The organism is Aureispira sp. CCB-E, assembly GCF_031326345.1.
Taxonomy (GTDB): domain Bacteria; phylum Bacteroidota; class Bacteroidia; order Chitinophagales; family Saprospiraceae; genus Aureispira.
Genome location: NZ_CP133671.1, coordinates 5,241,690 through 5,299,360, shown reverse-complemented (window position 1 = coordinate 5,299,360; position 57,671 = coordinate 5,241,690). Strand labels below are relative to the sequence as shown.

Below are 57,671 nucleotides of genomic sequence, written 5' to 3'. Positions count from 1 at the left end.
ATTCAGTTGTGGCAGATAATGTTTCGTATGGAATGTGGATTGATTGGAATGCAGATGGTGTTTATGACGATTTTTATTCAGGAACAGTAGCGGTGCCAGGAGGACCATTTACAACAACAGTCGTTGTGACTTCTCCAGCCAGTGTTGCAACAAACTTGGTGAACATCCGAATTCGTTTAGATGACAATCCTCTAGAAATAGGAGACTTTCAAGGGGGACGTACGAATGGAGAGGTGGAGGATTATCAATTCTTGATGAATGATCCATTGCCTGTAGAGTTGTTGTATTTTACGGCAAAACTAGAAGGTAAAAATACAGGTGTGTTAAATTGGGCAACATCAAGTGAGTTGAATAATGCAGGTTACGAAGTGGAACATGCACTGCCTAGTACTGGTGCACCAGAATTTAATCAAATTGGATATGTTAATGGAGCAGGAACAACGACTACAGCACAGTATTATGATTATAAAGTACCTAATTTAATACCAGGAGTGCATTACTTCCGATTAAAACAAGTAGATTTTGATGGGACGTCTACTTATACAGAAGTGCAATCGTTGACTGTAGAAACTCCCATTGTACAGAAATTATTTCCAACAGTATTACATAAAGAAAGCAATACGGTATACCTTCAGGTAGCAAAAGACGATCGTTATCAAATTGAAATTATAACCGCTTTGGGGCAAGTCGTAGCGTCTTATAATACAAGTATTGCGTCCAACGCTTACCATGAAATAGATTTTGATATAAATCGTTATGTATCGGGAATTTACTTTATCAAAGTAAGTAGTCGTTATGCTAGTTTTACAAGAAAAATACGAGTAGAGTAACCAAAGCAGTAGCTTAAAATATCGTGCTATTCTCGTTGTAATTAGAAAGTAATCTAAAGAGAAAAAACTCGTTAATATAAATTTGCAAATCGGTAGGAAATTTTTTTTCTGCCGATTTTTTTAATTTAAGTAAGAGGTTAGAAAAAATAAGAACAAAAAATGGAATTATTCTTTTGCTAATCAAAGAAAAAAAAGGAAGGCTTAGCGAGTTAAGACAAGCTTTTCTGATTGAAGAGTAGCGCAAAAAGAAGGCTGTTTTAACTGCGCTGCTACTGTGTGGTACTTGTTGTTTTTTTGAACGATTACTTAATAGTCAATGAGTTGAGTCTAAATGTCTCAGTTATGCACCTTTTAGTAGCTTATAAAAAAATATTTTTATAAATAAAACTTTAAAAAAAGTAGTAAATTAGGCTGTAAAAAGAGAATTTTAAAAAATTGAATAAACCTCAAAAATGATAAATAAAAATAAGGTTGTTAGTTTGCTATATAGCTGATAGTTAATAAGTTGTAGTTTTATTGTGTTTTGTGTTAAGCTTTTGATTATTAGGTTGGTATGAATGTACTTTTGTTAACTAAGATTGTTGAGTAGTACAAAGCAAAAGCCCATAGAGTACCATATGCTAACACTGTCGTGTTTAATACAATATTTTTATGAGGTTTGAGTGTTACATTGTCCAAGAAATAAACTGTAAATGAAATATATATATTTAGGAGTCCTCTTGTTATTACAATTAAACTTGGGGGCACAATCTAAATTTAATGATACGGAGTATTTTCTAATTGATTCGTTAGAAACCATTCGTCTTTCGCAAAATGATTCTCTTGTGTTGGTGACAAGTATGGAGGCTTACCATAATTCAAAACACGATACTATCCGCTTGAAAGTATTGGAAGATTTGATTGATAATTGTTGGAACGAAGAGGTATGGCCTAGGTACAATGCTTTTTTGTTGGATCTTGCGCAAAAATTGGCTGCTCAGTATTCACCTAATTCTATAGAATATCAAAAATGTATTTATTATAAAGGGATAGCTTATGGGAATAGGGGGTATTTTTATGACGAAGATGGTGATTACATAAATGCCAAGAAAGAATACTTAACGGCGTTAGATATTTTTACAGAAATTGATAATATACAAGGGCAGGGCAAAATATACAATGCTTTGGCTGGTATCAGTGAAAACTTAGGAGATATTCGAGAAGCAATTGACTACTATTCATTGGCTTTAAAATTAGCTGAGGCTTCTAAGGATTTGAGTGGAATTGCTAATGCTAGCTTAAACATTGGAAGTTTACATCTACAATTAGGGACTAGAAAAGAGGCGCTTAATTTTTTGCAAATTTCCTTGGATGCTGCTAGAGAAAATGATGATTTTAGAATAATTGGATCTGTTTTGGTTTCCGAAGGAAAAATTTTAGTCTTGGCAGATAGTTTGGAAGAAGCAGAAGAAAATTGTGTAGAAGCTCTGAAAAATTTTGATAAAGCTGGAGCAAAATTGGATGCTTTGCAGGTGCATTTACTAATGGGGGAGATTAAGGTAATACAGAAAGATTATGGTGGAGCCGAAACAGAATTTCAACATATTTTAGAAATAGCCAATATTTATGGGAGTTTGGAATATATTATTGTTGCTAACAACAGCTTAGCAGAGTTAAAATTAATCGAGGAGGACTATGACCTTGCAGAGAAGTATGCTTTAGAAAGCTATAAAATAGCTAAAACGCTTAATTTTTATAGTGGAATAGAGGCTGCTTCTGGGAAACTGACAAAAATCTATGAGGAAAAAAAACACTACCAAAAGGCAAACTATTTTTTAAATGAATATGCTAATACTCGAGATAGCTTAAGAATGAAATCGTTTGAACGAAAGATTTTTCAAGAATCGGCTAAATATGAATTTGAAAAAATAGCAAAAATAAAAGAAGTTGAACATCAAAATGAGATTTTGAGAACAGAGGTGGAGAAGAAACGACTTGGTTATATTGTATTGAGTGCCTTATTGATCTTATTGGTAGTGGTGGTGGCTTTGATGATTATTTATTCTAGAATGAAAGTTATCAGACAGCAAAAAATGGAACTGGATGCAGCTTATAGTGAATTGGAGGAAAGAAAAAATGATGAAATATTAGTATCCAATCTCAAAGCATTACAATCTCAAATGAATCCTCATTTTATCTTTAATGCCTTAAATTCTATTCAAACTTTGGTGTTAAAAGGTGATGTTGATAATTCTTATTCTTATATCAATAAGTTTGCAGATTTGGTGCGGCAAACTTTAATGTTTTCGGAAAGACCTTTGATCTCATTTGAAGAAGAAGTTGGATTGCTTGAAAATTATTTGACATTAGAAAAGTTAAGATTTAGAGATAATTTTAATTATAGCATCAAAACGAATCAGGTTGGAAATATAATGGTGCCCTCGATGTTGTTACAACCGCTGTTAGAAAATGCTTTGAAACATGGATTGTTGCACAAAAAATCAGATAAATTATTGACGATTGATTTTGAGTTGGATGAGGTGCTAAAATGTACTATTGTTGACAATGGAATTGGTCGAAAAGCAGCCGAGCAAATTAATAAACGTCGGAACCAAAAACACCAATCATTTGCATTGGAGGCTCTAAGGAAAAGATTTGAATTTTTGAAACGAAAAATGAATGTAGAGAATATTGGATTTCATTATGAAGATCTTTATGAAGACAACCACGCTACAGGGACAAAAGTAGTGGTAATTATACCTTTTGTAAAGCAGTAGGAGCGTAAGAAGTCTATCAACGAATGACAGGAATCAAATAAGTAGGTGAATTATGAGCAAACTAAAAACAATAATTATTGACGATGAGGCTAGCGCACAAGAAAATCTTTGTCTATTAGCAGATCGTTTTTTACCTAATGTTAGCATAGTTGGGGTTTTTGATAATTTGATGGATGGTGTCGATTTTATTAAAAAAAATAAAATTGATTTGGTTTTCTTGGACGTAGATATGCCTAACTATGCTGGTTATGAAATTGTTAATTTTGTAGATTGTGAATCGTTTGAAATTATTTTTGTGACCGCTTATGATAAGTATGCTGTTAAAGCATTTGAGTTATCTGCTACGGATTATTTATTAAAACCTATTGATATTGATAGGTTAAAACAAGCCGTGCAGAAGGTGGAAAGAAATTATCAATTATTGAATGACTCAGAAGAATATCAAGCACTCAACAGGGGAGTAAATTTATCGTTTAAAAACAAAATTAAAATATTTAACAAGTTTATTGTACCTGCTTCAATTATTGCAATAGAAGCAGAAGGAGCTTATTCTAAAATTTACTTTGATGATGCAACCGATTATTTAGTCAGCAAAAGTTTGGGGCAGTTTGAAAAAGAGCTATCGGAATTTCAATTTTTTTTTAGAACACATAAGTCTTGGCTAGTTAATTTGAATCAAGTGGAAAGCTTAAACAATGGGGCTTATATTATTTATCTGAAAAACCAGGTTAAAGCCAAAGTCTCTAGATACAAAATTCAAAAATTTAAAGCATTATTTAGCTAATGTTAATGTATCAATAGCCGATTAATAAGGTCTTTTGAGCCATTCATTAAGGAAATCTGCCATTGGTTAATTTGAGTTGAATGTTGATTTCTTTGAAGGTATCTTTGTTTCATTAATAATCCAAAACACAAGATTAATGAAACAATCAATTCTTTTAATTGCTGCCTTTTTAATGAGTTCAATGGTAGCAAATGCTCAATTTAAAAACCTTCTTAAAACAAAGGTCAAAGACAACATCAAAAACCTTTCAGGAGGAACAACAACTAAATCAAACCAGAAAACAGTCCAGCGCGTAACTTTAGAAGAGTTAAACGAAACTCCTTATAGCGATGAGGATCGAATCTTGATGAGTGATAATGGACCATTAATTTTTAAAGGAACGTACAGACAAGATTTTAAGGATGACATTGACTTTTCGGGTTTTTATTATTTAAACTCTTATGCCGTTGTTCCGCCTGCCAATCATTTTAGCCGAGATACCACAAAAGCTTATAGTGGCTTTTCTATAGAATATGCACAAGATAAGCATACAATGCAAATACATTGGTCTAACTCGGATGCCAATTATGCAATGATACCCGATCAGTATAAAACTTCTGCTGATAAGGGAAATGTGTTGTTTAAAATGGGAATGACAGGAGGACCAGAGTCTTATTTTAATGCTGAATGTTTGGTGTTAGAACCTGGGGTTATTCTTATCGGGGCTAATGTATACCGTAAAAATGACAAAGAGGGGCATGCATGGATGAATAATATAACTCCTGAGACATTTATTATTGCAGCTAAGGATACCTCAAAGTTCAAAGAGTATCAAGCGAACCCTACGTATACTTCTAAAGTTGTTTTTGAAAAGTTTGATGCTTTATGGGCGACATGGCAAAATCAAGAAATCAAAGAAGCCAAACCCTTGCCTTCAGAAGGAATGAAAATAACTCAGCTAAAAAATGATGCAACGGCACTGATCAAAAAAACGGCTCAGGCATATCATTGGAAAGAAGAAGTGCTCTATGCTTATATAAACTCCACAGATTGGGAAATCAAAAGACATCCTATAACTAATGTTCCACTCAAACGAATTGTTAAAGCTATCGTAGTGATGAAAACACCTCAAGGAAATTATAAAAGGGAAGGTTTTTACATTGCACAAAACTACACTGGTCATGAAAACTACGGAAAAACATACATGCTTTATAACGATCAAAGGATTTATTATGTCAATCCTAAAGATGCTTTCTTGTATAAGTAGTTGATAAGTGGGGGGCTGAAACTAACTAAGTCCCCCCACAAAGTAAAATTAAGAGGCGAACTACTTTGCTAGTTATTGCCTTTTACGTGGTTTCTGTTGTATCAAATGCCCCATAAATCACATTTGCTTTATTCCTAAAAGCTCTTAATAGAAATGATTGCTCAATGAACATGAGTCATCCCGAATTTTCTAAAGCACATTGACAAAATAAAAATGTTAAGATAAAATGGATGGCTTTTCTAAGTCTGTAAATCGGCATCGAAGTCTTTCGGTGCCGATTTCCTGTTCTAGGACACCAAATATTAATGATAGTAGTCATAGTTGCTCTAAAGTTCCTCAACATCCGAAACAAAAAATCCATTACCAAAGTAACTAACATCAACATTTTAAGACGATTTTCAAAGAACCAAAGCCTAGGAGACTCCATACCCAACTCTGATTTTCCATATCTAAAAACCTGTTCAATATCCCATCGTTTCATATAAGAATAGAACATTTCCCATGCTTTGCCACAAGTGTCAATTACTTCATTGGTTAGCAAGTACATAGGAGAAGTGCCTTTGCGTTTATCACGAACAATAACGAGGTATAAATCTGTTTGGGGAAACCATGGATGAGCTACTTTTCGGTAGAGTATTTTGACGCTTCTCGTTTCTTTCCGAATATTATCCCATATTAGGCGATGATCCTTAGCTTTTTGTCCCAGAGAAAGACGATAGGTATTTTTCTTCACTCCATTTTCATCAATCAAATTATTAAGCTTTTTCCAACGAACTAGAAACTTTGCTTTAAAGTTGAGCATACGTTCTACAAAAACACCATTGGCATAACCTCTATCAAAGACATGAAGCACATCCGCTTGTGTAGATGCTACACGTTTATTTAGAGCATTAAACATCCGATAAAATATCTCCGAACTTTCCTCTTTATGTTTACCTCTTGTGGCAAACCAACGCATTTTAGATATTTGAGGAACTTCCTTCGCATGCAAGGAGGTTAAAACTGCACCCGACCACTCAAATCCAGGAACACAAATACGTTTATGCTTATCATAATAACCTGGTTTTATTCGTGTTAACCGTTGACTCTTCTTACTGTGTACTGGGCTTAGCCCTTCACTAAACCAACTTTCGGGCTTTTCTAGTACACTATCATCCCAGAGCATCAACCAACTTTTTCCTAATTCTTGCTTATCTTCCAATCTAGCAACAAACTCTTCTTCTAAATGTTGATCTATTATTTGGTAATCCCATTTCTTACTGCGAAATAAATTACTCACACGTTTTACTCCTGCTTTAGCTTTTTTAGGACCAAGAACTAAGGCGCCTAACTCGGTCAATAGCAAGGCATCTGAACGATTTCTTGACATTAAAACTGCTATAAATACATTATAAAATGTACGCACCAAACGTTTATCTAAATCTTCATCTAGTTTTAAGAGTAATTTAGACAAGTATTGATGTGAGCGATGTAAAATTGTCCATCCTGCTCCATTCTCTTTATTGATATTTTCTGTATCTTGTAGTTTATTATAATACATAGGAATCTCTAATTTTTTGTGGTAATTAAATCTAGTAGATTCCTATCTTTTTTCCAAAAAAAAAGTCATCGCCGAAAAATTCGGGATGACTCATGTTTATGGGTCGTTGTAAGTCAGATAAGCAGAACTTATGTGGTTATTAAGTACTTGTAAATTGGGAGCATTTAGTATGAGAGAAATAGAAAAAAAATGGTTAGAAGCAGGGTATCAATATTTTGCTAATGAAGGACCAAAAGGACTGAAAATAGAACAATTATCAAGAAAAGTCGGCAAGAATAAATCCTCATTTTATCATTTGTTTGTTGACTTAGAAGTTTTTATAGATAGTTTGTTGAAATTTCATTTGAAGCAGGCTAAGATTATTTCAGAAAAAGAATCTAAGGCAGAAAGTGAGGAAGAACTCATAGCAATTATTTTAGAGCATAAGATGGACTTGTTATTCAATCGCCAATTGAGAATCCATCGAGAGCAATTAAGATTTGAAGAGTGTCTTAGACGTATTAGCCAGTTTTCTACTCAAGGGTTACTTCCTATCTGGAAGAACATCATTTCCTTATCAGAAAATACTTCTTTAGCTCTTATGATGTTGCATTTTGGGCTAGATAACTTTTACTTACAAATATCAATGGAGACCTTGAATGAATCATGGTTAAAGGCATACTTTTCGGATATTCGAAAAATGGTCGTGCTTTTTAAGCGAACATTTTAGACGGTAGCGTTTAAAATGTTACGTTTTTGAGCTGTATTTTTGTTGTGATATAAAAATAATTTCCAATAGTAGATAATTAGCCAAACCTACATTATGGTAACTATAAGTATAAGTGAAAAGAGAAACCCTATTCCACAACAAATAAGCATAGGAAAAGGGGCAACGTTAACTACTTGGGGAGCAATAAAAGTCAATCAATCTCATTTTTTTCCATCAAGTTTTCAATTAAAAACAGATGACTTTGTTCTTTATATAGATCCTGTAGCTATCGAAACAACAGAGAAAGCTGATTTTATTTTAATTACTCATGCACATCCAGATCATTTCTCTATTAAGGATATCAAACAGTTACTAAAAAAAGATACCCATATCATTTGCGCTGTGACAGTGTTTAAAAAGCTAAAAAACATTACTGATAAAATCCAAGTAATGAAGCCTAATGAGCAACTAAATTTTGAAACGCTTAACATCAATACTGTTTTTGCTTATAACACCAAACCTGTCTTTTTGTGGCTGAAAGCACATCCCAAATCGAAACAAAATGTAGGATATATACTTACATTAAAAAATGGAGTAAGAATCTATCATGCAGGTGATACAGATTATATTCCAGAAATAAAAAAATTAAATAAAATTGAAGTCATCTTGGTACCAATAGGAGGGGAGAGATTGACGATGGATGGAGAAGCAGCGGCAAAAATTGTAAATGAAATTCAACCTAAAATAGCTATTCCAATGCATTATGAAATCCACAATAATAAGGAACTGAATCGATTCAAAAACCTAGTAAACAAGAAGATAAAGGTGGTTGAATTGGGGAAATAGAAAAAAATACTGACTACCAATCGTCTATTATGATTGTATAGAACTAATTGCATAACAAGGTGTACAATCAAATATAGCCACGTTGTTAAAATATAATTTTATGAAAAATAAAGCGTTAGGATATAAGGATTATCTTGATAAATTGAGGATAGAAAATGATAACTTTGGAGAATATGAAATTGGTCGAGTTATCGCTGAGCATAAAGAACGATATATTGTTAAGCATGAAAAAGGAGAATTTGAAGCTGAAATTACAGGCAAATTAAGATTTTCTGCGAATAGTCGAGAAGATTTTCCAGCCGTTGGAGATTGGGTGGCATTAATGAATGTGAGTGAAGGAGCTGATTTCGTAATTATACATAGCATTTTGCCAAGATTTTCGATTCTTTCAAGACAAGCAGTCAATAAGTTTGGAGAATTGCAAATTATTGCAACCAATATCGATTATGGATTAATTGTTCAATCAGTCAATAGAGATTTTAATGTTAATCGATTGGAACGCTACTTGACACTTTGTTATTCTTCTAAGATTGAACCAATCATTGTCATATCTAAAATTGATTTAGTAGATAAACAAACGTTGAGTGATTTATTAGAAAAAATAAGAAATAGAGTGGATAATGTTTCTATTGTTCCTGTGAGCAACGAAACGCAAGCTGGATTGAAGCATTTGGAGGCGTTTATGTATGAGGGCAAAACTTATTGCCTCTTGGGATCGTCAGGAGTAGGAAAGTCATCGTTGATAAACAGTTTAAGTGGAAAGCATTTGATGAATACAGGGACAATTGGCAATCATAGTGATAGAGGAAAACACGTAACAACACATCGGGAGTTAATTCAATTGCGAAACGGGGCTATACTTATTGATAATCCAGGTATGCGAGAAGTTGGTATTACAGATGCTTTGGATGGGCTGGAAAATACATTTGAAAAAATACAAAACTTAATACAAGATTGTAAATTCTCAAATTGTACGCATACTGCTGAGAAAGGCTGTGCTGTTCAGTTAGCGATACAAAGTGGAGCAATAGATGTGTCTTATTTTGAAAATTACTTAAAAATGGAGCGTGAACGAGAACATTATGAATCTACTGTTGCCGAAAAACGTAAAAAAGATAAAGATTTTGGAAAAATGATTAAACACTATAAAAAGAATAATAAGTTTGATAAGTATTAATACATACTAATGCAATGTTATGTCAAAACTAAAAAAAGGCAAGGATTACAAAGTGGCTTCTACAAAGTATGGGTTGGTACGATTTACAGAAATAGGTCCAAAGAATGGGGAGGTTATTCTATTCTCGACAGGGGGAGGAGCGAGCTTTATGTCTGTTCATGCTTTTGAGTGGTTGGTAGCAGAAGGTTTTAGAGTGATAGCAATCAATCGTCCTGGATATTTCGATTTGCCGATTAAAGACTCTTATACACTTGAAAGTCATGCAGATATTTATCATGAAGTAATTAACTATTTAGGAGTTAAGGATAAAATCCATGTTTTTGGAGTCTCCATGGGAGGCTTGTCAGCATTGTATTATGCACAAAAATATCCTACCCAATCCTTAGTTTTGTGGAGTTCTGTTTCTGGTAAATATTGTATTAATGAGCAAGCTGCAAACTCTGGACTGGGCAGACTGGTGCTATCGAAAAGTGGAAAAAATATTATTTCGTGGTTATTACTTACTTCCGCTAAATTGTTTCCCAAAAAAACAATTGAAACATTTCTAAAAACGGAAGCAGACTTGGATCGTCAAGAACGAATATTACTCGCAAAACAAATCGTTCAAAATCAGAGTCGTAAAAAAGAATTTATGACTTTTGTGAAATCTATGACTCCAATGGGGGCTTTGTACGAAGGTATGATGGATGAAGTCGCGAAAGCTGCGAATTTGCAAACGGTTGACTGGACCAATATAACTTGCCCAACTTTTGCAGTACATTCTATCGTTGATATAGATGTTTCGATAGAGCATGCTCAGCGACTTGAGAAAATGATACCTGCTATTAAAATGATGTATGTAAGAGCGGGGGGGCATTTTGTTTGGTGGGGAGAAGAAGGCGAGCAGGTGAAGCATGCTACTAAGGATTTTTTATTAAAAGTGACCTCTATACAGTAACCTCTCAACAATTAGCTTATGAAAGTTGCTCATATTTTGTTTTTGTTGTTAATAAAACAAAGTAATTGCCAAGCTATCTCAGAGTTATTGAAGGTTGGAAATTCAAAAACCAAATGCATCATTGTTTCAAAGTTAAAAAAAGATAGGACTTGGGAAAGGGAAGAAAAAAAGTTCCGAAAACTCTTGAATTCGTATGCTATTAAGGTATAATTTTGCCAATTAGAGCCTTTTATATTTAGGTTCTAACTGGCAAAATTTAAGCAATTGAAAATTGTATTTAATTAGTTTCTACTAGTTTGGGGTGTTCTAGGAGAACTTTATTAAACACGGTAGGGACAACAGGAGGTGCTGTTGACATGAATTTGTTCCCCGTTTGTAGTTCTGTTGTCACATCAGTTGGATACAATACGGAGAAAACAGTCTTTCTTTGGCGATTGTTATGCTCTGTATGTATGCAAGCAACAAAAGGAGTCCAAGAATGATTGTGGTGTTCTTGGACAAAGGGGATTAAATCGGGATGAAAAGGGGGCTGTTGTATAAGTTTTTTTAATTCAGGCACAAGGCTTATAGCTCTTGCTAAAGTGCGCTTATCTTTCCATCCATCATAATCCTTAGCATTGGGAATACCCTCTGTAGGTTTGTATTTCAGTCCAATATCTAGGCGAGTTAGAGCGGTATTGAGATGGAAAAAAGAGACCAATTGTTCTTTTGTGCCATTTGAAAAACCAAAACCAGCTAAGATGATAGCAGCTTGCGCTTCAGTAATGCTTGCAAGGTCATCAAACAACTCTGAGAAAACAGCACCTTTAGTATTGGAATGCTTAGCGGCTCTTTCTTTACGACCAAAGGCTTTCATAATTGCATCAAAGTGTTTTGAAAACAATTTATTACCGTTGTATTCAAGCAATACACTATGGTCAATTGACTCAATTGCCTCAATCGAAACTTCAAAAGGTGTTCGCAACTTAGTAGATTCGTTGAGTCGCTCTAAAATATTACTAGCAGAACCTGCAAAATTATTACGGATACATTGTTCTATATATTCTGAAAAAGAGTCTGCAATTTTGAGCGCCTCACCGTCATTGCTCCAGTCGTAAATAGTTTCTTCCCCTGTTTTGTCTATAAATAAAAATGTTCCTTTGGAGTCTTGTGTTCCTTCGAAAAAGATTGCTTCTCCTTTTGTTTTCCATTTAGCACCATTTTGATCTAGAAGTGGCAGTTCTTTAGCCACTTTTCCCGTGGTGCTAAAACAGGGCAAGCTAAAAAATCCTGTTTTTTGATTGACAATTTTTTTCCCATTCTCTTGTAGGTGATGGAAATAGATGCCTTGAATCGTCTGTTCGTCCAAAAAAGACCAAGCATAATATATACCATTGATTTGGCGGAAAAAGGCAGCCATATCACTTGGTAACTTTTGAATCCACTTTTCAGATAATGATTCATTAAAAGAGGTACGAATATCAACAGAAACATCTGCTCTTTGCGCTAATTTACCTAACGTAATTAGTACTTTATGAGCCAATGAAAGTGGGGGATTTTCTGTGATGTTTGATTGCATAAATAATGATTTTATAGTTTTAATAAATTAATTTTAAAAGAAATAATTATATCAAGCAATGTTGCTAATAATTTTGAAACCCTACATAAAAAGAAAAGAAGAAGTTTTTTGAAAATTAGGTAGAGAAAAGAAAAAGACAGGTCATATTTGTAATGCGAATATCAAACAAAACCTGTCAATATGAAAAAAAACGATTTTTTCACAAGTCAAAGATAGTTTAAAAAGTCTATATCAGCAAGAGCCATCGGGGCATGCACTAAGCCGTTTGAACACTTTGTGTGGCTTAGTGACAGGAATGATTAAACGAAAAAGTAGCCATTTGCCAGATATAGGTAGTGGTTTACCTCAAGATATAGATGCCGCAAGTCGAGTTGTTCATGCCAAACGATTTCTGTCAAATAAGTGGACAGATTACAAGGTACATTATCTTCCCTTTCTAATTGCATTTTTACGTTTTGCTTTATCCAAAAAGAATAATAATCAAGACATTAGTTTAGTAATAGATGGGAGTCAAATGGGAAGTAAACATGTCGCTCTTGTTGTCAGTCTAGCTTGGAAAAAACGTAGTATTCCTATTTGTTGGGTAATCAGAAAAGGGCGTAAAGGACATTTCCCCCAACAAATGCATTTAGACATTATTCAACAAGCAGCCGAAATCTTAAAACCGATTCTTTTTACTCAAACTAAAGTGACTTTATTAGGAGATGGAGAGTTTGATGGAGCATCTATACAGCAATTATGTCGCCTAAAGTTAGGCTGGAAATATGCTGTAAGAACAGCCAAGAATACAATTTTACATGAGCAAGGAGACTGTTTTAAACCTCGATTTACAAAAGTACCAGATGGAGAAACATTTTTGTTTATCCCATCTGTTGAGTTTTCTAAAGAGAAAATTCAAGATGTAAATTTTCTGCATTGGCATGATCCTAAATATGATGAGCCAATATTTTTGATTAGTAATCTAGATGACCCCTTTGAAATTATAAGGCAATATGAACTGCGTTTTTCAATTGAAACCATGTTCAAAGATTTCAAATCAAGAGGATTTAATATGCATAAAACAAGATTAAAGGAAGCTTATGACATATTTAATCTGTTGATTGTTGGTGCATTAGCTTTTTGTTTTATTATGGGATTTGGTGCTTTACATCAAAACAGTCCAGTAAAAAAGAAAGTTCAAGAAAAACAAAATCAACAGTTTTCAATTTTTACATTGGGCTTAAAATTAGTTCATTATTTTATTGAAAGGGAAATCCCTTTCGTCTTTTCTCTCATATTTTCAAAGAACTCGTCTTAGTTTTTTCTAAGTTTTTATGTAGGGTTTCAAACTAATAATAAAAAAAAGCCAACTAGTTATCGCTGTTGAGTTTGTTATTGTCAAAATACTTGATAAATAGAGGGTAATAGCTATTGTTAAAAATTGCTATGCCAGACATGATTAAGGCTGGTGGTTTTGTATTTATTTTTTAAATGTATAACTTTTTTGTTGTTTAACCTCTAGTATAACTATTTTTTTAAACCAAAAAGTTAATTTTTATTTAATACACCTCCAAGGCAATTACTTTGTAACTTGATAAACTATTAAAAATTGAATTTGACATGAATCGATTAATATATAGTGTGCCATTGATGATTTTGTTGACACTAACGTTTTATTCAGCAACAGAGCAGAATGAAGCTAGAAAGTTGAAATTTGAATTGCAAGCAAAGGAAATACACATTCAAGCTTTGCAACAAAAAATAGATAGTTTAGCCCTCTTGACCAATTTTCCAAACCTAGCGTTGGATATTTATTCATGTCCTCTTGCTCCATCAATTATAAAAGGGAATGAGTTTCGTTCAGAGATTGGTCTAAAAATTCTGAGTGGTATCACCATTCATCAAATAAAAGTCAATGATGAAGAGATTCCCTTAAAAGAGGGGATAGGAACATTTAAGACAACTCCTAAATTCATTGGTCAGAGAGCGTATACCGCGCAGGTTATTTATGAAAATCCTATCTCGAAAACAGTTGATACATTAGAAAAAAGGTTTCTATTTGAAACTAAAGATAAAATGACCTCTATCTCCTCACAAAACAACAGAATTTTATATCGATATCAATTGAATAAATTGGATTTCGTGTCTAATGAATTTCCTTTTTGGATGCTAAGAGCAAATGCCCGTAATCAAGCTGGAAATCCTGTGAAACTAGAAAAGCGAAGTGGTAATATGGGGGCTTGGTCTATTCTTCCTAGTCAAGAAGATACGATTGTTCGTGTAGAGTTGATACATGCCCAATCTCGACAACAAGTCGGCTCTCCAGTTTCATTTTATATACGAGAATTAAAGAATTTACCAACTTTTCCTTCTCTTTCAAATATATTTACAGAGCAAAAAACGAGGTATATAAAAGCTGATACGATGAGGATTCAGAAAAAACTATACTCAAGCTTGAGCCCGTATGATTTTCAATCTACTTGTTATACATGGCAATGTAGTGTAGATTATACCCCTAAAGGAGGAAAAACAAGGACGTTTTATGTGAATCAAGGAGGAGATTTTGAAGGTGAATTACTCAAAATTATTCAGCAAACAAAAGTAGGAGATACGTTTAGATTTTATAATGCAGAGTCTAAATGTTATGCCGTAAACCATGCTTTTAACAAAACAGTGGATGTTCTTTACGAGGTTAATTAGCAGTTATTTTATAAACTTGGCTTGATGAAGCAACATTATGAGTAATCGAGAGGTATTCAAACAGAAAAACCACCTCATTACAGGTGGCTTGAACTCATCATTACAAATGAGAAAGACTCATAGAATTCATTAGGGTACAAAAAAAATAGGGTAGGTTTAGTTCTTTATTTTTTGCAAAAGTTTAGCTTGGTTTTCATGGTATTTGCAAGTAATAAAGGTTCTAAAATTTAGTCAGTTTCGGAGTTTAGTTTTGTTAGTAACCTTATAAGGGGACTGAACGAAATATTTTATATTATTTTGTTCTAATTGGTTAATACAAATATAAATCAAAGCTGCACAGAAAGCAAGCCTAAAATACGAAAGGTGCATTTCAACTAATGAAAGTGACGTTTCAACTAATGAAAGTTACATTTGGGTAAACGAAGTGAATGAGATTCTATAGGAGGAAAAACAACATGAGATGACAAAGTAAGGACATTATTGGGCAAGAAGAGTGCATATTCTAAAATTCTCTTTTTTCTCTTTTCAACATTCCACCCATCCACAATACAATTGAAATTAAAATGTAAAATAAAATAATCAAACTTAATGCGGCTCCAAACTTAAACAAGCAAAAACACAGTATAGAAACAACAATAAAGGAGACTCTAATTTTGTTCCCTTTAAGTTCTAAGGATTTAAATTTAAAACTAAACATAGGGATTTCTGCAATTAAAAGATACGATAATATAGCAGAAATACTATATAGAAAGACCTCGTTAAGCACAACATTTCGCATCCCATATAAATTTCCTAACGTAATCAATAATAAACCAAGTACAAAGATAGTGCAAGCTGGAGTATTAAGCCCAACAAATCCTTCTGTTTGTCTAGTATCTAAGTTAAATTTTGCCAATCGAATACAAGAAAATAAGGTGACTAAGAAGCCAACTAATCCAACCAATGTAGACGTGTCTCCAAAATCTATTCCTGCTATTCCGTTTGCTTGATTAATCAAATAATACAACATTGCTCCTGGAACAACCCCAAACGATACCATATCTGCTAATGAGTCTAGTTCTCTTCCCATAGGAGAATTTACTTTGAGTAAACGTGCCAAAAGTCCATCAAAATAATCAGCTAACAAACTTACCGCAATGAAAAAAGGAACCATCTCTAATTGATTGGTAAAGATACTAATCAAAGCCAAACAACCACACAATAGGTTGGACAAAGTAACAGTATTGGGAATGTGTTTTTTTATCATAATTATTTTTGTTTAGCACAATTTCATAGCAATAAAACAAAATTAGTTGTCGACCAATAAGTTTGTTTTATTGGTTGGTATGAATTGGAAAGATAGCATTACATTTAAATTCCTGCGATTATAAGCTAATCTAGGACGAAAAAGTGGCAATTAATAAATTGCTTATTTATGATAATAGCTCGCTATACGCACTAGTATAGCGAACTATTTAATCAACGCAATTCTTTGATACTTACATAATATTTTCAACAATCATTTCTGCCTCATTGGAGGCAAATAATGGAAAGTTAGCCATATATTCGTTGATCTCAGAACGGACTTGGCTAATCGTATCTTCATCATTGATATTTGTTAGCACACGGTCTATCCACTCAACAGTTTTTAGACAATCAGCTTCTTTGAAGCCACGTGTAGTAATAGCCGAAGTTCCAACACGCATTCCCGAAGTAACAAAAGGAGATTCCGTGTCAAAAGGAACCATATTTTTATTTACTGTAATATCTGCTTTGATCAAGGTGTTTTCAGCATCTTTTCCAGTAACACCTTTCGCTCTTAAGTCCAATAACATCAAATGATTTTCTGTTCCACCAGAAATGACTTTGTACCCTTTTTCAACAAAAGCATTTGCCATTACTTGAGCGTTGGCAATCACTTGTTTTTGATAATTGATAAACTCAGGTTGTAATGCTTCGTGAAATGCTACTGCTTTGGCTGCAATAATATGCTCTAAAGGTCCCCCTTGTATTCCAGGAAAGACAGCTCCATTGAGCAATGTGCTAATCTTCTTAAGATTGCCACTTTTCTTCCAACGAATGTTAAACGGATTTTCAATATCTTTACCTGCCAAAATCATCCCTCCTCTAGGACCTCTTAACGTTTTGTGTGTCGTAGTAGTAACAACATGACAATATTCTAAGGGATTTTTTAGCAAACCTGCTGCGATTAATCCCGCAGGGTGCGCCATATCACACCATAGAAAAGCACCAACTTCGTCAGCAATCTCTCTAAAACGCTCGTATTCCCATTCTCTAGAGTAAGCCGATGCCCCACAAACAATCATCTGAGGGCGTTCTTTTTTCGCAATTTCAGCTACTCGATCCATGTTAATACGCCCTGTTTCTTCTTCAACACCATAAAAGAAAGGCTGGTAAATTTTTCCAGAGAAGTTAGCAGGAGAGCCATGTGTCAAATGTCCTCCATGTGCCAAATCAAACCCTAATACTTTATCGCCAGGGTTTAATGCCATCAAATAAACTGCTGCATTGGCTTGAGCACCTGAATGAGGTTGTACATTTGCATATTCAGCCCCATACAATTCGCAAGCTCTATCGATTGCCAACTGTTCGATTTTGTCAACGACTTCACAACCACCATAATATCGCTTCCCAGGGTATCCTTCAGCATATTTATTAGTTAAACAAGTGCCCATTGTTTCCATGACTTGCTTACTAACAATATTTTCAGAAGCAATTAATTCAATTCCCGCACTTTGGCGATTCCATTCTTCCTTAATTAAGTTTTGAATTTTGTTGTCTTTTAACATTCGTTAGCTCTTCTGAGTAGTTTTTATTGGTTCTTTGAAAATATAGTTTATTTATATATTGTGTTTTAATTATTAGATACAAATAAACTACTATGATGAATTGGTTAATATGATTACATAGCTGACCGCTTAAAGGTACAAAAACTGCTTTCAACTTTTTAATAAATCTTCATGTAACTTAGCTTTTCGTTATTGCCCAAACATTGAGAGACATTTAGCAGCTAATTCTAAAATTTATTTCATAAACTAAAACACAATTCAATCTTTCTTTGTTTTAGTTTCATATTTTTATATCCTTCGCTATCTTTAGTGATCGAAATTGCTTGGAAAGTAAATTGATTCATTGATAAAGATATTTACCATACTAATCTATACCTAATTATGAAAAAACGCGAATTTTTAAGAACTAGTGCCATGCTAACAATGGGGGCTTTTATGGCTCCATTAGTAGGATGTGATAACAATACACCTGATCAAGAACAAGAAACACCTAAGGAGAAAGAGCCTGAAAAAACGACGGTTTTTGAATTGCCAGAGTTGGGCTATGCATTCGATGCCTTAGAGCCTCATATTGATGCTCGAACAATGGAAATTCATCATGACAAACATCATGCGGGATATACCAAGAAATTTAACAAGGCATTAGAAGGTTCTCAATGGGCAGGAAAATCATTGAAGGAAATTTTGGCAGGAATTCAAGATAATGAGACAGATTTAGGGCTTCGTAATAACGGTGGTGGTTACTATAACCATAGCTTATTTTGGAAAGTAATTGGTCCTAATAAAGGTGGTGAACCTACTGGTGATTTGGCAGATGCCATCACACAATATTTTGGTACATTTGAAAACTTCTCCAACGAATTTAAAGATGCTGCCAAAACGCGATTTGGTTCTGGATGGGCTTGGTTGATTCAAGAACCTAGTGGCAAATTGGCGGTGACAGATACCGCCAACCAAGACAATCCGTTGATGTCTAATATAGTCGGACAAGTAGGGACGCCCATACTTGGTTTGGATGTATGGGAACATGCTTACTATTTAAATTATCAAAATAGAAGAGGGGATTATATCAATGCCTTTTTTAACTTAATCAACTGGGAAGAAGTTGCCAAAAATTTAGCAGCGATCTAATCAACGACCACGAAGTAGCAGCGCAGCTAACTACTAATTTAAACAACTAGTTTCCGAATTTTAGGAACTAAAAACCTACCTAAGCAGTTTCGTCTAGGTAGGTTTTTCTTTTTATTATAATCCACGATTACAGTGTAAAAGCGTAGTTAAGGATTCAACTTTGGATACATTATGATTACTATAGAAACATATACACTTGAACACAAAGCAGCTTGCTTATCTATTTTTAAAAGTAATATGCCGAAATATTTCTTGTTGGAGGAATTTAATGATTTTGATAAATGGTTGGAGAAACAAGCGTTGGATGGTCGTTACTTTGTTGCTTTGAAAGATCATCAAGTAGTTGCTTGTGGCGGTTATTTTTATGACGATGAGCGGAATAAAGCGGGACTATCGTGGGGAATGGTTGAGGCGCAATTACATGGAACAGGTATTGGTAGCCAATTGACTACTTTCCGAATAAAAAAAATGAAGGCAGAGTTTCCTGGGCATATTTATATGATAGATACCTCGCAGCACACGGCTCCCTTTTATGAGAAAATGGGTTTTGTTACCAAGGAGGTCACACCAAACGGCTTTGGAGAAGGATTGGATAAATATTATATGGAAATAAGCCCCAATTTGCCGACCTAATTCTTAAAAATTCTTAACATTTTGAGCAGCAATAATGAATGGGATAAAAGAATAAAGTACTAGAGAATGCTATTTTTGTTTCTGATAATGAGTGTTTTGTGTCTTTGTGTTTTGCTAGTGCCAATAGTACACGATGAACTAAAAAATATCATTTTACGCTAACAAACTTAAAATCTTGTTAATCTCATATAGAAAAACAACTCTGATTTAAAAAGTGGCGTTTATAGTAGTGTAATTCAAAAAGAATACGCTAGTAAAATAATAGTTGGTGAATTGAAATTGTTTGTAATCATAGTTTAAAACCGACAAACAATTGTCCGATAACTTATTTTGTTTCAGCGTATACAAGAACGTTAATACTACATACACACAATAAATAGGAGATATATGAAAAATAACTTAGTTTCTTTAGTTTTAGCTAGTGCTATGGGAGGTGCTATGGCATTGGGAGGTTCCTATCTACTAAATCCTCCAACAGATGTACAAACCATTCAAGTTTCGACAGAACAACAACCCGTTGTACAACAACCAGCAGCACAGAAATTGGTGCACAACCAAGGAACGTTAGGGCGTCCTGAAAGTTTTGCTGATGCGGCTGACCGTGCTATGCCCGCTGTTGTTAATATTACATCAATTACGGAACACCGAGCTAGAAATGAAAGAGAACGAAGGTATTACCAGTTTTTTGGCAGTCCAGGTCCCTCCAAATCTACAGGATCGGGGGTTATTATTAGCGAAAAAGGTTATATCGTTACCAATAATCATGTTATTAAGGATGCTACCAAAGTAGATGTCTTGTTAAGTGATAATAGAAAGTTTGAGGCAGAAGTAATGGGGACAGATCCTTCTACAGATCTCGCTGTCCTAAAAATTACAGGAGATAATTTACCTGTTATTGACTTAGCTAATTCTGATGAAGCAAGGGTAGGAGAATGGGTGTTAGCAATCGGAAATCCATTTGAGTTGAGCTCAACAGTCACCGCAGGAATTATTAGTGCCAAAGGAAGAGATATTAGTATCCTAAATGGACAATACAGCATTGAGTCTTTTATTCAAACGGATGCTGCTGTCAATCCAGGAAATAGCGGTGGTGCATTGGTGAATGCTGATGGCAAATTAATTGGGATCAATACAGCAATCTATGCACCTTCTGGAACCTATGCTGGTTATTCTTTTGCAGTGCCTATTAATTTAGTAAAAAAAGTCATGCAAGACCTAATAGATCATGGTGAAGTAAAACGAGCGTTTTTAGGTATTATGATTCAAAGTGTGGATAGTGATATGGCTAAAGAGTTAGATTTGGCTGTAACAGAAGGGGTCTATGTCAGTGAATTGATAGAAGGAGGAGCTGCGATTCAGTCTGAATTAAATACAGGAGATGTTATTACAAGAATCAATGGAATTCAAACTTCCTCTGTTCCTAAATTGCAAGAACAAATTGGAAGTAAAAATCCAGGAGATGACATTGTTGTAACGGTCAATCGAAGAGGGCAGCCCAAAGATATTGTTGTCAAATTAAAAACAAGAGAAGAATAATGGAGTTATTAGACGTTAATTATTGACTGACAAAATTAGTGTCTAATAGCACAGTGTTCAACTGTATTATAAAAATATAAAGAATTATAGTGTTTTAGGAAGGTTCTTAATGTTGTGCGCAGTCTGTGGTGGGCTGCGCATTTTTTTGTCTAATTAGAATAAATTAGATACATTTGTGCGTTATCAATTGATCGTTTGTTATTTTTTTAGTTTTTACAAAAACTAATTCTGATTGTTAAGCCAATACAATTTACAATAGACGAACGAATCAATAATATTCCCTATAAAAACACGACAATGGAAATCTATATTTTTATCAGTATATATGTCATTCTAATTATTGGTATTTCCTATTTTTACTCCAAAAATGGCTCTGATGAAGACTATTTAATTTCTGGAAGAGATCGCAATGAATTTAATATTTTAGCCTCTAAATTTGCAGGTGCTGTAGGAGTTAGTACATTTATTACTTACACTAGTTACACCTATAAATTTGGTCCTTGGGGCGTTATTCCATTAATTTTAGGAGTAGTAGTGGGATATAGCGTCTTTGCCTTTTGGGCAGCTCCTAAAATAAAACAATTTTCTACGATTGGGCAGCAATTTTATACCCAAGGAGATCTAGTGCGTTTTATCACCAACAACAATACGACTAGTTTGCTAACTAATGGGATTACTATTAGTATACAGTTTTTTTGGATTCTATTATCGTTAGTTGGGGGAGCAAAAGTAATCGCCTATTTTGATTTACTCACTTACGAAGTAGCTCTAATTTTTACGGCCTCTATTGTACTTCTGTACATTCTTTTCTCTGGATTTAAGGCTGTTATTATCACAGATGTATTTCAAAGCATTATTATTCTAATTTTATTAGGAATTATTGTGTACAGTGTCTTATCCAACGATCAGTTTTCGATTCCTGAATTAATCGCAACTCCACCTTTAGAGCCTGTAAAGACTAAAGATATTATTGGGTTGATGCTTTATGGAAGTTTGTCGGTATTTGGTTTGGCAGATCGTTATCAACTTTGTTATGCTGCGAAGGACGTTCAAGCTGCCAAACGCGGAATGAGTTGGGCGCTTATTCCCATTATAATCATTGTTTTTTTACTAATGTTTGTTGGATTGGCCGCACTAAAACAAAATAATGCGTTGGATTATGATAATGCCTTTATATATGCCATGCAAAACTTGCTGTCGCCGAGTTTTTACCCTGTTTTATTAGTGTTGTTTTTTGCAGGACTTATGAGTTCTGCCGATACAAATATTTTTGCGGTAGCTTCTCATACTAGTTTAACACTAGCTCCTAATGCTCCCAACAAAGTACAAAATACACGTTGGATTACCGTTTTGGTAGTATTGCTTGCAACAGGGATTGCTTTTGTTTGGCAAAGTATTGTTGATATTACCATCGTTGGTGCGGCTATGCGAATTACAATTGCTATTCCTATGATTTATATCATTAGCAGAGGGAATAACACTGGACGCTTTATTGCTTGTACCTTGGGAGGTGTGTTGGGATTAATGGTTGGCTTAATCCTATTTGGTGCTCAGCCTAGCATTGTATTGTTAGTACTTTTAGGGTCTATATTAGGACTCCTATATAAGAGTGAAAATGATGCGCTCTTTTGGGGAAATAGATGATTTGATATGAATCAAACTAAAAATCAAATTAATTCTACTCTAAAAGAACTCTAATTTGACTATTTTTGTATCTTTGCTAACCATCTTCTTTATATAGAAGTTACTTGCCTGCATAGCTCAACTGGATAGAGTGTTGGTTTCCGGAGCCAAAGGTTACAGGTTCGAATCCTGTTGTGGGCGCTACTCAGACTGTCAAAAGTCTACATTTAGCAGCATAAAACATAGGCTACATCGCTGTTTCAGCCGTTTAATGCTGCTTTTATTTTTTGTTCGCTTTTCTCTCTTTTACATCTGTTAACATCTGTTTACAGGGCTTTTTGTTCTTCGTTTGTTCACCAAATAGAAGGCTTTTTCCGTAGCTTTCTATAAAAAAGAACAAACTATGATTCAATTTTCTGTTGTCCACAACTACAAAAACAAACTCCGAAAGAACGGAACTGGACTAATTCAAATCAGAGCTTACACAAAAGGCCAATGTAAATTCTTCTCTACTGGAATTTATGTTACCCCCTTTCAATGGAGCAAACGACTCAAGCAAGTTATTGATCATCCCAACACTTTTCAATACAATGCTGAAATTAGAAGACAAATTAATGCACTAGAAGCCTTTGCTTTGGATTGCATCAAAAAGAACGGCGTCATTACTATTAATCAGGTAGAAGATTTCTTTCGTTATGAAGATGTAGAGTCTTTTACTGACTTTTGGCGTTGCGAACTTGCTGCAGATACCAAACTATCTAAAGAAACGAAGGGGAAACACAAAGCTGCGCTCAATCATTGGACTGACTTTCGAAAAGATGTTCAATTCTCAGAATTGAATTTTAACTTGATTCACGATTTTGATACCTTCTTATATAAAAAGAATTTGCACACCAATACCGTATTCACACATCACAAACAAGTACGCAAATACATTAATTTGGCTATTAGTAAAGGAAGCTTTGAAGCGCATAAAAATCCATACTTAAAATTTAAGCCTAAAACGGTCGCTACTGAGCGCCTAGTATTGGTCTGGGAGGAAGTTGAGCGCTTAGAAGCCTTGAGTTTTTCTCCCAAAGAGTCTTATCTGGAGTTAATTCGAGATATGTTTTTGTTTTCTTGTTATACAGGTTTGCGTTTTTCAGATGCTTGTAATATTCAACACCAAAACATTGAACAGGAAAAAGAAGGTCTGCTCCTAAACATCATTGCCCAAAAGACAGGCAAGCAACTTTTACTTCCTTTGTACAAATTGCACTTGAAGAAACCTGAGCAGCTCATCCAAAAACATTTAATTTCTGGCGCAGCTCCTCATGTCCTAGTTTTTCATCAATATACCAATCAATATTTTAATCGAACGTTGAAATTGTTGGCGGCTCGTGCTGGGATTAATAAGGCAATTAGCAGCCATGTGGCTCGGCATACCTTTGCGACTCATTTAGCTTCTAAAATTCCATTACATGTTCTGAAGTCGATTTTACAACATTCCAAGATTGAAACAACTATGATTTATTTGCACCTTTCCAATAAGGTGGTAAATGATGCTTTGGATGGGGTGGATTGGTAAAACTCATCTTTTAGGGTAGGTTAAATTTATCCTAAGTAGGGTAGCTTTATTCTTTTTCACAGCTACCCTAACTATTTTTGTCCACCTAAATAATAAATCTATGTTAATTATTATACTTCTTATGTCTTTGATGTTGTCTATCAATACTGTAACGGTAGGACAATCCACTAAAGTAGGAATTATTGATACTGCTTACGTCAATAAAAATATAGTATTGCAAACATGGATAAAAGAAGATTTACAAAGTCTTGTCGATTACCTAGAGGATTCTGTTCTTCTCCCTCAACATAAAGAAATAGAAGATTTTTATCAAGATGTTTTAGAACAGAGTGATAGATGTGATTTGGGGGATCCTTTTCTCTTAGTTGATTTAGAACGTCAACTCCAGGAGTGGCAAATAACCTTTAACTCTTTGCTTCGGGCGTGTGATACTACCTTGATAAACTATGAGAAAAAATTGCTCAAGATAAAAGAGGATAAACTAAAACAAGCTGTTAATGCTTTGGTTGATGAAAATGAATTAGAATATATCGTTTATTCTGAAGGTCTGTTATTTTCTAATATTGAAGTAGATAAATATCATTTCTCAGCTCAGATTTCCATAAGACTGAATAATAACTTAGACTACGATGAATGGGAGCAAATGTCAACTGTTTTAAAGGATGAACTTATACAGAATTTGCATTCAAAAGGACACTTTTTATCTGTTAAAACCAGGCTATCCGACATTTATACTTATGCCTTACTTACAAAAATGTTCTTTGTTTTATATTACTTTTATCATTTACCCTAAATATGGAGAGTAAATAAAAAAATACTGAGCAGGAGGGTTTCCCGCTCAGCATTTCTAAATTACTTTTTACCTTTCTGATTCGGATTCATCTGCTTTCCTTTATTACCATTGGCTTTTCCATTAGCTTTATTATTACCAGGTGTTCCTTTGTTTGGATTTGATTGATTTGATTTGTGATTTAAATTAGATTGCTTCGGATTATTATTTTTGTTAGACATAACTAAGTTGTTTTTAAATTAAAAAATGTTTATTTTGGACAAAACAATGCGGACCCTCAATTATGAGGTTTATATTGCCAGCCTTAATCAAATGAATGTAGTACTAATACATTAGATGTGTTGTTTCATCCTTGTAATGTAAAGATACGACAGTCAAAAACACTTTTCAAATAGCTATTTTGTAAGTCGTCAAATAGGGACAGTGAGTTGTCAAATAAATTCCTCAAACACTTATAAACTCACTAAAATTAATTTCAAAAATAGCAGTAGATTATCAAAAAATATATTCCTCTGTTGCCAGCTCTATAGATTCTGTCATTTTCTTATAGATATCTTTTGAAATTGCTAATTCTTCTCCGTTCACTAATTGAACATGATAACTATAGTTATAAGTTTGTAACCCCTTTCTTGAAACACCAATAATAGCAGCTCTATTAATTACATAACTTTGAGTATGTATAAAAGAAGTCATTTTTTTGTTATTTAAACGATCTTTTATCTTTTTTAAACCTAGATTATTAGTTATCGTAAATACAGAATCTCGAAATAATAGTTTTACTTTATTAGCAGAAGCATAGAAAATCTGTGATGGGTAAATGTATTGATATTCAATGTTCTTGTCCTTTTTGTCACTTATTTTCATTGCTATTGGACGATTATCATGAGGGTCCAAAAAATCAATCCTTCCTTCTAATAAACGTTCAGGGGAAAGAGTAGCTGTTTTAACAGAAATATTACTTAAAATTGCTTCTGCAAGATTATTTTTATCAATATACCAAACTACGTATATACTAAATATTGAAATGCAAGCAATTCCCAAAACATAGAATATTAATTTAAATAAAGTTTTCATTTGTATAAGTTTTGTATCTAAAAGCTTGTTAACGACTATTTTCGAGTTAATTTCAAATAATTCACTTTTGCAACAACTTCCTCTCCTTTCTCATTCGTGTATTTCATTTCTGCTAGGTGGCGACTGTCATCCAGACCAACAACAATGCCTTCTATAGATTCTTTTCCTTTTGTCCAAGTTAACGTTTCTCCAACCTCGTATTTATACTTAGCAATTTCTTCTTTCCAACTAGACAATAGTCTATCATATTTGGACTGATCCATCTTCGAAAGATCTAGATAATCGATCATTTTAACCTTTTCATCTCCATAAACATCTAAGTACTCAACTGTAGCCCTGTGAGACTTATTATCTAAAGCTTTTACCAAACCAAATTTAGATTCTTTCTTCTCTGCCCACCCAACTGGCTCTCCTAGCTTATACTTGTATTTATCCGTTTCTTTTTTCCAGTTACTAGCCAACTCATTGTATTTACTTTCTTCTATAATAGATACATCAAGATAAGGAACATCTCTATTCTTCTTTTCATCGTAAATATCCAAATACTCAATTGTTGCCTTATGTGATTTATCATTCAATAAACGAATGATTCCAAACTGAGATTTATTTTTCTCCTTCCAAATAGCAAATTGCCCAACCTCATATTTATATTTTTCTATTTCTTTGGCTTGCTCTGCCATCTTTTCTTTATATTGTTCCTCTGTTAATGGAGTTACATGTACCATCTTTCGTTCAATTACTTTCTCATCTCCATAAATATCTAGATACTTAAATGTTACTCGTTGGCGATAAGTATTTATTTCTACTACTTCACCATAAAGTAATTCTTTGCCACTTTTAAAAATAAGTTTGTCTCCTATTCTAAAGCCTACACCTGAGATCTCCATATCCCTGAACTTAATAAACTCTACTTCTGATAAATCGGGGGAAACAATCAAGCCATTAAAATAGGGGTAATGCTTTCTCATTTTTTTGATGAATTTGGAGAAACCTTCGCTAGGATCTCCATTAAAAATACCTGATGGCATTTTTTCAGTGCGAATATGGTCGTATTCGTTGTAAGGTGTGGTTAATACAAAAACATAGCAGCCTTGTATTTTCTTACCTACTTTTGCTAGGGAAAAATCTTTTTTTTCTTCTTTGTTTTCTTGCCCCAATATGGTATTCGTAAGAGCAAATAGCAACAACAGCACTAAAAACTTATTCATAAGTGTGTGGGTTTTTATCATTTCCTTATACAGCGTATTTATAGGAATATGACCATTAACAATTAAATCAATTTGAGAGTAAAAATAATTGTTTTAAATTAATACACGATAAAATATATATAAATATTATTCTATGTTTCCTGATGAAATTATATTTATCCTTCACACATAACAAAATAAAAAAGCGACAAAGAGCAGCAGCTCCAGTCGCTTTCATTCAGTTTTCTAGTTTTTAATCTACTCCTTTTTAACTCTTTGGTAAGTTTCTAATATTGACTTCCCTTTTTGCAAGTGAGAAGAGTCTTGGAGTTCTTTTTCTTGCTCCTCTTGGCGGATTGTTTTCAGGTTTCGAACCATTTCTTTGGTTCTGATGATGAGTTTTTTTAGCAAGTTTGTCTGTTTTTGGTGAACAAAATGCGCACAAACCAACTTGTTTGGACATAAAAATAGCAACTAGATCGTTGCTTATAAATCGATTATTCTTTGGGCACCACAAAATTGATTCATGAGCATTATAAATAACACAGAAAATCTTGGCTTCGTTCGATTATATCGGGGTTTTGTAGTTTTTTTTATATCATTTTTTATGGACTTCTTTTTCAAGTTCTTCTATTTTTTGCTCTAATATGGCAATGTATTTATCCATTGTTTCGCCTCGTTTTTTGCTCTCTTCATTAGATTGCTCTAGGGCTTCTATTATCTTCGTTAACTGCTCTAAGTCTTTATTTTTTACTGGCGTTGTATCTTGGGAAATAAACATTTCTCCTTCTCCAGTTAATACCCAATTACTATTGACATTAAATTTTTCAATTAGAGGGATTAATACCTTATGACTTGGATAGTTTTCGCCATTTATAATGCGAGCGATTGAAGGTTGGGAAACACTAATTTGCTTTGCTAGGTTTGAACCATTGGTTTCTAGTGCAAATAACAATTTTTTAAACCGTTCTTGTACAGTCATTTAAGAGATATTAAAAAAAATAAAAACAACAAAAAAGAATAAAAATAAACGATAATGTTGTTTTTTATTCAAAAATGAATTAATTTTGTTTTAACAAAGTAATACAGCAGTCAAACTAAACTTACTTTGTAGGATAATAAATAAACGTCTAATAACAATTGGTTTACTTATTTATTAAAATAAGATATGACCTTTTGTTGTGCTAAACTATGTAGACTAATGTAGACAAATGTAGACGAATATCCGAGAAATGAACCTAAAAATTTTAATTCATCTTGGGTGGTGAATGGAATTGGGCGTACCAAAGAGGTATTGCGGAAGTACTGTGGGGACAGTTCATCGGCAACTAGGAGGCAGCTTCTAGCGTCCAACAAAACAATACAAGATCTAGTGTTCTAACAGGTTAGAGCCTTTCAGAAGGTTGAGTTCGATTCTCTTCACTAGAGCAATCCGTTTTTATTTAATGCAAGGTTTCAAAGTACTTTTAAATCATTGATTTATTGGTTATGGCGAAGCCTTGCCCAAAACCAAACAGATGAAGAAAAACTCAACAGACAAAGACAAAACAGAAGACAAACAAACATTTTACCAATATGTGTTAAGAACCGTTTCGGTAGCGGACTTTAACACATTACCTGATGCATTAGGAATTAGTAAGCGGATGACAACCGTTCGCTTAATGCAGCCAAATAAAATGACATTTTCCATGATTCAAAAGCTTGCTCCTTTCCTTAAAGACGACTTAGAATCTTTGGTCAATCAATATGAGCTGGGTTATGATCAACTTACAGCTCGTGAATATACAAAACTATTTCTTTAACCAAACCTGAATGAATGAAGTAAAAAAGCTAAGTAAAAAGAGATTAAAACAAAAAATTAAATCAATGCTCCAGGAGAATTCAGCGGTTCTTCTGGAGCCCTTGCCACTAAAATCAATATAATATGACCGAAGCAGGAGAGCAAAAGAAAATGCAATCAATCAGTGAAGAAAATATTTCTATTCTAGCTTTGAAAAGAGAATTAGATGAGTTGAAACAGTTTGTTAAGAACCTTGTCGAACACAATGAAAAGGATACCATTCTTACCACTAAAGAGGCGGCTAAAATTTTGGGATTAAAACCAAGAACACTTCGAATGTATAATGATACCATGAAACTATGCGGTTTTAGATATACTAAAAATGGGCCTTTGTTTTTTAAGCGGGCTTTGGTAGTCAAATATCGAGATGAAAACCTACATCATGCGGCTTATTTTAAAGATTAAATTTATTCCTTTTGGCAATAGAGAAGCGATCAGGCAGGGAAGATTGTCTATCCGCAGCAATCAAAGGAGTTCGATTCTCCTTCTGATCTCAAGGAAGCAAGTAAAACTTGCGAGTTACGGCGACTTATATGCCGATGGGTGCGGCTCTGAGCGGCACCCTATTTTTAAACCATACATTATAACAAACACACAAATGGTTGGAGAACCCCAGTTAACAAAATTTCATGAATGGTCAATGTATGATCTATTGGACAGAAAGGCAACCTTAGAAAAAGCCTACGACTTGATGGAAATCTATCAACGAAAATGGCTGCGCACACACAAACGAGGTGGCATGGTAGCCAGTGTTCACGATGTTTTACAAGCCATTCTTTCTATTCTGCCTCGTACGATGGAGGACATGAAAAAAGAACAGCCCAATGTATTTGGATGGGCAGTATATAGCCAAGAGTTTTTCTGTTTTACGAACAACGAATACTTGGCTTCGATGGTCAATAAACAAGCGGCTCGACCTATTTTACAAATCAGTGGTCGTACGGTTCGAAATTGTATTAAAAAGCTCTTAGAAGCTCAAATTTTGACACAAAAGGTGAACTTTGTGCACACAGGAAAGAACTATCCAGAGCCGATGCATGAAGATCCTAACGGGCGAGGTTATTTCAAATTAGTTGTAAATAAAGACATCTTGGTTTGGGGCGAAACGATGGCAGAAGTGGCGGGAGAAGCGGCTCAATCGGACAGTCCTGGAACCCCGATAAATACTAATAGTGTACCATCTTTTCCGCAGATGTATTCTATATTAGATAATAAGGATACATTAAAACAATATAAAACACCAGCTGCAATTGTGAATAAGGCTTCTGCTGTCGCAGAGCTGAATTCTTTGGCTAATGAGGGTACAGAGCAAGGAAGCAAATTGAACTTGCCTACTGATCCAACTAATTTGCCTGTTAATTTTGCGCCAAAAGTATTTATTCCGACCAAAACCACGGATAAAGAAGAATTTTTTGCTCAACAGCTGTTCGAACAAGCTCGAGTGGCACTTTGGGGCGGTAAAAACTTCAATGCGCTTCAACAAATACAAGCCATTGACTTTTTGAGATCCCACTTGAGACTAACTCGAGATTTTGTACAACACTTTAGAAAACAAAAGATTGAAGCCTTTAAAGATTCCGATTATTATCAAAAACAAGGCAAAAACCCCAAACGTCAATGGAAGATATTAAACGAGTGGTTTGTCTCCAAACTTCCCCCAACAGAGCTGTCAGCGGTTCGAATAGTGGCCGAAGCGATCCAGAAACAGCGAGAAAATGGGCTAAAGAGAGGCTATTTGAACAAGCTTTATGCCCCCCAGTTCTATTTTACTTCAGAGAATTGGACCAAAGCCTTGGATTATTCCAAAGACGATTTTATGAAGCTGTACACCCAATTTGGTGCTCAAAATAGAAGCTTATCTTATTATCAAATGGTGATGGAACACATTCACAAATCACATACCGCCACCTTACAGGCTCTAAAGGATGGAACAACGCCTCAATATGCAATGAATGTCACAGAAAAAGCCTGGAGAAAAATTAGAAGTCTAATTGCTCAAGCACCACCTGAAGTGAGCCAAGCTCAAAAAGACAAACTTATTCGAAAATTTAAAGACCGTTTACAACCAATTTTTTCCAATCAAATCTCTTAAGACATGCCAACAGTAAGCAACCAATTCAAACTAGGTCGAGATTCTTTGACCTACTTAGCGATTAAATACCCCCATCAAAAAGATGCTTTCAAACGCTATTCAATGGATCATAAAACACCAAACAACCCACAACGAGGGATTAGCCGTTTGGAGCGAGTATTTTTACAACAAAAGCCTTTTGAATGGGCGGTTTTGTATGATAATAAAACGGGCAAAATTTTGGCTTATTACCACCCAACAACAGGCACCGAACAACTCGATAAAACAAGTTATTACAAAGCCTTGGGGAGATCTTCGTTAAAACTATACTTGATTTATACGGCTGCTTATAGACGGCGAACAGGTCGCACCAAAGGCTTGAGTATCTCGATTGATTCAATAGAAGAAGTTGCTCAATATTGGAATCAAGACGTAGAGCGGATCATGGTTTACCAAAATGGACAACATACGCATAATTTTATCAAAGGACAATTTTTTAGAGTATGACCTATTATCAAGCCATTGAGCAAATCAAGGTTCTACATATTCCAATCAAACTGACTTTGAAAGATTGGATCTACTTGGCAAAAATGCTGCTCCCCTTCTCTGCTCCAGAACCTGCGGATGATTTTATACAAAAAGGTTGGAGAGCGGCCTTGATTCAGATTATTATCAAAATCAGCAAACGACAGGAGAAACACTGGCAAAACGAAGCTAAAATCTATCGAATCCAACTCACACCAACAGAAAAATATGCTTTGGAAGAGCTGCTTTACAACTACGACCCAAGTGATCTTTATTTAAGGACGATCTTCTACGAAATCAAAGTACAATTGGAACAATTTGACCACCATAAAAAAAGGATCCCTAGCGGCAACTAGGAATCCTCTTAGACAAATTCTTAAAAAAACAAATTTATGACATCTTTTGCAGAAAATCCACACAACAAGCAGCGTAAAGTTCAAAATTACGCCATTTTCAATTGGTCTTTAAACAAGACATTAGAACAGAAATTTGAACACAAAAACTTTGCCCATCGTTTTGCTTGGGCAAATCGAGCCTTTTTAGGCATGGGCATGATTGCACAGCTGGCAAGTTTAACGACAGCATTTACCATGCTTTCTTATCTATTTCTCAATATTCATTGGGTGATTCGAATCGCTTGCTCCATTGCTTTGGTGATTATGATTGAGGTCATCAAACGAGAATCAACCGATGATGTGATGAAGGGCTTATTTCAGTACAAAGAGGTAGAACGTTTTTCTGCTCTCTTGGCAATCGTAGCGGTTGGGGCAAGTATTTACATTTCGATAGAAGGCGCTAAAATTCTCCCTTCCCTACTGGTCGAAGAAGCGACTCCTCAAGCACCTGCTTTAAAATCTTCTGAAGGGATTGTTTCTGATTATGATAATCGAATGGCAGCGCTCGAGATACAACGGGATAATTTTCGGAATACCAGATTGTACAAAGGGCGTTTGGCTCGAAAAGATTCTAAAGTGGTGCAAGAATACAATGAAAAGATTGAAGCGACTCAAGCTCAAAAAGACGCTGCTCTGGCGGCTCTTTTACTCGAGAACCAAGTCATCGAACAAAAGGCATTGGAGGATTTTGAATCTAGGAAATCTACCATGACTTTGGAGCGAGAAAAATTGAGTACACAATTGGTTCGAGCAGCCATTGGTTTTGAGTTGTTGTTTCTACTTTCTATGGGCTTTTCTTGGTGGTATTATACCGAATGTGAGAAGGAGAAAAAGGAAGGGAATATTGCTCAAGTAGCAGCTGCTTATACTCCTTCTGCGGTTCAAGAGGAAGAAAAAATCCAAGTTCCAGAAGATGCTCATCAAGCTCCTAGCATCAATAAAATAGGCTTCATTAATTATGAAGAAGTGGAACAAAAACAACTTCAAGAAATAGAAAAAGTAAAGAAGGAATATACTCGTATTTGCCCTCAATGTGGTACGGGGTTTATTCACAAATCCCACAACCATACTTATTGTACTCGTAGCTGTATGCTTGAGGCTCGAGAACAACGAGCAGAATGAGAAGCCCTATTTTACGAAGAATTACTGCAGTAGTAAAACACCAAACTGCTGCAGTAAAATAAATGATATTATTTTATTCAAACACCGATAAACACTAGTGTACTGCAGTAGTAAAAAAAATACTACTGCAGTAAAAAACTATCTTTTATGGTCAAACAAAACGATGTTTCTATACTGCAGCAGTTGCTTAAAAAACTACAGCAGAAATTAGAAAAAGAACAGCAAAAATTAACTCAAATGAAAGGAAGTAAGAATCCTTTACAATTGCTTTGTCAAGAACAACAAATTTGCTTGTTAAAAACAAAAATTAAAAGTACTCAAACTTATTTGCAGCAGTTGAGACCCAAAGCCTCCTCAGCAAAAATATAGAAAAAATCAACCTTTAAAATTTACGCCATTAGTTCCTAGTGGCGTTTTTTATTGCCTTGTTTTTTGCATTCAAAGTCCGTATTTTAGGGGCTTTCATTCTTTTATCAAATCTAAAAACACATGAAAAAACTAAAAAAAACTAGAGCTAAATTACACCCTGACGAGCAGATTATTGGACGAGGGGTTCCCTTATCCATGCTCAACCAAAAGAAACTAAAACGATTAGGAAAACTTAAAAAAAGACGCTAAACCATGAAAATTGTAGATACCTTAAGCCCAGAAGGAGGCTCTAGAGCCGAACGATGGTGGGAAGATCAAGGTTTTGTAGAATTGTATCAATTCTTTCGAAAAGGAGCGATGGAAAAACGCTTTTATGACAAGCTCAAAGATGTTCGAACGGTGCACGAAGTCTTTCAATTGAGAGGCTATCAGTTTGGTAACTGGGTAACGCATGAAGACCGTTTTAATTATTTGGCTGCTCTAGGCATTTGTTTGTATGACTTAAATCGAGTGTTGCGATTCAAAGGAAACAACCTTGGTTTGGACAAAACTTTGGGCATTGCCTTTGGAGCTCGAGGGGTAAAGGGAGCTTTAGCCCATTACGAACCCTCTACCAATATTATCAATCTCACTCGTTACTACGAAGAGAACCGTTTTGATGAACCTACCGAGAAAAAAGTCCGCTTTGTCTTTTCTGGCGGCGTGGGATCCTTTGCACATGAGTATGGTCATTTCCTGGATTACTTTTTTGGTGCTAGGGTAGAGGCGAACCCCAAAGTATATGCACTATCCGATGGTCGCTCGACAGATCCTAGACGTATCAATTACGATGCCTCTAAAATGCCCATGCGTTACTGGATGGAGGAGATTCTTGAAAAGGCGTATTGGGACAAGAGCAAAACAGCGGATTCTAGTTATGTGAGACGTATTCGAAAAGCAATTCCTAAACAATATCTAGATTACTTCTTGAGAAGAAATGAAATTTTTGCTCGGCTTTTTGAGCAGTATGTTGGTTACAAACTCCAGGAGATGAAGATTCAAAATATCTTTTTGACCAAAACGAAGTATCATGCTATCCAATATATGACGCCTACTGAGTTAAAAACAGTGGTGCCTTTGTTTGATAAGTTGCTGCTGCAGATGCGGAAACATTTTTAGAAGGCTTCCCATTTTAGGTTCTATTTTCAAAATAGAATAAATTATAATATAATTAAATATATAAAACCCTTATTATTAAATATTTTTATTTCTTGGCATTGCTTTGGCATTTATAATAAGTGTATCAAAAGTGATCATAACTAACTAAGAATAAATTTGGGTTTTAATTGGGGTGATTTAGGACTTGCATGAATGGGAATACATGCAAGTCCAATCTTTCACCGCTAAAACTTCTAAAGATAAATTTGGGTTTTAATTACTGCGTGAGTGCGCAAGCGCAGTTGGGGTGATTTAAGGACTTGCATGAATGGGAATACATGCAAGTCCAATCTTCAACCACTAAACCTTCTAAAGATAAATTTGGGTTTTAATTACTGCGTGAGTGTGCAAGCGCAGTTGGGGTGATTTAGACCTTACATGGATGGGAATACATGTAAGGTCTTTTCTTTTTTAATCCCCAAACAATAATATCAACCAACCTACAAATATACGCCACAAAATTCCCCTGCCTGAGCAACAAAACTTTCCAATCCCAAGCACATACAATACTTTTACAGATATAAAATATTCTATTCTAAAAAAAGTAACGTATGAAAAAACAACAACTGGGCAATGCCCAAACCGACCATCCACAACCGATTGACAAAACAATTGTGGTAGGCTTAATTGAAGCACAAATCCAAAAACTAGAAGCCCACGAAATTCGCATTCTCAACAACGGCATTTTTGAAGACGATTGGCTAGAGACAGACGAAAATCAAGCGATGGCAGATAACTTTTCTTTGGCAGCACATGCCACCAATGCCACCCTTATTATGGAGTTAAAATCCTTGTGCAAAAAAATCCAACAACTGACTTAAAAAACGATTTGCAAACTGGATTAGAAACTGGATTAGAAACTGCTCAGAAACTGGCTAGAAATTAACAAAAACTACGTCTACTGGCTCTACTAGTACAAAAACTGATTTTCAAACTGCCTAGAAATTAAGCAGAAATTAGCTAGAAACTGCTCAGAAATTAAACAGAAACTGCCATAGAAACTACTAAAAATTATTACAAAAATAACCTCAAAAAAAATGGAAAACAAGCAACCAAATACCACCTATGATTTGGAAGAGGAGCTGCGCCGACAGCTGCTCGAGCAAGAACAAGAAATGGCTTTAGAAATTAACGAAGAAAACGAGTTGGAAACCAACCCAGAAACAGAAGAAGAAATTACTCAAAAATCAACAAAAACCGCCTCTACTGACTCTACTGGCACAAAAACTGATTTTTCAGAGCTAGAAACTGCTGCAGAAACGGCAGAAAATAATTCTGATACCCTAGAGCAGCTCGAAGAAGATTGGGAGGAAGAGCCTGTTATTGAAATTGAAGAAGATCCACTGGATGGATATGTTCAAGAACCACCCAAAACCAACCCTGTTGAAGAAATCAAAAAAGCAACAGGCTCGAGTAGCAAAAATCTCAAAAACTTGGCAGAGCTGGGAGAAATTGCCTTCACCTATATTGATCTTGCCAAAGCTCAATTGTGTAGCTCAATTAGTGGGCAGCATGTGGCAGAATATACGGCAGATGAAAAAGCTAAAAAAGTTTTAATTGCTGCCGTTCAAGAATACTTGAGTACTCAAGAAATTAAAGCCCCCACGCCTTTGATGACGCTGCTCTTGGCAGTGGGTACTTGGGCAGCGGCTGGTTTTGGAGCTGCTTTTTGGCATCGTTATCAAATTCAACAAATGGAACCCAAAGCCACACCTAACACAGAAGATCCCTTGGAAGAGGAACAAGAGCAGGAGCAAGGACAAGCCAGCTCTGATTTTTCTCATTTAAAAGAATACCAGGATGGGCGCAAATTATTCAGCATTCACAAAACAACAGGGACCTACAAACACCTTCCCAATAATACTTATTGCGCTATTGATGTTGCCGATGAAGTTCCCAGTCCTGAAATTCAAGCCTTGATTGACCAAGGAAAAACGAATCCTGAAATTAGAGCAATTATTTACGATGAGTAAGCCTATAACCACGACAATAGACCAACACCATCCGTTCTTTTTAGCCTATTTTGGAAAACCCCATTCAGGAAAGACCTACGATCTACAGCAATTTGCATTAAGGTGCAATCGACCCACTATTTTTGTATACAATTCAGGTTGGGACAAAGATTGGGTGGGTTATGAATTGATTGAATTGTGGTCGGATAAAAAAGAACAGGAACTTTATTTTTCTTACAAAGGCAAAGATTATGTCTTTGAAAAGCACTTTATGAAAAAGTTTCGAGGCAAAAAAGTCAAAGCCATGATGGCAGATGAAAAACTTACCGAGATGCTTTTGTACAAACGCCTTTCTCGCAAAGGCTATGAAGGGCTGTTTTTTATTATTGATGATGCCACCAATATTTTGACCTCTACCTTGACCCAAGCACAAAAAGCTTGTTTCTATCGAGCCAAACATGTGGGCATCTGGTTCGCCTTGGTTTTTCACGATCCCAATATGTTTCCCAATGGTGCTTGGGGAGCTTTGACCAAAGCCAAGTTTTTTAAAAACAATGTGGCACCACCGACTCAAAAGAGTAAAATCATTCCACACTTTAGAGAAATTATGAAAGCTTACAAAGTTCTTAAAGAGGCTCCAAAATACAGCTATTGCACCTTGATTATGGATACGGGCGAGCTTTCTTATACACCTTTTAAAACAAAGAAAAACAAAACATAACGATGCTAAAAACCTTGCTTAAACTGAATCTGCCAACACTGCAGAAAAACCTAGAAGCCATTGTTGAAGATTTGCTCACAGAAGTAGCGGATCAACACCAATGCAATCCCTTTGATTTGCAACTGATCTTAACCAAAGTCGAGCAGCAAGCACTTGGAAAAATCTATGATTCTGACAACAACTGCTTGCATCAATTAAATGCAGCTCAATTGTTAGAAGACTTATTTTATCTCCAGCTGGAGCAATTGCCTGCTGTTGTCCAAAAATTGGTTCAAAAACAGGTTGGCACCATCAATATCCAGGACTTTATTATCGAACAGCTCGAAACAATGAATCTTTTGATTCGATACAACGACGCTTGTCAATTGCAATTATTTAAAATTACCACGGCAGGCACCGATCCAATTGATCTAACGGCTTTTTTTGCTAACTTAGAGCTGTAGTTTTTTATTTTTATAATCGTCCTTTTTATCATTTTTAAACACACATACATTTTATGAATCGTCAGGGCAATAACTTGACCATTCATCCACCCATTTCCTCCAAGCTCCTAGGTCGCTATCGACACAAAAAAGGCATTTATGTCATTCGGTTAAAAGACCAGGTCATTTATATTGGCAACTCGGTTAATATCTACAAATCAGGCTTGCGCCTCTTTCAAAAAGGGGGCGTTTTACAAGCCATTCCAGTCCAAAAGGTCAGCTTTGAAATTCTATTGACCAGCATGCGCTTATCATCGGTAGAGATGGTGCTCAAACGGCATTTTCAACCCCAATACAACTACATTGGTAAATTGCCCAACCATCAATCTACTTACGAAAAAAAGCAGATCCAACGCATTCAAAACATTTATTTTAGTCAGAGCCGCTTTAGCGTTGAAGGAGCTCGACCATCTAATACTTAACCCCAAAACTAACGTTATCATGTCTTGCATTCCAATTATCAGCAATGGGCATGGTGGTTTGATTGGCAACGTCTACCAAACAAAGGGCAAACGCTCTCCTGTTTGGTCTGACGGTGCGGTTCTTTATGAAGGAGAATTTAATCGAGCCATCAAAAACCGTTTGTTAGAACTGCTCCATTTTAAAGGCATTCCTTATTATGATTTGGTGCCAGAGCAGCACGACATTCATCGGAGTGTTCGAGTTGCTCGAGCGAATCGTTTTCATGCCCAATACAAAAATACCTTTTTACTCGACTTGCATTCCAATGCAGGGGGAGGCAAAGGATCGGAAGTTTTTATCTCCAGTGCTGCCAGCAGCTCCAGTTTGACTTTAGCGCATTGGTCTCAAGCCTTGTTTGTCCAACATTTTCCAGAAAGTACGTTTCGAGGCATCAAACGCAGGAATTTTGATTTGGTGCATTTGACCAACATGCCCGCCATTCTCCTGGAACATTTTTTTATGGACAATGAACAAGAATGCAGAACCTATTTAATGACAACCAAAGGACGAGATCGGATTGCGGCTTATACCTTGGCAATTATTGAAGCCTACCTTAAATACCATCCTTCATGAAAGATAAGTTACAATTTACCTTGATTTTGGGACTCTTTGCTTATGTGATTTTCTTGCAGCAATGCAAGCAAGAATCTAGCTCGAGTAAGGAGCATAAATTTAGAGCTGATACAACGATTGTTCTAGATACGATTTTGCCAGCTCCTGTTATCGTGCAATTGCCTCGACAAGTTATTCCTGAACCTAGAATTATTTATGTGGATAGCTCTAGAAATATTGTTCCCCCAAATGCTATTGACACCGCTCAACACATCGCTACAAAGCTTTATCAAGACAGTTTAGAAGATGATAATTTGACGGTCTATTATGAATCATTGGTGGATGGTCAGCTGTTGCAAAACCATTTAGATTATAAACTAAAAATCCCAAAGCAGATCACTAAAACCATTCGCATCAATACCCCTGTTCCAACACCTAGCAATGGGCTGTTTTTGAATGCAGGGGTGGGGGGGAATGTCAATGCTTTTTCTAGTTTGACGGTTGGTTTGCAATTTGTCTCCCAAAAAGGTTGGGCACTCGGTTATGATTATGATGTGTTGCAAAAGGTTCATCAAGTTAGATTGGGGGTTCGTTTGTTGCCTTTTAAGAAACGAAAATAGTAAAAGCGTAATTTCAGGCGTATATTTTTTTCAGCCCTCTTTTTAATCCGTTTAACTGCCGTTTGTTCAAGGTTATTTTTAATCCAAAAAGCCGTTTTAAAGTTGCTAGAATTACGCCCATTCTGAGGACTAAAGCCCCGCTCATATTCGTTTTTTTAGCATTTTTTACCGCATCTTTGTCTTGTCAAAAAAGCAGCCTAATTATTTCCTAAAACCCTTGTTTTTATTATGCTCATCCCTGATGAATCCAAACACACCCTCATTATCAAACCCGATTACCTTGGCGTTGGTGTCATTGGATTGGTGGTTTTACTAATCCTGATTATCAACAAAAAACTCCTTTAAATGAAAGCGCTTCTTAAATCGGTTTTTACCAGTTTGTTAAGCCTGTTTAATGTCGGGATCTATTGCTCGGATGGCGTGGATAGTTTGTTGCAACAATTGCACTTGTTAGAACTCGAAAATCAAGCCAATGAAATCCTCCGATTGTATGCCTTGATGGAGTATCAAAACCAATTGATCCTTGCCTTAGATGCCTTTAGAACGGGTTTAATGTTCCTTTCCTTGCTCTTTCTTTTTATCCTCAATTTTGCCCTCTTCAAACGCTCTTATCTATGGGCAATTAAGAAAGTCCAAACTGCTTATTCTTTTATTACTACCAAACTCAAAACGAAACTTAGAAAATGGCGAATGTAAAACGTATTTATGCCCCTTTCACCAAAGATTTATGCATGGCGAGCCCTTGGGCTTATGTCGATGGTGAATTATCCTATCGTCCTCTACCTGCTGGGACTGTTGAGCAGGAATTAATCACCGATGTCCAAAAAGCAGGTGGTATTGTTGATGCCAACTATTCTATCTTGGTTCAAAAACAAGGCAGCGACGAACAAGGACAATTGGAATTGACCTTGCTTTTGTCCGATGAAAAAAAGGAAGATGGCAGCTATAAATTTCCAGAAAAAGCCATGGTGAAGATTGGTATTGATGGCGATAGCCCTGAAATTTTCCCTGGTGATCATGCTGACTTTTTGATCGGCTTGGAAATTGGTGGAACCTATGGTCCTGGTACCTTACAAACCATTGCCCAATTGGCTCGTCAAGGCAAACAATTGGTCATTAATGGCATGCACATTGATGCGGACAACGACAAACATTTTACCGCTAAAATGGTCGAGCGTCAATTCAAACACGATGGTTCTAGCATGGGCGACCGAAATATTTTGTATCCCAAATCGTTGGCTAGTGACGAACAAACCACCATTCGAGTCCTAGCAGACATTGACGTCACCTTAGATGGCTTTGGCTATTTAGAAGTGCCTATTTATCGGGGCATTGGTGCCAACATCACCCTAGATACCACCTTCACCAAATAACACCAACCCTCCTTTAACCCTTAAAGCCAAGTTGCGGGAAGACCTCCCCCGTACTTTTTAGGATCTCCTCCTTGTTGCTCGACCCATCAAAAGGAATTGTCTTCCCTCATGCAACTTGGCTTGTTTTAATGCTTTTTCTATGGCAGGTTCTGTTTTTGAATCCATCTCCACAGGTGATATCGGCATCTTGGATGGTGGTTTAAATATTGGCACCCAAGGACTGTCCAACAAAGACCTCAAAGTCATTTTTGGCTCCTTGGCTCAAGCACAAACGGCTCAGGCTAGCCAACAACTGCAAGTTCAACAACGGCGGGATCAACTGCTCATCATTAGCGCCTCTGTTGTTGTTTTATTGCTGCTTCTACTCCTTCTTTTCTTTTACTCCAAACACCCTACATCATGAGTCTAGGTACCCTTTCTGAATCTCGTATGGCAACGGCTCCGATTGCAACGATTAACACCACTGCAATGCCTTCTGTTCCTGATCCCAAACCCACTAAAAACACTCCTCAGGTATTAGAAAATACGGTCAACCCAACCAATACCTCCAATACGACCAACTCCAACAATGAGAATTTGGTCAACCCATCCAATCCAACTCTTAGTACGACTACTACCACCACAGTACCAACAACAACGCCAACGCCAACAGCAACGCCCAACAAACCTTGTGGTTATTGCACGGCTAAAAGCATCACAGGGCTTGCGCTGCAAATCAGCATCGTTCTTTTTATGTTGGCACTTTCTTTTCACTTCGTTAAAAAAGTATAACCATGGCTTGTGAAGATCCTAATGCCCCCCTCTTTATGGCTTGCCATTTAGAAGGGGAAGGCACGGTGAGTGAAGACCGAAACAAAAACCAAAACAACAACAACGCTAACAGCGATTCCAATCAAGCGTCCAACAAAAAACCACAAAATGCCGCTGATATTATCAATGCCAGTGCCAATGGTTTGGACAGCATTACAGGCTTCTTAGGATCCTTGATGGGCAAACCCAGTCCGTCCACTCCAACTTATGTGCCTGCTCCCGATCCTCCACCCAGACCTTCGCCCTGGTTGATTGGAGGCGTCATCGGTGGAGTTGTCTTATTAATCGCCCTATTAATCTTTTTTAAGCATGGAAAATCCAACGAATAAAACACCCTTATTGGTCATTGGTTTGCTGCTCATTCTAGCCCTTGGCGGTTGGGCGGTTTGGGCGGTACTCCGTCCTAAAAAAGAAGAAGAGCCCACTGTTACCACCAAAAAAGAAACCGCTGCTTCAACACCAGCAGTTACAGGACGCAACAATGTCTCCAGTCAAAACACAGGTTTGACCAAAGAACAGATTGCCTTTTTATTTGGTCATAACAATTCTAGTTTTAACAGTGGCAACACAGGCAACGAAAACCAACCCAAACAAAAAGAGCCGCTTTACATCAAAGGCACTCGAGCACAAGCTTTGATTACTGCCAAAGCAGAGCATTTACAATCCAAAGTAGCGGTCATGGACATCATTCGTGCTAAGTACGATATTGGCAGGGAGTTGATTAAATTCAACTCCGATACACAAAAAGCCATTGACCAGCTCTTTGACAAAGTATCTGGCGTGGACGTCCATTCGGATCCTGCCAAGCGTTATTTGACCTTCCCGATTTATGGCAAACACGAATCACAAGGACCTGCCCTAAGATCGGATTTACAAAAGCTCTTGGATAGGGGCTGGGAGGGCTTAAATCTCAGCAACAAACGAGATCCCACCATGCCTTGGTGGTTGCCCTCGGTACAATTGAATTTGCTGCTAGGAACAACCGTTTCAACCACCATTAGTGCCGATAATATTTGGTGGTATTGGGGACAACGCAGCGAGTTGGACTTTTTTAAAGATTTTAATGGGCATCAAGTGGATGATCGTTGGTTGGTCAAAGTGAACGACAACGGCAAAGCCGCTTATCCTGCAGGGAATCTCTATACTTTTGTGCAGCGCTGGGTGGAAGCCATTGATCAGCTCAACAAAGTAACCGAATGGGAAGCCATCCGAACCTTAACCGCTCCAACCTCCAAAGGGGGCGATGGGTGGCTGTTTACCTACCTGGATCCTGAGACAGGAACGGACTACAGCAAGAGCTATGATCCGCAAGATAGTCGTACCAACGATGCCCTTGATCTTATTTTAACCTAATTAATGCCCATTGTTATGGAAAACAAACACCTATTCTTAGGCGCTGGGGCACTCTTGGCAATTGCTCTTGCTTATCTGATTGGTAAACGCCAAAAGAAAGCGGTAGAGCAACGAGAAATTGATGTGACGGTCAATCTCCAAGACGAGCACGGACAAACGGTGGTTTATGATCCGAATCCTTTGCTTGTTCGACTCAACAAAGGGTTGATCACTCGATATTACTTTGATTTTTCGGAGCGTTGCAATCCCATCAAAGAGCTCTATGATTTGGATCCTGCTCGTTTTATGGCAACGATCAAAGCCTACAAAGTCAAATATGGCGTGGATATCACCATTCCTATGAAAGCTTGTCATGTGGATTGTAATCTAAAAACAGGCATCAACAGCTTGAGTTATTTTGACTTGATTTATCAACGCATCCAGCAATTGCAAGCCGTGACCAGCTAGTTAATCCTTTATTTTATCACCTTCTTTTTTAATTGTCAATCATCATGTTATCAAAACCTTCGTATAAAATAGCGGGCATTTTCTTTGTTGTGGCTCTTTTGGGAGTGGGCACTTTCTTCTATCTCAAGAAAAAGAAAGCCGAAAAGCAAGCGGCTGAAAAAGCAGCTCCAAAGAAAACGACCAACAAAGATTTGACTAAAAATGCCCCAGCGCCTCAAACCACCAACGCTCAAGCCAAAAACTTGGAAGTAGCAGGAGGAGAAAACCAAGATCAACCCATTTAACATGAAAGAAAAACTGATCCAATATCAAAAACCACTCCTTGCCGTTGGTTTGTTGGTGCTCTTGCTTGTCTTGTATTTTTATCGACATCGCCTTTTTAAAGGAACGCTCTTAACAGGTTCCAAACCGACTGTTAACAGTACTAGTGCCACCGCACCTCAAGCGGCTATCCTAAAAAAAGGCAGCCAAGGAGAACAAGTGCGACAGCTACAACAGCTCTTAAATCAAGAGCATCAAAAACACACTCCAACCTTCATTCCTCTACTAGAAGAGGATGGCATTTTTGGAGATAGAACCGAGCAAATGCTCCTTCGATACACCCAACAAAAGAGCATTACTTTAGCTCAACTGCAGACAAGTCTTGCAGCCGCTTAAAACAATCTAAACCCATGTTTTTATTACTTCCTTTTTTATTAGGTGCTGGTAGTACAGGTTATTGGTGGTGGTCGAGTCAAGAGCAAAAAGAACCTTCTTTTACACAAGAACTCTTTGACCTACTCAAACCTATTTTGCTTGTACTACTTGTCCTTTTATTCTTTCGTTGGCTCTATGCCCAATCTACTCCAGCAACTCCAGCACCAAGCGCTTGAGTTGCTGTTGCTTTTTCAAAACCACTTCAAAAACCTCTTCCTATGGCTAGTTTCAACAGTTGGATGCTGCCCACCAAACGACGGTGGCGGCGTATTATTGCAGGTTACCAGGATCTGTATAACGACAAGGGCAATTGGTCTTCCAATCAAGTCGGGGTGGGTACTTTGATTGGTACCAATCGAAGTATTGCCGCTCCGACACTCATTGCCTGGCGTGGTCGCATGGTCTCTAAAGCAGAAATGGAAAACTTATCTATTACTGAAGCCATGCAGATTTACAAGGTGAGGTATTGGGATAAGATCCAAGGCGACTTCATCCAGAGCCAAGCCCTTGCGGATATTTTAGCAGATATGAAAAGTTCGGCTGGTGGCAATGCCATCAAAGAAATGCAGCGCACTCTTAATGATTTGGGAGAGCGCCTTTTGGTGGATGGTGCTTTTGGGGTGGCTTCTGTTCAGGCACTCAATCGGCAAACCCTGAGAGTAGGGCAGGCTCGTGTTTTTAATGCCTTTAGACAGCGAATGATTGGCTATTATCAACGTATTAATAGTCCTTATGAAAGGCAATTGATTGACTCCTTGAATCGGGATTATCCTGTTATGAAAACCGATTGGACTCGAGTGGTAGTGACGGTTGGAGTAGTTGCTGCAGCTGGCGCTTTAGTTGCCTATGGTATTTATCAGTATCAACAAATTCAAACATGAAAAACAACACTACGTTAAAATGGATGGGCGGTGCTATACTGCTCTTTTTACTCCTTCTTCTGGTTCTTAAGATTCGCTTAAAATTGGCTCAAGAGAAAGCCATCCAAGCTTGTGAAAATGCTTTTGGTTATATGGATGCAACCCAACAGGATTCTATTCGTAAGATTGTGGCGGCTTTCCATCGTTATGGCGATGGGGATAAAAATAAGCTGGCTTATATCTTGGCAACGGCTTGGCATGAAAGTCACTTTCGTCCTGTCCAGGAACGTCGTGCAGCTCCTAGCCAAACGGAGCTGTATAACCTTCAAAATCAATATTGGTCCTCGGGGTATTTTGGACGGGGTTTTGTTCAATTGACTTGGAAGGAGAATTATCAAAAGATGGCTCGGGTCTTTCGGGTGGATTTTGTCAATCAGCCTGATCTAGCACTGCAGCCAACTTATGCGGCTCGTATTTTGGTTTATGGCATGATGCAGGGTTCTTTTACGGGGCTTGCTTTGAAGGATTTTATTAATACAAAACGCCAGGACTTTTATAAGGCGAGGCAGGTGGTCAATCGTTTGGATCGGGCTGGGAGGATTGCTGAGTATGGGAAGTTGTTGACTTGAATTGAAAAAAACGAACTATATATACATTGAGACATAGTTCTACCACCCATTTATTGGAAAGAGGCGTCAATTTAAGATATATTCAAACCTTACTAGGACATAATTCCATTAAAACTACTGAAATTTTATACTCATATCTCTAAACAAAATTTAAAAAAAATTGCTAGCCCTTTAGATTTTTTAATAATTTAGGATATCTCTATATTAGAAATAAACACAATAGACTATTGCGTTTAGCAAGTAGTTGTCAGTAATTAAAATCCATTTTTTCATCATCTTTTTGAATTATTTTAATGTGTTTAATGTTAAATAAGTCGATTTTATCATATTAATAAAATATCAAGATGGCTGACAAGAAAAAGCAACATTATGTACCACGCTTCTATCTGAAACTATTCAGCATACTCCCAAAGAAAACACAACTAAAGATTTACAATAAATCAAATAACACTATTATCCCTCAAGGTCCATTAAAAACACAAGCCTATGAAAATTACTTCTATGACAAAAAACCAGAAATAGAAAATAGTTTTGCTGAACTTGAAGCTAAATCTGCAAATATCCTGAAAGAAATAATAAGAACTCAAAATCTTCCAAATAAGAAAGAGGAAGATTATGTGACCTTATGGTTTTTCACCTTAGTCCAAGCAGCTCGGACCAAATTCATGGCAATTTCCATGGACAATATGATGAATAATCTGTTTGACACAGTATCGAAGCATGATAAAAATCTAAAAAACGCTCTAGAAAACACAACATTTAATCAACAAAACACAGCGCTTTTAAATTTAAAGTTCTTATTAAAAAGTATACACAAAGCATTTGATTTAGAAGGAAAACTAATCGTAAACGAGACTCAAAAACCTTTCATCACCTCTGACAATCCTGTCATGAAATACAATCAATTTTTAGAAAGGAAAGCTCATCCATCAGGAAGGACTGGATTATCCTCAAAGGGATTACAAATATTCTACCCCATCAATCCAAAAGTTCTTCTAATGTTGTTTGACAGCAAAGTTTATAAAGTGGGAAATCGAAAGCAAAAAACAATTTATACTAAAGAAGAAAAAGATATTGAAAGTTTAAATTTATTGCAATTCATTAATTCAGATAAAGTTGTATTTTCGAATGATCAAGCATCGGATATTTATCTAAAAAAATTATATACTAGAAGTAAAAAATTTTGTGATGCTCCCCGTATAGCTGGAAATGAAACTAAGACTAAAAACATTGAGGAAAATACACATTCTGTTCTTATCAGCCAATGGTCAAAAGAGATAGAAATCAACTTGAAGTTATCTTTTGTAAAAGAAACGACTTATGCTAAAAAGTATGAGCTTACAGGGTATCTTGCAGAAATAAGAAATGATGATAGACCACCAATAAAATAAAACTACTGACAACAATCTGTATATCGCCATCCCATATAGGGCTAAAGCTAAATTCTCATCGTATGTGAGACTCCGCAAAATCGCAGATTTTGCTAGTTCCGTGAGGAAAAAATACTAGCAAAATCTGCGATTTTGCTCTGGGGAAAGCCTATATTGTATCGCGCATAACTTGTGGCACGTGATATACAGTAACGTTATCGGCAATTTTACATCACCCCCAAGAACTTTTTTATAAAATAATCTGTTGGTTCTGTTTTTCTAATACTCCGTTGATTTTTTAGTTTTCCTACGAAAAACGTAAAAAAGAATCTTGCATTAGCTTGATTATCAGTATTTTAGCGCAAAAGTCAACGAAAATACATCTTACTGATAATCAAACTAATACGATTTTTCAACGGAGTAATGTTTTTCAATACATCAAAAATTTAAGTATGCATCATTTAACTCTTGATACTAACACATGGATTTACCTTGCAAATGGAAGAGAACCTGTTAAACTTCTTACCTATTTAAAAGAAGAAGTTGACAAAAATAATATTACTTTGCTTTTGCCAAAAACAATATTTGAGGAATGGCACAGAAATAAGGAGAAGCAGGTAAAAAAAGTTGGTCTAAAACACTTTAACAATGTAAAGGAAGCCCTTAGCAATATTCAAAAATTACTAGGAAAAAAAGGGGAAAGAGATATTTTTAGTTTTTTGTTAAATGAAGATGAGGATAACGATTATTTTGATGATTTTGTTAAAAAATTCAATTCCAAGAAAAAGGAAATTGAAGATGCCATTACTGATAATATCAAGCTAATTGATGATTTATTCAAGCACAGAAACACAAAAATAATTGAAATTAAGGAGGAAATCATGCTTGATGCAGGCAAATATGCGTTAGAAAAAAAAGCACCTTTTATTCATAAAAATAGCTTTGCCGATGCAATCATATTATTAAGTTTCATAGATTATGTAGAAACCCATTCGATAAAAGGGGCTTTCTTCATATCCTACAATACTGCCGATTTTTGTGAGAAAAAGGATGGTAAAGTTGCATTGCACCCTCACCTCAAACCTCTGTTTGAAAAATCCGAAAGCAAGTTTTATAAAATTGTAGGTGAAGCAATAAATACAATTGAAAAGGATATTATATCAAAAGAAGAACTTGAATATATCAAGGAATTAGAAGCGGAAAGAGAGTATGAAATTCACTATTGTCAATTGTGTGACGAAATGAATGGTAGATTAAATGAAGTATATTTTGGTCAACCTGTTGAATTAATTGATGAAAGAGTTAAGGCAATTACTGATGACCCCAATCAAACTAAATTTGAATTTGCGAAAAACCTACCAACTCCAACCCCAGAACCAACTCATGACAAACTTGAAATTGGTAATTGTAGTTGGTGTAATACTGAACATTTTATTTGTGCGTGTTGCGGAACTTTAAATGCTATTTGGGACGGTGAATACAATGGAATAAAAGAATGTGAAGGTTGTGGTCAACCCTACGAATTTGAATATGATAGAAGAAATGAGGAAACTGAATATAAATTATTAGATAAGACCAAACCATGTGCAAAATGTGGGGATGAAATAGATATTGCTGATGACTCAGACATCTGCTCAAATTGTGAATTCGATTACTCTTACAATTAAAAAAAGAACTGCCGATAACAAGAGATATACGTCAATCCCACCTCTAGGGCTAAAGCTAAAGTCTCGTCGTATGCATCACAACACAAAATCACAGATTTTGCTCTTGGAATTAGCTATCTTCACAGTGCATAATTTGTGGCACTGCGTATATCAAAACGTTAGGTGTCATTATAATTTTGTTAATCTCCACAACTACATTTTTTTTCTTATATTCAAAGATTACTCATCCTTAGCAAATTATCAATAACACAATATTTAATTTTTCTACCTAAAACAAACAATATGAAAGAGCATGAAAAGAGAATGGCAGAATTAGGAAAAAAAATGTTTAATCCTCCACCTAAAAAAAATAATAATTCTCAAAAAAAAGTTGTTGCCTCTTTCGAAGCAATAAAAAGAAACGGTGTTGGATTTCCTTCCGATGAGTTAATAAGGTATTATTTTCATGAGTACAATGTCCGAAATGCAAATTATGGATTAGATACAATGCCTACATCCTTTAATGTTGCTGAAGCTTTTTTCCGATATATTGACTTTGATGGATTTCCCCTATTTGAAATAAAAAAAGAAAAAGATCATATTTTTTACCTAAGCGATTTTCTAAATTACGTTACATCAGATGATTGTCCTGAAGATATTGATGAAATAAAAAACTTTACGGATGAAGGAGTTATTTATAGTTTTAATAATTTCGATGAATTAGATGAGTTAACCTTTCAAACCGAAGACAAAGAGGATGAATATATTATAAGTTCCGTTTCTCTCATAAGACATAAAAATGAGGTATCTCTACTAATTACAGCTGGTAAATTAATTACTGAAACGGACAAAGAGCTTAATATGACTCTTGATAGCCCTTATACTGATAAAGGAGGTTTAAATGATGAATACAAAGAACTTAAAGGAGAAGAGTTTGAACTCACCAAGTTGCCTGATTATGATGACTATTGGAAAACGATTGTTCTAACAAGAATAGATCTTGAAACTAAAAGTATTGATGTTAGATATGTATCAAAAGAGCATAACAAAGGATTTGTTGTAGCTACTGATGACTTATCAGTATTCTTAAATCCTGATGAAGAATTAAAAGAAGAAAAATACAGAGACATTCACGAGAACAGTATCAAAAAACTCGATAACTGTAATGCCTTATTTGAATTATGTAATTATTTTCTGCACCTTCCCTCTTATTATAGCTTTCATGATGACGAGATAGAACTAGAACGTCACCCAACCAAACTCATCCCCAAGAATGGAAAAAGAAAGTTACTTGACAAAACAAAGAAATCTGAGAAAAGGTACTTAATTAGATATCGAAACATAGAAGCTATTCAGCTCGAAGAAAACTCTGCCCCTAGCCAAATTGTATTACAACCATCTAATCTAAAGTTCTCCACAACTGGTTATTGGAAACAACTAACGTATGGAAAGATGGGTGTTGACAAAAATGATAAACCTATTCATAACCGAACTTGGGTAACAAAGCGAGAATCTTGGTACGAAAGTGATAACCCCAAATCGTTATTACACATAAAGACATTTAATGATCTTCAAATAACAGATGATTTGCGAAAAAAATATCCTAACATCGGCTACATTTATGTAATGAGAAGTGCTGCACATCACAAAAACGTTTTTAAAATAGGATTAGCGTCCAAAAGTTCCCAAGATAGAGCCAATTCTCTTTCAAGTTCTACTAGTTCTCCTGATAAATTTCATATTGTGGAAGAATGGTTAGTTTCAGACTGTGATAAAGCTGAAAAAGAAATTCACCAAACATTGGATTTATACAGATATAATCCTAAAAGAGAATATTTCCAACTCCCCTACAAGGAAATCCGAAAAGTAGTTGATCAAATTGCTGATAAGTATGAAATAGCAATCGACTAAAAACGACACCTAACAAGGTGCACAGAGCCATGCTACATTTCGAGTAAAGGCTTTGACTGTTGAACGCATGTCCTAGGGCGCAAAATCACAGATTTTGCTGCTGGTTCGAAAATAAATTTACCATCAAAATCTGTGATTTTGCTTCGGGAACAGCTATATTTATATTCGCATGATGTGTAGCACGGTCTATGCACAAACGTTAGATGCAATTCAACTATTCAGGGACTGGAATTAATTTAGAGAGCTAACGAAAGCCTTAAAATGTTGAAAATAAATTATCTTTATCAAAATTTAAAAACTATTGATTTTCAACAGCACTTTGTACCGTTAGTCAGTATAAAAAAATCAAATGGATTTAGATTCTAAAAAAACTAGTATATGGGGGAAATATACTCCTTCTTTCTTCATGCTTCATGTAGGAACCAAAGAACCATTAGATGATTTGAATAAACTTTCAGAAGAAGCTCAAGCGACCTTTGTACATGAATTTATTCACTTTTTGCAAGATTTATTCACTACATATGGCTTGATTAACATTATCCATACTGTTGATGTTGTTAGAGAAATTAGTGTGGAAATTTTTGGAAATAAAAATGATAGTTTTAGCATTCCGTGTAGTATACCTCCTAAATCGATTGCTTGGACCAATTCTGAATTATTCCGTTTGTATTCGGGTTCTCAAGATGTAGAAAGAAACAGTGGAGCTGTTTTTGCTATTGAAATTAATGAACTTGAGATTCCTGAAAACGATACAAATATTGAAATAATTCTTAAATTGCAGGATCTTGAATTTGACGATGAATATGATATCAAATTTGGTTCTTTTTGTATTCTTGAAGGTATGGCGTACTTAATTGAAAAAGAATTATTTCCAAGCACCCCCAAACCAGATTTTTTCCCATATAAAATTGTTGAATCAGTTGCTGAGCATATCTTTAAAGAAAAAATAGTTACTGAAGCATTAATTGCTATTTGTGAAGTTTCCCTAGACTTATTTAACCCAAGTGAACGATTTGTAGACCTATGTAAAAAGATGATGAAATCAGAAATTATCCCCAAAACGTCAGATGAAGTTTTTGAATTCGCAAAGCAATATAGGATTCTATTTAATAGAATAGAATACAACAATCAAGAGTTATATTTAGAACTATTTGAGGATTCTAAAAAGTCCATTATAAACTATTACACATCCGATGAATTTATCCCAATGAAAGAATGGCTTGATTCTTTATTTGAAAAAGTAAGAGTTTATAGAGAAAAAAATAACTTTTCTTTTGCTAATTTGGTTAAATGGAAAAAACACCCAATGGAGAAAATCATTAGTCTTTTTGATGATTTGGGAATCCCCCTAATGACAAATGATGAAAACTTATATTGGTCTACAGCACATGAACAAGCAATCTCGTTGAATGCAATCTCTGAAGTATATAAGGTTTTACTAAAAGGTCATACGCATTGTGAAATGAAAGAATATTGCAAAAATTTCACAGATATCAAAACTGATGAATTCTGTGACAACAGACCTTGGGAAAGAGTAACACATGATGAGTTATGCCCTTTTGCAACTATTTGGAAAATGTGGCACTTGCATGAAAAAGAAATACGACAATAATACTGCATCTAACACGCAGATATACGTCAATGGCGAGTTTCAAGATTCGCCTAAAGTTCATCCGCTGCTCTTGGGGCGCAAAATCTGCGATTTTGTGGAAAGCGTTCTAAAATTTATCCACAAAATCACAGATTTTGCTATATTGCAGGGGCTTGGGGAAACGGCTTCGCCCTTTCGCCACTGCGTATATCTGTACGTTAGGCACCATTAGGAGTCCTGTTCTACAAATAAAGTTCGATAATTTGACATTATACTATGCATAGACAATATAAAAGTCATAAAAACATGCAAAATCAGTGTGCTAAGCATAAAATTTTTCTGGTCTGTATTTGCAACTTCAAGAGCCTCTAAAACTACCTTTGAAACATCTTCTAAAACTTCTTGAACATCAACTTCTAATATTGAATCAACAGTATATTTTTGGATTTCTATTTCTTTATCGTAAACTTTTTGAACAACAGATTTTTTTACTTGAAAAAGAAGATTGATAAATTCAACAGCAATTTCTAATTGAATATCAAGAATTTTTTCAGTCTTAACATTCATTCCTCTTGGAGCTAATAAGAGGTTTATTAAATCCTCTCTCTCCTTAAAATCTTTCCAAAAGTTTTGCATAAGATAATTCACACAGAAGATAATGAATTCTGAAAACTTTGAAACTTGATCACTAGATGAGAAAAACTTATCTTTCTTTAGTTCTTTAGTTTGCTCAGACTCATCATCTTTTACTAAATCGCTTTTGATATTTCTTTTGGTGTAGTTAAACTTTTCAGGCAGTGTTAAAACTATTGATGGCAACAACCAGAAGTAATGCTCAATCAGAAGTCTTGAATGAAATTCACAAGTAACTAAAAAACTATTATGCAAAAACTTGACTAAACCATTAAGTTCTCCTGAATATATGACATGGGAATTTTCTTCGTTAAGAAGTATGATTCTATCTTTTTTGATTATTAAATCTGAATGGCTTTTAGAATTCCTAATCTCTTTAACTAAAGAAATATCTCCATCATATTGTCTAAATAAATCACAGTTATGTAAAATCCAATTCTTCCCAGATGTAAAATTAGTCCCTATCTTCCAAGCATTTTGGCGCCACTTTTCACATTTTTGAGCTTTTTGGGGATAATTCCAAGTCTCACATAGCCGAGAAATCGAAGTTTGAGAATAATTCATACAAAATGACAAAAAAGCAAAATGATAATATGCATTTTCAAAAAAATAACAAACAAAATCCACCCTTTTTTGATTATCCCAGTCATTCACATCAGCTCTTAAAACTTCCTTTACTTCAAATAGAAACTTGAGAGTAAAATCACTTCTCATTAACTCTGTCCAATAAATGCTTGTCTTTTCAGGAAAATCTCTTTGAAACTGCAAAGCATTATTAATCCAATCAGAAAAGTTCTCATGAAAGAATGAATTATATTCAATTTCAGAATAATTCAGCTCGACTAAATCTTCATTAAAAAAATTGTAAATATTTGGATTTGTTGAAATTTTCATTGTACAGGAGTATTTAAATGATTATTTGCCAAAGCTACGACATAACTACGCAGCCTATTTGCGTAATATCTAAAATAGCAAAAAAATCAAAACGGTGCCTAACAATTAGCGATCAAAATTAAGTGGGTCCATGAGACCCCACTAATTTTATCGTGTTGTTGCACTGAACACCCCGAGTAGAGTCGGTAAAATAGCTCTTGTGTAATTTCAATAAATTAGCGCTTAGTCGCCCATTGTTCTAGAAGGCTCTTTTTTTGAAAAATAGATCCAATTCCATCCTTATTGATATCTTTTTTGCCATATTCATCGCTCTTTGGCTCTTTGTAAAATCATGTTTACCCCTTTTTCTTCCCATAAGGACATAGATAGCCCTCCTTGTTTATAGACAAGGTTTTTTAGAGCAATCTTACTTTTTTATCCCTGCTAAAAAAACGAGGTGGGGATCCTCGAATACTAGGAAAAACTGCCACCACCACCAGCTCTGCCAATTGACATTTTGGACAGAGATAGGGATCTTTACCTTGCGTTGTAATCATGATTTGCCTAGCACTCCATTTCTTTTTTGCAGGGGGATGGTTTACCTTCAATGCCCTTCTAATCTTTGGTAAATCAACACTTTTACTCCTTGTAGACAAAAAGCCATAATGCCTGATTTTTGTAAATCGTTTGGGGAGTACATGTTGTAAAAATCGAAGCACAAATTCTTCCCCTCTTATTCGTTCTATTCCTATTGTTCCCCTTTTTCGATCCAGATAACTAAACGTAACATGCTTTGTTTTTAGCTCCAAAATTCTGTAATTACTGATCGCTATGCGATGGGTCTATCTTCCTAAATATTCTAAGACTTGGTCGATTCCTCCAAAAGATGGTTTTGCATAAACTACCCATTTTTCAAGTACAGATTTCGCTTGTTCTTATAAAATTTACGAGTACTATTGTATCTTATATCATTTGGTGGTAGTGGAGCATAAAAAACTATTCTTATTTTGTTCACTGAAAACAGAGTTATGTTTACAAGGAGCTAAAAACCAAATTAATACAAAAATAAACTTCAATCCTGTTGTGGGCACTAAAAAGAATGTTTTTTATAAACATTCATAGCTCTGAAAGCTAGTGTTAATCGCCGTTTCCGCTTACTTTTAGGCTTTTGTTTTCTAAATGGGTTACATTCCATTTACATCCATATACACTGTTTTTTTGTACTATTTTTGTACCCATTTTTGTTACCCTCAGGATGAGTCGTGTGATTTTTAATCTTTTAAAAATTAAAATCATGATTCATTTTTCGCTTGTGCACAACCGAAAAAACAAACTTCGTAAAAACGGAACTGCACTCATTCAGATCAAAGCTTATTTGGATGGACAAAACAAATTCTTCTCTACTGGTATTTACATTCCTCCTACTCAATGGAGCAAAAAGCTTCAGCGTGTTGTTGGACATTCCAATGCTATTGCACTAAACAACGAAATTAGGCGGCAAATTGATAAAATGGAAATGTTCGCCTTGGAGCAAACCAAAATACAAGGCTCTGTTTCCTTGGAGCAGCTCGTTGTCCTTAGTCGATATAAAAACATCAACTCCTTTACAGAGTTCTATGAGTATGAAATGACCAATAGCACTACTCTAGCTAAAGAAACTAAGAAGAAACAAAAGACAGCTCTCAATTATTGGAAACGTTTTAGAACGGATGTTAAATTTTCTGAATTAACTTATAACCTGATTGTTGAGTACGACCGTTTCTTGCATCAACACAATTTGCATATCAATACAATCTTTACCCACCACAAACAAATCAGGCGCTATATTAATTTGGCTATTAAATTGGATATGTTTGATAGCAATAAGAATCCTTATAAAAAATTTAGTCCGAAACAGGTCAAAACAGAACGAACCGTTTTGACTCAAGGAGAAGTGACACAGCTGGAGCAGCTCTCTTTTTCTAAAGATGAATTTTATCTGGAGTTGATTCGAGATATGTTTTTATTTTCTTGTTATACAGGTTTGCGCTTTGCAGATGTGCGCTCGGTCAAATGGGAAAACATTGAGCAGAATGAAAAAGGTGGCTATGTCTTAAAGATTATGGCACAAAAAACAGGCAAACAATTGATCTTGCCTTTGTACAAACTCTATGGGGATAAACCCACAAATATTGTCGAAAAATATTCCTTTGGTGCAATGGCTCCTAGTACCCATCTATTTTATGAGTACAGTAACCAGTACTATAATAGAACATTGAAAGTCTTGGCAGAACGGGCTGATATTCACAAGTCGCTCACAAGTCATGTAGCTCGACATACTTTTGCGACGCATTTGGCTGGTAAGGTGCCGATTCATATTTTAAAGGCAATGCTGCAGCATTCGGATTTGGCTACTACTATGATTTATGTGCATCTCTCGAATAATTTGATTAATGATGCTTTGGATGGGGTGGATTGGTAGTATAATTGTACAGGCAGTGAAATGATTCTTTTTACTGCCTTTTTATATTTGTTTTCGATGTTTTGTATGAAGAATTGTTATAGATAGTTTTTAGAAATTAAAAGCGCTAGTAGCTCCTCCCATATCCAAAGTTTCATCTTTATGAGTTATAAACCCCAAACCATGCTCTTCGTCCCAAGCACAATAAAATTGATAACCTACATAAGCTATTCCATCTTTTATTTCAGGTCTAAAATAAATTGTAGATAAACCAATTAGATTAGAGAATTCATCAATATGGTTTATTGATGGCATTAATTTTTTAAAATTACTTCCAAGAAAGTCTCTATAGTCTTCTCTTTGATAAGGGTATTCATTCAGCAAGAAATCTAGCATATCTCTTTGGATACTATTTTGATTTTTTATAATGTATCCATAGGTACTAGAGAATTTTTGCATAATATTTTTTATTGTATCTCCTTCACTATTTACAAAGATTATATCAATTTCTTTGGGACCATTTAGAAAATTATTCCAAGCTTTTAAATTTACGGTAGCTCCAAAATAACCAAATTCTCCTTCTGTTAAATTTTCTATTGTCATGATTTTATTTTCATTTTTCTTTTGAATAAATTTTTACAGTAATTATATAGGTTACTTCGATAGTATTTTCCTTTAATGCTTATACTATTAATATTTCGGATACATACTTTGGTGTGATTGACTTCTAATATATAAGATTCTGATATAGTGCCTGGCTTTATCAATAAGCAAAATTCCTTAGCGTTTTTTACTTTATTTTTCAATGCCAATTTTTGAACCTTACGTGAAATGAAGAGGGTATCGGTATTTATAAATAAATCTTCATTTATTTTAATCATTTCAACCCCTATTTTTCTTTCCTCTCTTTTAATAATTCTAAAGTTGGTATTGGTTGAAAGTATACATTTAGTCGTTTTCGGTAGGCAACATGATTGTCCTAAACTCAAAAGAGTAAATAATAGGGTTGTATATAGTAAGAGTTGTTTCATATTATGAGTCTTCTAACACCAATATTGAATTGAATGTTAGATTTCATGATTTTTTACTAAGATGGACATTATTCTCTCAATGTTTTGATCTGCTATTATTATAAACTCTCTATTGTTTTTTTTATTAAATTCATTTTTTTCAGTTTTGATAAAAATCCTGCCAGTATGCGGGTAATTTCCCATACCCCACTTTTTTTTCTTTGTATAATCGATTCTTTTGATTTTATTTTTATGAATGACAAAATTCTCTTTATTTAATCTCATAAATTGCTGTGGGGACATTTTTTCAAAGAAGAAGCGTGAATATTTATTTTCCTCTTTAGAATTGA

General features: G+C 35.4%; 63 protein-coding genes and 1 tRNA gene (2 of these 64 cut by a window edge). 51 read left to right on the top strand and 13 right to left on the bottom strand.

The features are described 5' to 3' along the window. The 4 genes from QP953_RS20730 to QP953_RS20715 all read left to right on the top strand — a co-directional run. On the top strand, window positions 1-830 hold the end of the coding sequence (locus QP953_RS20730; RefSeq protein WP_309552831.1) for a cadherin-like domain-containing protein. It extends 5,656 nt beyond the left edge of the window; only the last 830 of its 6,486 coding nucleotides appear in the window; its start codon lies off the left edge, out of view; it ends in the stop codon at window positions 828-830. Window positions 831-1,522: 692 nt separating this feature from the next. Beyond that, window positions 1,523-3,586: a histidine kinase gene (locus QP953_RS20725; RefSeq protein WP_309552830.1), complete on the top strand. Its 2,064-nt coding sequence runs from the start codon at window positions 1,523-1,525 to the stop codon at window positions 3,584-3,586. Window positions 3,587-3,638: 52 nt separating this feature from the next. Then, window positions 3,639-4,370, top strand: coding sequence for a LytTR family DNA-binding domain-containing protein (locus QP953_RS20720; protein ID WP_309552828.1), 732 nt, complete (start codon window positions 3,639-3,641; stop codon window positions 4,368-4,370). Between the two features lie 136 nt (window positions 4,371-4,506). Continuing rightward, complete coding sequence (locus QP953_RS20715) at window positions 4,507-5,616, top strand: hypothetical protein (RefSeq protein WP_052591864.1); 1,110 nt, start codon at window positions 4,507-4,509, stop codon at window positions 5,614-5,616. A 175-nt stretch (window positions 5,617-5,791) separates the two neighbouring features. Here the strand turns inward: QP953_RS20715 and QP953_RS20710 are convergent, their stop codons facing one another. Further along, a complete protein-coding gene (locus QP953_RS20710; protein ID WP_052600389.1) occupies window positions 5,792-7,156 on the bottom strand; it encodes a hypothetical protein in 1,365 nt (454 codons plus the stop codon). Window positions 7,157-7,286: 130 nt separating this feature from the next. Here QP953_RS20710 and QP953_RS20705 point away from each other — a divergent pair, with 130 nt between their 5' ends. The 4 genes from QP953_RS20705 (at window position 7,287) to QP953_RS20690 (ending at window position 10,804) form a co-directional block, all read left to right on the top strand. Further along, on the top strand, window positions 7,287-7,865 hold the full coding sequence (locus QP953_RS20705; protein ID WP_309552826.1) for a TetR/AcrR family transcriptional regulator: 579 nt from the start codon (window positions 7,287-7,289) through the stop codon (window positions 7,863-7,865). Window positions 7,866-7,958: 93 nt separating this feature from the next. Continuing rightward, window positions 7,959-8,690, top strand: coding sequence for an MBL fold metallo-hydrolase (locus QP953_RS20700; RefSeq protein WP_309552824.1), 732 nt, complete (start codon window positions 7,959-7,961; stop codon window positions 8,688-8,690). Window positions 8,691-8,790: 100 nt separating this feature from the next. Then, window positions 8,791-9,867: a ribosome small subunit-dependent GTPase A gene (gene rsgA, locus QP953_RS20695; RefSeq protein ID WP_309552822.1), complete on the top strand. Its 1,077-nt coding sequence runs from the start codon at window positions 8,791-8,793 to the stop codon at window positions 9,865-9,867. Window positions 9,868-9,886: 19 nt separating this feature from the next. After that, window positions 9,887-10,804: an alpha/beta hydrolase gene (locus QP953_RS20690; protein ID WP_309552820.1), complete on the top strand. Its 918-nt coding sequence runs from the start codon at window positions 9,887-9,889 to the stop codon at window positions 10,802-10,804. Window positions 10,805-11,081: 277 nt separating this feature from the next. On the opposite strand, the gene QP953_RS20685 is transcribed toward QP953_RS20690, so the two are convergent. After that, entirely contained in the window at window positions 11,082-12,362 is a 1,281-nt protein-coding gene (locus QP953_RS20685) for an SMI1/KNR4 family protein (protein WP_309552818.1), read from the bottom strand. Window positions 12,363-12,657: 295 nt separating this feature from the next. On the opposite strand from QP953_RS20685, the gene QP953_RS20680 reads away from it, so the two are divergent. Then, window positions 12,658-13,659 carry a transposase gene (locus QP953_RS20680; RefSeq protein ID WP_309552816.1) on the top strand — a complete coding sequence of 334 codons (1,002 nt, stop codon included), beginning with the start codon at window positions 12,658-12,660 and terminating at the stop codon, window positions 13,657-13,659. A gap of 302 nt (window positions 13,660-13,961) precedes the next feature. After that, on the top strand, window positions 13,962-15,041 hold the full coding sequence (locus QP953_RS20675; protein ID WP_309552809.1) for a hypothetical protein: 1,080 nt from the start codon (window positions 13,962-13,964) through the stop codon (window positions 15,039-15,041). A 502-nt stretch (window positions 15,042-15,543) separates the two neighbouring features. On the opposite strand, the gene QP953_RS20670 is transcribed toward QP953_RS20675, so the two are convergent. Both QP953_RS20670 and glyA read right to left on the bottom strand, forming a co-directional pair. Beyond that, on the bottom strand, window positions 15,544-16,287 hold the full coding sequence (locus QP953_RS20670) for a CDP-alcohol phosphatidyltransferase family protein (RefSeq protein ID WP_309552808.1): 744 nt from the start codon (window positions 16,285-16,287) through the stop codon (window positions 15,544-15,546). A 232-nt stretch (window positions 16,288-16,519) separates the two neighbouring features. After that, window positions 16,520-17,830 (bottom strand): serine hydroxymethyltransferase, encoded by a 1,311-nt coding sequence (glyA, locus tag QP953_RS20665; protein WP_309552806.1) that lies wholly within the window; start codon window positions 17,828-17,830, stop codon window positions 16,520-16,522. Between the two features lie 381 nt (window positions 17,831-18,211). Here glyA and QP953_RS20660 point away from each other — a divergent pair, with 381 nt between their 5' ends. The 7 genes from QP953_RS20660 (at window position 18,212) to QP953_RS20630 (ending at window position 25,113) form a co-directional block, all read left to right on the top strand. Beyond that, complete coding sequence (locus QP953_RS20660) at window positions 18,212-18,961, top strand: superoxide dismutase (RefSeq protein WP_309552805.1); 750 nt, start codon at window positions 18,212-18,214, stop codon at window positions 18,959-18,961. A 171-nt stretch (window positions 18,962-19,132) separates the two neighbouring features. Further along, complete coding sequence (locus QP953_RS20655; RefSeq protein WP_052591880.1) at window positions 19,133-19,594, top strand: GNAT family N-acetyltransferase; 462 nt, start codon at window positions 19,133-19,135, stop codon at window positions 19,592-19,594. Window positions 19,595-19,981: 387 nt separating this feature from the next. Continuing rightward, window positions 19,982-21,130, top strand: a complete 1,149-nt coding sequence (locus QP953_RS20650) for a S1C family serine protease (RefSeq protein ID WP_052591882.1) — start codon at window positions 19,982-19,984, stop codon at window positions 21,128-21,130. A gap of 297 nt (window positions 21,131-21,427) precedes the next feature. Next, window positions 21,428-22,774 carry a sodium:solute symporter family transporter gene (locus QP953_RS20645; RefSeq protein WP_309552803.1) on the top strand — a complete coding sequence of 449 codons (1,347 nt, stop codon included), beginning with the start codon at window positions 21,428-21,430 and terminating at the stop codon, window positions 22,772-22,774. Between the two features lie 106 nt (window positions 22,775-22,880). After that, window positions 22,881-22,954: transfer RNA gene (locus QP953_RS20640), tRNA-Arg, on the top strand. 202 nt (window positions 22,955-23,156) lie between these two features. Beyond that, window positions 23,157-24,320: a site-specific integrase gene (locus tag QP953_RS20635; protein ID WP_309552800.1), complete on the top strand. Its 1,164-nt coding sequence runs from the start codon at window positions 23,157-23,159 to the stop codon at window positions 24,318-24,320. 100 nt (window positions 24,321-24,420) lie between these two features. Beyond that, a complete protein-coding gene (locus QP953_RS20630) occupies window positions 24,421-25,113 on the top strand; it encodes a hypothetical protein (RefSeq protein ID WP_309552798.1) in 693 nt (230 codons plus the stop codon). A 59-nt stretch (window positions 25,114-25,172) separates the two neighbouring features. Here QP953_RS20630 and QP953_RS20625 read toward each other — a convergent pair whose 3' ends face one another. The 5 genes from QP953_RS20625 to QP953_RS20605 all read right to left on the bottom strand — a co-directional run bounded on the left by QP953_RS20625 (window position 25,173) and on the right by QP953_RS20605 (window position 28,353). Further along, window positions 25,173-25,331, bottom strand: coding sequence for a hypothetical protein (locus QP953_RS20625; protein ID WP_309552796.1), 159 nt, complete (start codon window positions 25,329-25,331; stop codon window positions 25,173-25,175). A 274-nt stretch (window positions 25,332-25,605) separates the two neighbouring features. After that, the gene (locus tag QP953_RS20620; RefSeq protein WP_309552794.1) at window positions 25,606-26,184 is read right to left on the bottom strand and encodes a hypothetical protein; all 579 of its coding nucleotides are present in this window, start codon (window positions 26,182-26,184) and stop codon (window positions 25,606-25,608) included. Between the two features lie 35 nt (window positions 26,185-26,219). Then, window positions 26,220-27,392, bottom strand: a complete 1,173-nt coding sequence (locus QP953_RS20615) for a hypothetical protein (protein ID WP_309552792.1) — start codon at window positions 27,390-27,392, stop codon at window positions 26,220-26,222. A 237-nt stretch (window positions 27,393-27,629) separates the two neighbouring features. Further along, entirely contained in the window at window positions 27,630-27,782 is a 153-nt protein-coding gene (locus QP953_RS20610; RefSeq protein ID WP_309552791.1) for a hypothetical protein, read from the bottom strand. A 187-nt stretch (window positions 27,783-27,969) separates the two neighbouring features. Beyond that, window positions 27,970-28,353 carry a helix-turn-helix domain-containing protein gene (locus tag QP953_RS20605; protein ID WP_309552790.1) on the bottom strand — a complete coding sequence of 128 codons (384 nt, stop codon included), beginning with the start codon at window positions 28,351-28,353 and terminating at the stop codon, window positions 27,970-27,972. A gap of 535 nt (window positions 28,354-28,888) precedes the next feature. Here QP953_RS20605 and QP953_RS20600 point away from each other — a divergent pair. The 33 genes from QP953_RS20600 (at window position 28,889) to QP953_RS20445 (ending at window position 52,386) form a co-directional block, all read left to right on the top strand. After that, window positions 28,889-29,173: a hypothetical protein gene (locus tag QP953_RS20600; RefSeq protein ID WP_309552789.1), complete on the top strand. Its 285-nt coding sequence runs from the start codon at window positions 28,889-28,891 to the stop codon at window positions 29,171-29,173. A 122-nt stretch (window positions 29,174-29,295) separates the two neighbouring features. Continuing rightward, on the top strand, window positions 29,296-29,616 hold the full coding sequence (locus QP953_RS20595) for a hypothetical protein (protein WP_309552788.1): 321 nt from the start codon (window positions 29,296-29,298) through the stop codon (window positions 29,614-29,616). Continuing rightward, window positions 29,579-31,303: a hypothetical protein gene (locus tag QP953_RS20590; RefSeq protein ID WP_309552787.1), complete on the top strand. Its 1,725-nt coding sequence runs from the start codon at window positions 29,579-29,581 to the stop codon at window positions 31,301-31,303. The genes QP953_RS20595 and QP953_RS20590 overlap by 38 nt, the downstream gene beginning before the upstream one ends. Before the next feature lie 3 nt (window positions 31,304-31,306). Beyond that, complete coding sequence (locus tag QP953_RS20585) at window positions 31,307-31,789, top strand: hypothetical protein (RefSeq protein WP_309552786.1); 483 nt, start codon at window positions 31,307-31,309, stop codon at window positions 31,787-31,789. Then, entirely contained in the window at window positions 31,786-32,163 is a 378-nt protein-coding gene (locus QP953_RS20580) for a hypothetical protein (protein WP_309552785.1), read from the top strand. The genes QP953_RS20585 and QP953_RS20580 overlap by 4 nt, the downstream gene beginning before the upstream one ends. A gap of 36 nt (window positions 32,164-32,199) precedes the next feature. Beyond that, window positions 32,200-33,324 (top strand): hypothetical protein, encoded by a 1,125-nt coding sequence (locus QP953_RS20575; RefSeq protein ID WP_309552784.1) that lies wholly within the window; start codon window positions 32,200-32,202, stop codon window positions 33,322-33,324. A gap of 147 nt (window positions 33,325-33,471) precedes the next feature. Then, the gene (locus QP953_RS20570) at window positions 33,472-33,693 is read left to right on the top strand and encodes a hypothetical protein (RefSeq protein ID WP_309552783.1); all 222 of its coding nucleotides are present in this window, start codon (window positions 33,472-33,474) and stop codon (window positions 33,691-33,693) included. Between the two features lie 120 nt (window positions 33,694-33,813). Beyond that, window positions 33,814-33,942, top strand: coding sequence for a hypothetical protein (locus QP953_RS20565; RefSeq protein ID WP_309552781.1), 129 nt, complete (start codon window positions 33,814-33,816; stop codon window positions 33,940-33,942). A 3-nt stretch (window positions 33,943-33,945) separates the two neighbouring features. Next, window positions 33,946-34,851 carry an LPD1 domain-containing protein gene (locus QP953_RS20560; protein ID WP_309552780.1) on the top strand — a complete coding sequence of 302 codons (906 nt, stop codon included), beginning with the start codon at window positions 33,946-33,948 and terminating at the stop codon, window positions 34,849-34,851. A gap of 590 nt (window positions 34,852-35,441) precedes the next feature. Further along, window positions 35,442-35,711, top strand: coding sequence for a hypothetical protein (locus tag QP953_RS20555; protein WP_309552779.1), 270 nt, complete (start codon window positions 35,442-35,444; stop codon window positions 35,709-35,711). A 216-nt stretch (window positions 35,712-35,927) separates the two neighbouring features. Then, window positions 35,928-36,863: a hypothetical protein gene (locus QP953_RS20550; protein ID WP_309552777.1), complete on the top strand. Its 936-nt coding sequence runs from the start codon at window positions 35,928-35,930 to the stop codon at window positions 36,861-36,863. Further along, window positions 36,856-37,563, top strand: a complete 708-nt coding sequence (locus tag QP953_RS20545) for a hypothetical protein (RefSeq protein ID WP_309552776.1) — start codon at window positions 36,856-36,858, stop codon at window positions 37,561-37,563. Before QP953_RS20550 ends, QP953_RS20545 begins: the two co-directional genes overlap by 8 nt. A gap of 2 nt (window positions 37,564-37,565) precedes the next feature. Beyond that, window positions 37,566-38,006, top strand: a complete 441-nt coding sequence (locus tag QP953_RS20540; protein WP_309552725.1) for a hypothetical protein — start codon at window positions 37,566-37,568, stop codon at window positions 38,004-38,006. A gap of 53 nt (window positions 38,007-38,059) precedes the next feature. Beyond that, a complete protein-coding gene (locus QP953_RS20535) occupies window positions 38,060-38,467 on the top strand; it encodes a hypothetical protein (protein ID WP_309552723.1) in 408 nt (135 codons plus the stop codon). Window positions 38,468-38,486: 19 nt separating this feature from the next. Continuing rightward, window positions 38,487-39,080, top strand: a complete 594-nt coding sequence (locus tag QP953_RS20530) for an N-acetylmuramoyl-L-alanine amidase (RefSeq protein WP_309552774.1) — start codon at window positions 38,487-38,489, stop codon at window positions 39,078-39,080. Next, window positions 39,077-39,679 carry a hypothetical protein gene (locus QP953_RS20525; RefSeq protein WP_309552773.1) on the top strand — a complete coding sequence of 201 codons (603 nt, stop codon included), beginning with the start codon at window positions 39,077-39,079 and terminating at the stop codon, window positions 39,677-39,679. Before QP953_RS20530 ends, QP953_RS20525 begins: the two co-directional genes overlap by 4 nt. A 345-nt stretch (window positions 39,680-40,024) precedes the next feature. Next, window positions 40,025-40,375, top strand: a complete 351-nt coding sequence (locus QP953_RS20520) for a hypothetical protein (protein ID WP_309552705.1) — start codon at window positions 40,025-40,027, stop codon at window positions 40,373-40,375. After that, a complete protein-coding gene (locus tag QP953_RS20515; RefSeq protein ID WP_052600386.1) occupies window positions 40,363-41,052 on the top strand; it encodes a hypothetical protein in 690 nt (229 codons plus the stop codon). Before QP953_RS20520 ends, QP953_RS20515 begins: the two co-directional genes overlap by 13 nt. Window positions 41,053-41,191: 139 nt before the next feature. Next, window positions 41,192-41,455, top strand: coding sequence for a hypothetical protein (locus QP953_RS20510; protein ID WP_156039973.1), 264 nt, complete (start codon window positions 41,192-41,194; stop codon window positions 41,453-41,455). Beyond that, complete coding sequence (locus tag QP953_RS20505; RefSeq protein WP_309552772.1) at window positions 41,452-41,823, top strand: hypothetical protein; 372 nt, start codon at window positions 41,452-41,454, stop codon at window positions 41,821-41,823. The genes QP953_RS20510 and QP953_RS20505 overlap by 4 nt, the downstream gene beginning before the upstream one ends. 2 nt (window positions 41,824-41,825) lie before the next feature. Beyond that, window positions 41,826-42,191, top strand: coding sequence for a hypothetical protein (locus tag QP953_RS20500; RefSeq protein WP_309552771.1), 366 nt, complete (start codon window positions 41,826-41,828; stop codon window positions 42,189-42,191). Continuing rightward, complete coding sequence (locus tag QP953_RS20495; protein WP_309552769.1) at window positions 42,172-43,215, top strand: hypothetical protein; 1,044 nt, start codon at window positions 42,172-42,174, stop codon at window positions 43,213-43,215. Before QP953_RS20500 ends, QP953_RS20495 begins: the two co-directional genes overlap by 20 nt. 15 nt (window positions 43,216-43,230) lie before the next feature. Next, on the top strand, window positions 43,231-43,662 hold the full coding sequence (locus tag QP953_RS20490) for a hypothetical protein (RefSeq protein ID WP_309552768.1): 432 nt from the start codon (window positions 43,231-43,233) through the stop codon (window positions 43,660-43,662). Between the two features lie 44 nt (window positions 43,663-43,706). Continuing rightward, a complete protein-coding gene (locus QP953_RS20485; protein ID WP_309552696.1) occupies window positions 43,707-43,946 on the top strand; it encodes a hypothetical protein in 240 nt (79 codons plus the stop codon). Between the two features lies 1 nt (window position 43,947). Beyond that, window positions 43,948-44,319, top strand: a complete 372-nt coding sequence (locus tag QP953_RS20480) for a hypothetical protein (protein ID WP_309552766.1) — start codon at window positions 43,948-43,950, stop codon at window positions 44,317-44,319. A gap of 14 nt (window positions 44,320-44,333) precedes the next feature. Further along, window positions 44,334-44,534 (top strand): hypothetical protein, encoded by a 201-nt coding sequence (locus QP953_RS20475; RefSeq protein ID WP_052599928.1) that lies wholly within the window; start codon window positions 44,334-44,336, stop codon window positions 44,532-44,534. Window positions 44,535-44,576: 42 nt separating this feature from the next. Then, window positions 44,577-45,239 (top strand): glycosyl hydrolase 108 family protein, encoded by a 663-nt coding sequence (locus QP953_RS20470; RefSeq protein ID WP_309552764.1) that lies wholly within the window; start codon window positions 44,577-44,579, stop codon window positions 45,237-45,239. Continuing rightward, window positions 45,236-45,847 carry a glycoside hydrolase family 19 protein gene (locus QP953_RS20465; RefSeq protein WP_309552762.1) on the top strand — a complete coding sequence of 204 codons (612 nt, stop codon included), beginning with the start codon at window positions 45,236-45,238 and terminating at the stop codon, window positions 45,845-45,847. The genes QP953_RS20470 and QP953_RS20465 overlap by 4 nt, the downstream gene beginning before the upstream one ends. Before the next feature lie 26 nt (window positions 45,848-45,873). Then, entirely contained in the window at window positions 45,874-45,990 is a 117-nt protein-coding gene (locus tag QP953_RS28630) for a tyrosine-type recombinase/integrase (protein ID WP_197043999.1), read from the top strand. Window positions 45,991-46,191: 201 nt separating this feature from the next. Then, complete coding sequence (locus QP953_RS20460; protein ID WP_309552760.1) at window positions 46,192-47,238, top strand: DUF4238 domain-containing protein; 1,047 nt, start codon at window positions 46,192-46,194, stop codon at window positions 47,236-47,238. 431 nt (window positions 47,239-47,669) lie between these two features. Beyond that, complete coding sequence (locus QP953_RS20455; RefSeq protein WP_309552758.1) at window positions 47,670-48,884, top strand: PIN domain-containing protein; 1,215 nt, start codon at window positions 47,670-47,672, stop codon at window positions 48,882-48,884. Between the two features lie 282 nt (window positions 48,885-49,166). After that, a complete protein-coding gene (locus QP953_RS20450; protein ID WP_309552756.1) occupies window positions 49,167-50,774 on the top strand; it encodes a GIY-YIG nuclease family protein in 1,608 nt (535 codons plus the stop codon). Window positions 50,775-51,123: 349 nt separating this feature from the next. Further along, window positions 51,124-52,386, top strand: coding sequence for a hypothetical protein (locus QP953_RS20445; RefSeq protein WP_309552755.1), 1,263 nt, complete (start codon window positions 51,124-51,126; stop codon window positions 52,384-52,386). Between the two features lie 207 nt (window positions 52,387-52,593). Here the strand turns inward: QP953_RS20445 and QP953_RS20440 are convergent, their stop codons facing one another. Together QP953_RS20440 and QP953_RS20435 are read right to left on the bottom strand one after the other, a co-directional pair. Beyond that, window positions 52,594-53,892, bottom strand: a complete 1,299-nt coding sequence (locus QP953_RS20440; RefSeq protein ID WP_309552753.1) for a hypothetical protein — start codon at window positions 53,890-53,892, stop codon at window positions 52,594-52,596. A gap of 395 nt (window positions 53,893-54,287) precedes the next feature. Further along, window positions 54,288-54,680: a transposase gene (locus QP953_RS20435; RefSeq protein WP_309552752.1), complete on the bottom strand. Its 393-nt coding sequence runs from the start codon at window positions 54,678-54,680 to the stop codon at window positions 54,288-54,290. Window positions 54,681-55,165: 485 nt separating this feature from the next. On the opposite strand from QP953_RS20435, the gene QP953_RS20430 reads away from it, so the two are divergent. Then, window positions 55,166-56,332, top strand: a complete 1,167-nt coding sequence (locus QP953_RS20430; protein ID WP_309552750.1) for a site-specific integrase — start codon at window positions 55,166-55,168, stop codon at window positions 56,330-56,332. A 90-nt stretch (window positions 56,333-56,422) separates the two neighbouring features. On the opposite strand, the gene QP953_RS20425 is transcribed toward QP953_RS20430, so the two are convergent. Both QP953_RS20425 and QP953_RS20420 read right to left on the bottom strand, forming a co-directional pair. Next, entirely contained in the window at window positions 56,423-56,914 is a 492-nt protein-coding gene (locus QP953_RS20425; RefSeq protein ID WP_052600310.1) for a DUF6985 domain-containing protein, read from the bottom strand. A 464-nt stretch (window positions 56,915-57,378) separates the two neighbouring features. Next, a protein-coding gene (locus tag QP953_RS20420) for a hypothetical protein (protein WP_309552748.1) crosses the window boundary here: on the bottom strand, window positions 57,379-57,671 show its 3' portion. It continues 199 nt past the right edge of the window; the window shows 293 of its 492 coding nt (coding positions 200-492); its start codon lies beyond the right edge, outside the window — the gene reads right to left on this strand; the stop codon is at window positions 57,379-57,381.

What these genes read in the sequence shown, in the direction of transcription:
- QP953_RS20700 (WP_309552824.1), top strand. Translation starts at nt 7,959, where the DNA reads ATGGTAACTATAAGTATAAGTGAAAAGAGAAACCCTATTCCACAACAA.
- glyA (WP_309552806.1), bottom strand. Translation starts at nt 17,830, where the DNA reads ATGTTAAAAGACAACAAAATTCAAAACTTAATTAAGGAAGAATGGAAT.
- rsgA (WP_309552822.1), top strand. Translation starts at nt 8,791, where the DNA reads ATGAAAAATAAAGCGTTAGGATATAAGGATTATCTTGATAAATTGAGG.
- QP953_RS20465 (WP_309552762.1), top strand. Translation starts at nt 45,236, where the DNA reads ATGAAAAACAACACTACGTTAAAATGGATGGGCGGTGCTATACTGCTC.
- QP953_RS20570 (WP_309552783.1), top strand. Translation starts at nt 33,472, where the DNA reads ATGGTCAAACAAAACGATGTTTCTATACTGCAGCAGTTGCTTAAAAAA.
- QP953_RS20510 (WP_156039973.1), top strand. Translation starts at nt 41,192, where the DNA reads ATGGCAGGTTCTGTTTTTGAATCCATCTCCACAGGTGATATCGGCATC.
- QP953_RS20595 (WP_309552788.1), top strand. Translation starts at nt 29,296, where the DNA reads ATGACCGAAGCAGGAGAGCAAAAGAAAATGCAATCAATCAGTGAAGAA.
- QP953_RS20660 (WP_309552805.1), top strand. Translation starts at nt 18,212, where the DNA reads ATGAAAAAACGCGAATTTTTAAGAACTAGTGCCATGCTAACAATGGGG.
- QP953_RS20470 (WP_309552764.1), top strand. Translation starts at nt 44,577, where the DNA reads ATGGCTAGTTTCAACAGTTGGATGCTGCCCACCAAACGACGGTGGCGG.
- QP953_RS20550 (WP_309552777.1), top strand. Translation starts at nt 35,928, where the DNA reads ATGGAAAACAAGCAACCAAATACCACCTATGATTTGGAAGAGGAGCTG.
- QP953_RS20525 (WP_309552773.1), top strand. Translation starts at nt 39,077, where the DNA reads ATGAAAGATAAGTTACAATTTACCTTGATTTTGGGACTCTTTGCTTAT.
- QP953_RS20600 (WP_309552789.1), top strand. Translation starts at nt 28,889, where the DNA reads ATGAAGAAAAACTCAACAGACAAAGACAAAACAGAAGACAAACAAACA.
- QP953_RS20505 (WP_309552772.1), top strand. Translation starts at nt 41,452, where the DNA reads ATGAGTCTAGGTACCCTTTCTGAATCTCGTATGGCAACGGCTCCGATT.
- QP953_RS20645 (WP_309552803.1), top strand. Translation starts at nt 21,428, where the DNA reads ATGGAAATCTATATTTTTATCAGTATATATGTCATTCTAATTATTGGT.
- QP953_RS20440 (WP_309552753.1), bottom strand. Translation starts at nt 53,892, where the DNA reads ATGAAAATTTCAACAAATCCAAATATTTACAATTTTTTTAATGAAGAT.
- QP953_RS20630 (WP_309552798.1), top strand. Translation starts at nt 24,421, where the DNA reads ATGTTAATTATTATACTTCTTATGTCTTTGATGTTGTCTATCAATACT.
- QP953_RS20605 (WP_309552790.1), bottom strand. Translation starts at nt 28,353, where the DNA reads ATGACTGTACAAGAACGGTTTAAAAAATTGTTATTTGCACTAGAAACC.
- QP953_RS20495 (WP_309552769.1), top strand. Translation starts at nt 42,172, where the DNA reads ATGGAAAATCCAACGAATAAAACACCCTTATTGGTCATTGGTTTGCTG.
- QP953_RS20575 (WP_309552784.1), top strand. Translation starts at nt 32,200, where the DNA reads ATGACATCTTTTGCAGAAAATCCACACAACAAGCAGCGTAAAGTTCAA.
- QP953_RS20670 (WP_309552808.1), bottom strand. Translation starts at nt 16,287, where the DNA reads ATGATAAAAAAACACATTCCCAATACTGTTACTTTGTCCAACCTATTG.
- QP953_RS20500 (WP_309552771.1), top strand. Translation starts at nt 41,826, where the DNA reads ATGGCTTGTGAAGATCCTAATGCCCCCCTCTTTATGGCTTGCCATTTA.
- QP953_RS20585 (WP_309552786.1), top strand. Translation starts at nt 31,307, where the DNA reads ATGCCAACAGTAAGCAACCAATTCAAACTAGGTCGAGATTCTTTGACC.
- QP953_RS20590 (WP_309552787.1), top strand. Translation starts at nt 29,579, where the DNA reads ATGAAAACCTACATCATGCGGCTTATTTTAAAGATTAAATTTATTCCT.
- QP953_RS20535 (WP_309552723.1), top strand. Translation starts at nt 38,060, where the DNA reads ATGAATCGTCAGGGCAATAACTTGACCATTCATCCACCCATTTCCTCC.
- QP953_RS20705 (WP_309552826.1), top strand. Translation starts at nt 7,287, where the DNA reads ATGTGGTTATTAAGTACTTGTAAATTGGGAGCATTTAGTATGAGAGAA.
- QP953_RS20445 (WP_309552755.1), top strand. Translation starts at nt 51,124, where the DNA reads ATGGATTTAGATTCTAAAAAAACTAGTATATGGGGGAAATATACTCCT.
- QP953_RS20480 (WP_309552766.1), top strand. Translation starts at nt 43,948, where the DNA reads ATGAAAGAAAAACTGATCCAATATCAAAAACCACTCCTTGCCGTTGGT.
- QP953_RS20685 (WP_309552818.1), bottom strand. Translation starts at nt 12,362, where the DNA reads ATGCAATCAAACATCACAGAAAATCCCCCACTTTCATTGGCTCATAAA.
- QP953_RS20450 (WP_309552756.1), top strand. Translation starts at nt 49,167, where the DNA reads ATGAAAGAGCATGAAAAGAGAATGGCAGAATTAGGAAAAAAAATGTTT.
- QP953_RS20455 (WP_309552758.1), top strand. Translation starts at nt 47,670, where the DNA reads ATGCATCATTTAACTCTTGATACTAACACATGGATTTACCTTGCAAAT.
- QP953_RS20675 (WP_309552809.1), top strand. Translation starts at nt 13,962, where the DNA reads ATGAATCGATTAATATATAGTGTGCCATTGATGATTTTGTTGACACTA.
- QP953_RS20460 (WP_309552760.1), top strand. Translation starts at nt 46,192, where the DNA reads ATGGCTGACAAGAAAAAGCAACATTATGTACCACGCTTCTATCTGAAA.
- QP953_RS20475 (WP_052599928.1), top strand. Translation starts at nt 44,334, where the DNA reads ATGTTTTTATTACTTCCTTTTTTATTAGGTGCTGGTAGTACAGGTTAT.
- QP953_RS20680 (WP_309552816.1), top strand. Translation starts at nt 12,658, where the DNA reads ATGATTAAACGAAAAAGTAGCCATTTGCCAGATATAGGTAGTGGTTTA.
- QP953_RS20485 (WP_309552696.1), top strand. Translation starts at nt 43,707, where the DNA reads ATGTTATCAAAACCTTCGTATAAAATAGCGGGCATTTTCTTTGTTGTG.
- QP953_RS20425 (WP_052600310.1), bottom strand. Translation starts at nt 56,914, where the DNA reads ATGACAATAGAAAATTTAACAGAAGGAGAATTTGGTTATTTTGGAGCT.
- QP953_RS20615 (WP_309552792.1), bottom strand. Translation starts at nt 27,392, where the DNA reads ATGAATAAGTTTTTAGTGCTGTTGTTGCTATTTGCTCTTACGAATACC.
- QP953_RS20655 (WP_052591880.1), top strand. Translation starts at nt 19,133, where the DNA reads ATGATTACTATAGAAACATATACACTTGAACACAAAGCAGCTTGCTTA.
- QP953_RS20635 (WP_309552800.1), top strand. Translation starts at nt 23,157, where the DNA reads ATGATTCAATTTTCTGTTGTCCACAACTACAAAAACAAACTCCGAAAG.
- QP953_RS20725 (WP_309552830.1), top strand. Translation starts at nt 1,523, where the DNA reads ATGAAATATATATATTTAGGAGTCCTCTTGTTATTACAATTAAACTTG.
- QP953_RS20620 (WP_309552794.1), bottom strand. Translation starts at nt 26,184, where the DNA reads ATGAAAACTTTATTTAAATTAATATTCTATGTTTTGGGAATTGCTTGC.
- QP953_RS20650 (WP_052591882.1), top strand. Translation starts at nt 19,982, where the DNA reads ATGAAAAATAACTTAGTTTCTTTAGTTTTAGCTAGTGCTATGGGAGGT.
- QP953_RS20555 (WP_309552779.1), top strand. Translation starts at nt 35,442, where the DNA reads ATGAAAAAACAACAACTGGGCAATGCCCAAACCGACCATCCACAACCG.
- QP953_RS20545 (WP_309552776.1), top strand. Translation starts at nt 36,856, where the DNA reads ATGAGTAAGCCTATAACCACGACAATAGACCAACACCATCCGTTCTTT.
- QP953_RS20580 (WP_309552785.1), top strand. Translation starts at nt 31,786, where the DNA reads ATGACCTATTATCAAGCCATTGAGCAAATCAAGGTTCTACATATTCCA.
- QP953_RS20520 (WP_309552705.1), top strand. Translation starts at nt 40,025, where the DNA reads ATGAAAGCGCTTCTTAAATCGGTTTTTACCAGTTTGTTAAGCCTGTTT.
- QP953_RS20690 (WP_309552820.1), top strand. Translation starts at nt 9,887, where the DNA reads ATGTCAAAACTAAAAAAAGGCAAGGATTACAAAGTGGCTTCTACAAAG.
- QP953_RS20490 (WP_309552768.1), top strand. Translation starts at nt 43,231, where the DNA reads ATGGAAAACAAACACCTATTCTTAGGCGCTGGGGCACTCTTGGCAATT.
- QP953_RS20625 (WP_309552796.1), bottom strand. Translation starts at nt 25,331, where the DNA reads ATGTCTAACAAAAATAATAATCCGAAGCAATCTAATTTAAATCACAAA.
- QP953_RS20540 (WP_309552725.1), top strand. Translation starts at nt 37,566, where the DNA reads ATGCTAAAAACCTTGCTTAAACTGAATCTGCCAACACTGCAGAAAAAC.
- QP953_RS20710 (WP_052600389.1), bottom strand. Translation starts at nt 7,156, where the DNA reads ATGTATTATAATAAACTACAAGATACAGAAAATATCAATAAAGAGAAT.
- QP953_RS20565 (WP_309552781.1), top strand. Translation starts at nt 33,814, where the DNA reads ATGAAAAAACTAAAAAAAACTAGAGCTAAATTACACCCTGACGAGCAG.
- QP953_RS20560 (WP_309552780.1), top strand. Translation starts at nt 33,946, where the DNA reads ATGAAAATTGTAGATACCTTAAGCCCAGAAGGAGGCTCTAGAGCCGAA.
- QP953_RS20530 (WP_309552774.1), top strand. Translation starts at nt 38,487, where the DNA reads ATGTCTTGCATTCCAATTATCAGCAATGGGCATGGTGGTTTGATTGGC.
- QP953_RS20720 (WP_309552828.1), top strand. Translation starts at nt 3,639, where the DNA reads ATGAGCAAACTAAAAACAATAATTATTGACGATGAGGCTAGCGCACAA.
- QP953_RS20515 (WP_052600386.1), top strand. Translation starts at nt 40,363, where the DNA reads ATGGCGAATGTAAAACGTATTTATGCCCCTTTCACCAAAGATTTATGC.
- QP953_RS20430 (WP_309552750.1), top strand. Translation starts at nt 55,166, where the DNA reads ATGATTCATTTTTCGCTTGTGCACAACCGAAAAAACAAACTTCGTAAA.
- QP953_RS20715 (WP_052591864.1), top strand. Translation starts at nt 4,507, where the DNA reads ATGAAACAATCAATTCTTTTAATTGCTGCCTTTTTAATGAGTTCAATG.